Origin of the sequence: Leptolyngbya sp. FACHB-261 (assembly GCF_014696065.1) — a bacterium.
Lineage (GTDB): Bacteria > Cyanobacteriota > Cyanobacteriia > FACHB-261 > FACHB-261 > FACHB-261.
The window spans coordinates 1-57,671 of record NZ_JACJPL010000022.1 but is presented as its reverse complement, the minus strand read 5'-3'; the positions used below and the strand labels follow the sequence as shown (position 1 = coordinate 57,671).

Genomic DNA, 57,671 nt, shown 5'->3' with positions numbered 1-57,671 from the left:
TAACCCAGTTCGGCAATCGCTCGACGCTGACGCGGCGGTAAATCTATCGCCAGTTTCACCTGACGCAGCATCGTAAACGGCAACGCCAAAATCACCTGCGGCGCAGCAACTTCAAAACTGCGGTTATCCTGCCAAAAGCTACAGGTCAGGTAGCCATCTGCGCGTTGTCGCACCGCTTCTAGCGCCGTACCCGTGTGGATTTCATTCACCAGCTTAGACGCCAAGGTCAGAGCCAGCCGATCATTGCCACCGCGAATGCGATAGCGCTCATCACTCACGCCATGCAGCGCAAACTGATCCGCTCCCGTGACGGGCGAACCGCTCCCCAGCAGATACAGCAAATTGAGCGCTGACTGATCGCTAGCGTCCACGCCATATTCCACGGTATAGGCAACATTGAGCAGTTTCTTGATGAACGGCTCCGCCTCCACACCATCCAGCCATTCCGTAATCGAGAGCTGGTCCAGCCGGTCAATCCCAGGCGAATTCTGCGTGAAAGCACTTCCCTGCAAATCCTGCTGAATCTGAGCACGAATCGGGGCGAAAGCAGTCAGAACTTGCGGATTGGTCAGCAGTTGCCCATCCAGATACCAGACGTTATCCGTCAGTCCCCGGTCCTCAGCCAGCACATCATAAAGTTCTAGGCCCAACTCCGTGGCTAGGACGCGGATGGAGTTGTGGTGAGAGTCAATGTACTCGCCGCCCAGTTCTGCAACCTGTCCCTCCGGAAAGTGATTGCGCAGACTGAAGGTGCGCCCTCCCAGGCGATTGCTAGCCTCATATAAAGCAACCTGCACCCCCCTTTGCTTGAGTCGGTAGCCTGCGGTCAACCCGGCAATCCCACAACCCACGATCACTACTTGAGGCGGTTTAAGCTTGGAGACAGGCACCAGAGGCACAACCGCCGCCGCCAAGCCGGTTTGTAGAAAGCGTCTGCGACTAGGTTGGAAAGGCTGGGTCTGAGCAGATGCAACTCGACGCAGGTAATCAAAAACAGGAGTGTGACTCAAGCAAAGTAGGACCAACGTGGACTTAACTTGATCCTATCAATGCCCCATAGGGAAGAGTTTTCAGGCGTAGTCGTCTTTGAGTGTGCTGTATTACAAAACCAGGCGTTTTTTTCACAAGCCCTGACACACTGGCCCCGATCCGTAATCTATGGCACACAAGCTCTGCCACCAAGCTGTGGTCCGTGAGTTCTGAGCCAGAAGCCGCAACATATACCCGGCAATTGTTGCCCTAAAGGCATTCACTAAACTTTACAGATGGCATCATAGAGAGAGCAATCTGGCAAGGAAAGTCATGGCGACCCGCAAAGACACTCTCTGGGAGCAATTCCTAGCCCCGGTCTTCAAGCTGTTCATTGACCCACAGGAAATCCACCGTGTTCATGAGCGCATTGATTGGCCGACGGTCACCGCCCAGATTGCTCGGCCCGATCTGACCTACCCTGACTACTACCGCACCGGCAACTTCCACGGCATCGAAGGTGGCTATCTCACCACCGATGCCGCTCTCAGCTACGACCCGGTGACTCGCTACGTTCTGCCGCCCGGTGAAGAAATGGTGCGCAACTGCTTGATTCAGGCAGTTCGCAGCAAGCCGCGCCGTATTCTCGACCTGGGCTGTGGCACCGGCTCAAGCACCTTGTTGCTCAAAAAAGCTTTTCCTCAAGCCGAGGTGATTGGGCTAGACCTGTCGCCCTACATGCTGGCGGTTGCTCAGCTCAAAGCTCAACAGGAAAACCTTGGCATCACCTTCCGCCACGGTGACGCTGAAGCCACTGGCTTGCCCAACGCTTCTTTTGATCTAGTCACAGCCTCGCTACTCTTTCATGAGACACCGCCAGAAGTGACCGAGTGCATTCTGCGCGAGATGTTCCGCCTGGTCACAGTAGGCGGCGAGTGCTTAATCCTAGATGGCAACCAGAACACACTGCGCAATACCGAGTGGCTGAACAACGTGTTCGAAGAGCCGCACATCAACGCCTACGCTGCTGGTAACCTCAACGCCTGGATGCAGGCAGCCGGTTTTGGTGCCGTACAGACCCAGGAGCATTGGTGGTTGCATCAGGTGACACGGGGCGTCAAACCACTGGCTGCGCCTGAACCGAAGGTGCGCACTGCCAAGTTCGAAACCCTAAGCGATTTGGACGGCGATCTGGGCTTTGCAGGCGCGGGAGCCTGAGTTTTCTACCTGTCTGGATCCCTATCTTGAACAAGTGGCCTGTACTTTACCAGTTGCACGCCACTTCTCGGCCCCAGTAGTCAGCAAGCTTTATCAGCAGATGTACGTATTTCACTGTTAGCTATCGGTGTTACGATCTATTGAGGAACATTGACCAGTTCGTACGGGTCGCTGCCGAATTGAACCATTTCTTCTGCGCTGGTTACCCTGGTTTTGACCTGTGGTACCTGGACATGAAACTGAAGCGCAGGCGCCTCTGCGATCCTGCTCTATCCTGGGCTGACCGCTGCGAAGGGCCCAGTATGCCCTGACCGGTCTGTAACTGAGGGTTCGAGACCTCACCTGTTGTGAGAAGTCCGAACTGGGCCGGTCACCAACTGCCTCATTAGGCTTAGCTTTTACAACTCACATCGAAAAGCCGCAACTTAGCGCACTGCTGCGTTCTAATGCTGCGCTTCTACAAGTTTGGCTGTCTGCTAGCTGAGCCTGGAGCGAGCCGAATGTGGGGCTCCGTCCTCTATTGCAGTGGCATATCTAATTGCCTGCGGCGCTTGTCGTTCAGAACTTTCTTTGGTTCATTTCCTGGAGATTTGTCATGTCTAAACTGCTTGGTCAAAAGCTACTTCCCGTTCCCATGCCCACCGAAATAAATGTGGTGGACCTGATCGATCAGTATTTCGTCGCTTACAACTCGGCTCGGCTGCGCGAGATTGCCCATCTGCTCAAGAGCGAAGTGATGCGCGACGGTGTCACTGTGGGTCTGAGTTTGTCAGGTGCATTAACACCTGCTGGTTTCGGGGTGTCGTTGCTGGCTCCGTTGATGCGCAATGGCTTTGTGGACTACATCATCAGCACCGGCGCGAACCTCTACCACGACATGCACTACAGCCTGGGGTTAGAGCTCTACAGCTCTCACCCCTTCGTAGACGACGTGAAACTGCGGCAAGAAGAGCGCATCCGCATCTACGACATCATCTTTAACTACGATGTCCTGCTGCAAACTGATGCTTTTGTGCGGGAAGTGCTGAAGGCTCCAGCGTTCCAGAAGCGTATGGGCACCGCCGAGTTCCATTACTTGCTGGGCAAGTATGTGCGCGAGGTCGAAATTCAACTGGGTATTCAGAACTCTTGTCTGCTGGCAACTGCCTACGAATGTGGGGTACCGATCTTCACCTCTTCACCCGGCGACAGTTCAATCGGTATGAACGTAGCTGCAATGGCACTAGAAGGTTCTCAGCTGGTGCTCGATCCTTCGCAAGACGTGAACGAGTCAGCTGCAATTGTCTATGGTGCCCGTGAAAACGACGGCAAGAGCGCAGCCCTGATCCTGGGTGGCGGTAGCCCCAAGAACTTCCTGCTGCAAACCCAGCCGCAGATTCACGAAGTTCTGGGCTTGGAAGAGCGTGGCCACGACTACTTTATTCAGATCACTGACGCTCGCCCTGACACTGGCGGTCTCTCCGGTGCCGTACCCAGTGAAGCCGTTAGCTGGGGCAAAGTCGACCCGGATGCTCTGCGCGACACCGTAGTTTGCTACACCGACAGCACAATCGCGCTGCCACTGCTCACCGCCTACGTAATGAACACCTGCCCAGTGCGTCCGCTGAAGCGGCTCTATGACCGACGCAGCGAGCTGGTAGCGACTTTGCAGACAGATTACCTGGCTGCGCTGAACAAGCCAGCGGAAGAGAAGAAGACCCAGGAATTCCATCTGGCATCCGTGGCTACTGCAAAAGAGCAAGACAAAGAGCAATCAAAGGAGCAACCCGTCGCCACCTACCCCTGCGGTACGCCGATCCGACGCTAAGGCTAATTGCTAACTGCTGCTAGCAGCCGCAGTTAGGCCGCCAGTTGAAGCTGAGTTAGGTTTTTCCATCCAACCTCAAATCAACCCCTAAGACAAACTCCTTAAACCAGCCTAGATTCAGTCTCCCCTCTCGGTCCGCCACTGGTTCTTCCAGCTAAAGCCAACCGAGAGGGGATTATTTGACTATCACGGTAAGACCTGAAGAATTTTGAAAGTCTGTCAACTCTAATGACAGAGGCTGACAGAGTAATTAAGAGATAGCTATAAAGTAGAGTCTTTTCGAAAGAACTTTGCCTCTAGCTTCATATTTTGCGCTCAGTTTCCCGGCTCATGATGGACAAACTTCCCGCTCAGGCTTCGCTCCAACCATTAACGCAGCGACATTTGCTGAGCTACGAGCAGACTTATACCTGCCCAGTGTGCCGCCACGGCCAAATTCAGGGGCTTGTTCTGACCGATGCCTTTGCCTGTAACTTCTGCCGTCACATTTTCACAGCCAATCTCAGCGACAATGTGTTGCGGGTCGAGGATAGCTCACAACCCTTGCAGTGGCGCTGGACTGGACGGGGCTGGCAGTCAGTTCAGCACGATGATGTCAATCTGACGCTGGTGATCTGGACTGTCGGTGTAGCCTTGGTGCTGTTGCCACCCACGCTGGTATGGATGGCTTATCACACCTTCCCGCCAGCCGCAGGCAGCGCGCTCAGCTTTTTCCCAATCCTTTGGACTGTGCTCACCTTCCTAACCCACCTGAGCTTAGTGGTTTGGTTGCTGGCTGAGCACTACCAACTGCCGCTCTACATTTCCAACCGCATTCGATTGCGGACCTTGTTTAGCAGGCGTGACCCGTCACGACGGTGAAGCAATGGCTTGACCAGTCCCAGTCCCAGGCTTGGGTTCGTCTTAGATTCTCTTAGATCTGCTTTCCTGGTAGAGATGGATGAGGGAGGGCGCGACGGAGGCGACCACAATCACGAGGATAATTGGCAAGAGATACTTATCAACGTCAGGAATAACCTGGCCCAGAAAGGTAACGCCAACAGTCCAGCCACAGATAAAAAAGCCCAGGGTCAAAATCTAAATGCTGAGTGATCCTTGAGAGGCTATGAAACCAGCCGTGAACAGCAGGCTATCTCCCGGTAGAAAGAAACCAATTAACAAGCCTGATTCGGCAAATACAATTGCCCAAACTTCTATATAGCCCAAAGATTTAATTAGCTCTGGCAGGTCGAAATGCATTCATCAACTCCTTTTCAATCCATCAGGCTTGTGCTTAGCCAGTCAGTTTAAGTTCACCGAAGTCTAAAGCGAAGACTTGGTGAGATCTAGAACAAATAACGCTACCGTTCTGCGGGGCAACCGACCTAACCCAGTTACCCGGCCATTCGCATGACTTAATAACAAGGGATACTTGTCAGTGGCTGGAGTCATCGGGACTTGAACTAAGGCGACAACTTTGCAGAGAGTAACAGTTGGTTTGTTCTGTGCTCAGGGATGTTCCAAGCTTGACCAGAACTTCCAGAGAATCACTTCCAGAGTTTGAGTACTTGCTAAGACCAACACACTGAGAACCTACTGAGAAGGCTATTTGCAACCAAGCGTCTCCAGAAGCAAGGCTCTAGAAGATGTGCGTTTCTCACCGTGCTAATGACCGTGCCAATGGCTACCGCAGAGTTTGTTAGGGACTTAGTTGTGAGATGTCATCACTTCTCTACACCCTCCGTTCCAGCAGCTGAAGTTCAATCCGGAGACGGAAACGCAGATTTAATCGGGCCAGATAGGCTATGCCCATGAAGCCCCAGAAACCAGACTATATCCATCACCTCTCACCGAAAATCTTTCGCAGTGCCCTTGTTAACGCGGCTAAGCAACGCTTGCCCGGTTTGGCGTCCGAGATGGCCTACAGCACGATGTTGGCTTTGTTCCCCGCTATTCTGGCTGCACTAACCGCAGTGGGCTTGTTTGGCTCCTCTCAAGCCACCTTTGACGCAATTATGGGACGGCTACAGCAGATCGCGCCCCAAGAAGTGCTGGTTCTGGTGCAGGATTATGTGCGTGCCATTAGCTACGGTCACAATAGCGGCTTGCTCTCCTTGAGCTTTTTTGTAGCCCTCTGGGCAGCTTCAGGTGCAGTGGGAACGGCGATGGTGGCGTTGGATCTCAGCCATGAGGTGCCGGTCTCGAAGCTCCGCCCCTTCTGGAAAGCCAGGTTACTCTCGCTCCTGCTGATGCTAGGGATGCTTCTGCTGATTGGCTTGGCCTCAGGCGTGCTTTTTTTTAGCGGTCTGGTTTTGACCTTAGTTGCAACTCAGGCTGGCGCAGTTGGCTTAGGCCCTGTCGGTTCGCTACTGCTCTGGGGCTGGAATATGCTCACCTGGCCAATTACTTTGGGGATCGTTACCGTAGCCTGCATGGTCTTGTACCGCTACGGCCCTAGCGTGCGCCGCAAAGGAACGCCACTTCTGCCTGGAGCCGTGTGCGCCAGCTTGCTCTGGGTGGCGATTTCAGGAGCATTTCGACTGTATGTCTCTCAATTTGGCAACTATAACCGGGTCTATGGAGCCATAGGTGCTGTGATCGTGATGCTGCTATGGCTATGGCTCAGTTCGCTGGCGTTGCTCTTTGGGGATCAGGTCAATCTCTCGCTGCGAGAAGCAATGGGAGATTCTGTGCCAGCTCGACGCCAGAAGGTATCATCACCTAATGTCGATTCGTCCCCGTAAACGCTTTGGTCAGCACTGGTTACGCAGTGAAAAAGCCCTTGCCAGTATTGTTGCTGCCGCTGACCTTAAACCAACTGATCATGTATTGGAGATTGGCCCTGGCACAGGCAGTCTGACGCAGATGCTGCTACCCAAATGTGGGGCTCTGACCGCTGTGGAACTAGACCGAGACCTCATCGCGCCCCTGCTTAAGCGCTTTGGCAACTTGGAGAATTTTCAGCTGGTAGAAGGCGATATTCTCATGTTGCCATTGCCCTCAGCCAACAAAGTGGTTGCCAATATTCCCTACAACATCACGGGTCCTATCCTAGAAAAACTCCTGGGTAGGATCGCCACACCGATTAATCAGTTCGAGCGCATCGTGCTGCTGTTGCAAAAAGAAGTGGCTTTACGCCTGTGTGCCCGTCCAGGCTCCAAGCACTACGGTGCGTTGAGTGTAAAGGTGCAGTACTTAGTAGATGCCGCTTGGGTTTGCGATGTTGGAGCGCAGGCGTTTAAGCCGCCCCCTAAAGTAGATTCTGCTGTGATCACACTCCAGCCTCATCCCCCTCGAAAAATCGCCAACAATCCGCAGCATTTGGAGAAGCTAGTCACCGCAGGCTTTGCCACCCGACGCAAAATGCTACGCAATACCTTAGGCGGTTTGGTGAATCGCGAACAATTGACCAGCTTCCTGGAACAATTAGAGGTGAATCCTCAAGCACGGGCTGAAGACCTCGGTGTTGATGCCTGGGTGAGTCTCAGTAACCTGCTCGTTGCCGCAGCCCAAGACGATGCGCCCCTACTGCCTGAAAGCTCCCGCCAAGATCAACCTGTATCTGGAGATTGTGGGTGACCGACCCGATGGCTACCACGAGGTCGTCATGGTGCTCCAGAGCATTGACTTAACTGATGAGATTGAACTGCGTCCGTTGAGAGGCCACGCAATCCAGTTGCATTGCAACCATCCGCAAGTTCCCCAGGATGCCAGCAATCTCGCTTGGAAGGCTGCGGCCTTGATGCAGCAGCGCTACCCAGATTGTGGTGGTGTTGAGATCAAAATTCGTAAAGAAATTCCAGTGGGCGCAGGGCTAGCCGGAGGTTCTGGCAATGCGGCAGCCGTGTTGGTGGGCTTGAGCTTGATGTGGGGCTTGGGCCTAACCCATACAGAACTGCAAGAAATTGGCAGCGCCCTCGGCTCAGATGTGCCTTTTTGCATTACCGGAGGCACAGCACTGGCCGTTGGCCGAGGTGAGATTCTGACCCCTCTGCCGGATCTAGATGGGCTGCCGGTAGTGGTGTGCAAGTTCCGAGATTTAAGTGTCTCAACTGCCTGGGCTTATCAAAGCTTCCGCGCTCACTTTAAGCACAGCGAAGCCGAGATTAAGGAGTTGCGCGGTTATTCTAGCCAGATGCTGAGTGCGGTAGCGGCCCGTGACTTTGGCCGCATTGGACGCTTCCTCTACAACGACCTGGAGAAAGTAGTCTTACCAGCTCACGAACCTGTGGCCCAGTTGCGCAGCTACCTAGAGACACAAGGAGCTTTAGGGGCGATGATGTCCGGCTCTGGGCCCACCGTCTTTGCCCTGTGCGAGTCAGTGGAGCAGGCCAGAGCAATCGAAGCCGCAACCCGTCAAGCCTTTACGCATAGCAGCCTTGAGATTTGGCTGACCCGCCTGTGCGTCGGTGGAGTTCAGGTTGTGGATGGTTGATCAGCCTTGCTCAGGAACTGAACAGCCATCCACAACCCTGCTCGCAAGCTCTAGCTCACTGAGTTGGTTATGACCTCGTTAGTCGTTTGGCTGGCCGCTTGAAACACCTCCAGAATAGAGGCGGGAATGGCTTTTGGCCGTACGGATGCTGCATCGACCCAAACCCAGACTGCCTCTGCTATGACTAACAAGTCCGCTCCGTTTCGTCTGCGAATTTCGTAGCGACGAATGACTCTGGGACCACGCATTTCTTGCAACCAGGTTTCAACTGCAAGTGTGTCACCAGCGACAGCCGGACGCAAATACTCAACTTGCATCCGACGCAGCACAAAGATGCCACCCAACTCACGGTAGCGCGCCTCACCAAAGCCTAGATACTCAGAATGTTCAATAGCAGCCTGTTCCAAATAGTGCAAATACACAGCATTGTTCACATGGCCAAGGGGGTCCATTTCGTGATAGCGAACGCGCAATTGAGTGGTAAATCGTTGCATGCCCCTCTGCTGAAAATTGACTCAAGAATCAGTGGGTTGGCCAACACATTCTTGACTAGGAATGTGCGAACTAAAGGCTAGAAATCTACAAGCGCAGAATCTCTCGATCATAGTCATCCGGCAGGGGCTCCACTTCCCAGACCAGTGCTTCGCCAAGCGCTAGAGCTACTTCAACATAAAGTAGATCCCTTGCGGAATCAGCAACATCCTCATGGTTCTCGAAGCCCAGCAAATCCTCAGTGAGCAGCCGCAAACGCACCCCTTTAGCAATCAGATTACCGGGAGGCTGACAGCGCAATTCAAAACGCCAAACACGCGGCTCCAGGCTACCTTGGCGCAACACTCGCAACTCGTAGGGTTCACCGGCAATCGTTAATTGCCGCACCAACAATACTGGATTTTCCCCTGGTTCTAGTGCTTGGCTGCCTAGTCGATTGGCCTGCAATTCGGCCTGAGTCCAGCCAACCTGTTGCGCTAGCGCTGAGATCCCAGACTGCAACCACTGGTTAACCGACCATTGATCGGAGAGACCCTGACGCCGTTCGTGTAGGCGTTGTCGCCAGCCACCGTGGGACAACAAGGCCCCCCATAGTTCAAAGGGTAAGCTCAAGCGTGGCAAAATTTGCTCTGGGTGGCTCAGCTGCTGCAATAAAGTTTCAGCCTGCGCCTGCAACAACAGGGGTAGAGGAGTGAGACGGGCTTGGGTTGGTTCAGCTAAACGAAAGTGATGGCTGAGCCACAAAACCTTCAAGTCGCGGCTCAGATCGTTTCCGGCCAAATGGTAACTGCGGTCGTCGGCGTCGTAAATTGCCTGGCTTTTGAGCTGTCGATGGCTGGCGTAGCCCCACAGATTCACCCAGCCCTCATCGGGATGAATAGCAACTGCTAGGTAGTAATCGGCAGCCCAATTGGGGATGTCCACCCATTCCTGAGGCACGCGCAACTCGCTGAGATCGAGCGCTTCGCTAGGTAACAACAGCAAACGCGAGCTTCCCAAGTTGACGGCAGTGCCATTAACCAGCGCCCAAAAGCTTGGCAGAGCACTGGGCTTTGGCCAAACTCGCGCTGCAGTGTCCTGTTCTGCTTGCAGCCAGGGCAAGACGGTATTGAGACAGAGAGCATTGAGGTAGGCCCGCCAGCTACTGTGGTCTTGCACCAGCAACTGGCTTTGCTGCCAAGCTAGGGTCTGAACTTGAGGATCGACCGCAAGCCAGAGCTGGCCAGGATCAGCGAACTCTAGCAAAGCAGAGCCAAAGGTCATGAGGGTTCCTTGTCTGAGGATTGGAGGTCAGGATGGCGGTAGTGAACCTCCAGCCAATCCTCCAGAACTGCACTTGTCGCTTTCAGTAAGTCAGTGGTCAGGGTCAGATGCAAAGTGTCTTGGCTCCGCTGAACCAGCAGCGTGAGCAGATGCTGACGGTAGTGGTTGAGTTGTTGTGGAACTGTAGAGAGTTGCAGGCCCAGCTGAGCGGCAATCTCCTGGCTCAGTTCCTGCTGGTAGTAGAGTCGCAGTAACTGCTGACCTTGAGGCTCAAGTTGCCTTAAAGCTTCGATCAGCACTGCCTGAATTTGCACCTGATGCTCTCTTCGGCGCTGTTCTTCCTCTTGAGCAATGTTGGCGTCTAGGCCGGATAGAGGGCTTGTGTAGTCTGGTTCTGACAGTTCGCCTGGTCCTGCTGCTCTAGCAAGATTGGGGGCAACCGCCCTGGGGACAAGATAACAGCGCACAGCAACAGCGCAGTCTTGAAGCCACTGCTCCAGAATTTGAGCTGTCGCCAGTGGTCCTCTTGCCTGTTGAGCATTGAAGAGAGCAGCAATTGCCTCCCAGGTACTCTCTGCCGGTCGCGGCAGCCTGCGGGTGCCATTCGCTTGCCCTGGCAGGTAGAGCGTGTTGAAACAATACCAGGCCAGTAGACGAGACGCTTGGGCTGAAGGCGCTAGGCCAGCCGCGATCAGAGCTTCAGTGAGTTTTGTCTTGCTTAGCTTACGGAGCAGCGCCCAATCAGTGCAGATATCAACTTCTTGGGCCTGGTACAGACGCTCACGAAGAGTGCTGCTGAAAACTGACCTAGCGTAATGTTCCAGTGTGATTCCTTGAGCAGGATCGAACCCATTAAGCACTTGATCAACCCTGCTAATCAGGGTCTGAAAGTAGTGAGCATGCGTCAACTGCAAACTTGAGAGATGGCGTGTTGTTTTATGAACTGCCCAGTAGGCCGCTTCTTGCAGATAGGCGGTCAGATGTCCTCTCGCTAGCTGGGACTGTTGATCAGCCCAGCGCCTGTACCAATAGAGCACCCAAAAGTTTTCTGGCCTCTCCGAAAGCGTCAGTTGGTCCAAGCAAATTCTCATGCTACGGCGCAACCTCGCGTCACTACTCCAAGCCCGGAAACGCTCAGCATCGAATTGCGCAAAAGTGGAGAAAGTATCAATCAGGCTAAGGCGGGGGTGCATGGCAGTCCAGCAAATGAAGCCAAATGGCACAGAGGAGAAAACGGCAATCTGGGGCCAGATTAACCTTGCTTGGCAACAGCGTACATAGGCAATGGCTAGCGGCTGTACTCCAGTTAGGAGCCCCTAGTGCCACTTGCTACAAACGAGTTCGCGCCTTTGGCAATTTAACTCAGGAGTGCAACTTAGCAATGCAAGGAGCCGAGCGCGCAATCTGGAGCAAAGTGAAGGATATTGCTCATATCTAGCGATGCCACTTGGCACTGGAAAATTGAGATCTAAAGTTCTGCCAAAACATCCGGATTGTGAAAGCTTTAGGACGGAGTGTATAAGCCATTCTTCTGCTTACATCGATGACTTCTCATGCTGGAGATTCAACGATTCCAAGCCCAGCAACTCTGTTATCTACCATTACACACCTCATTTCTGAGTGTTAACAGCCGGATTAACACTTATGTTCGCATCACGGGCTGCTTGTGCAGAACAGCTCGTAAAACAACCTGCGGAACAGCTCGTGTAGTTTTCGGCAAAGCTGATTACCGAAATGTGTGCTCAAGCAGTCTAGTTTCAGCAAGCAACTTTACTGAAAGCCCGAATGCGTTTCTCGGTCTCAGCCGCAATCATGGAGTTTGAGCCTTCGATCCCGCAGCATTCTGGCCGCCCCAAATTTCTGACAGGTGATTGCCCTATGACTCAAGATCCTCCGCTTTACCAGGCCATTCTTGAAGGATTCAACCACGGGATCCTAATCGTGACTCGTCAGGGCTGTGTAGTGTATGCCAACACGCTCGCGCAGCAAATCTGCCAGCAGCTACAGTCTTGTGCTGCCGCTGATCCCTCAATTCCTAACTTGATCTGGTATACCTGCGAGTGTTTAATTCAGGCCCAAGCAGATTACAAAGGTAAACGGGTCATTGTTGATCACAGCATTACGCCAGCCCAAAAACTCACCGTCCGCATCACTGCTCGTTGGCTAGAAGTCAAGTCGGCACAGATACAACCCGCAGAAGAAGCAGCGATTTTGGTCATTTTAGAAAGCAACATACCAGCTGATGCCGCCGTAATCTGGGCAGTGCCACCAGCCTATGGCCTCACCCCCCGTGAGGCAGAAGTTTGGGCCTTAGCCCGTGCTGGCAGAACCTATCGTCAAATCGCTGAACAGCTATTTATTAGTCTCAATACCGTTAAGAAGCATATGAAAAGTGCTCTAGCCAAAGAAAATGGCGACAAAACTTGGTTTGAGACCCCCGTTGGTCTTCGTGATTCCTAGGTTCCTGATGCGAGCTCCTCAGCTTGAGATCCAGTGTGTAGAGCAGCCCACCCTCATGGATCCCTTTTCAGCCTTAAATCGTATGATCACTTCTCTGAGCCGGAAACTCACATCGCGTCGTGTTCAATTCGCCCAAAGGCTGAATAACCTGGCTGTTTTGCACCAAGCGCGAGGTCACTACCGAAAAGCAGAAGCTCTCTATTTACAGGCTTTATCGCTGCAAAACTCACTCGCGGCTGACGACCTTGACTTGGCTCAGACGCTCTCAAATCTCGCTAACCTTTATGCCGTTCAGAGGCGCTACAGCGAGGCAGAACCTTTTCACATGCAAGCCCTAGATCTCTATGAACGGCTCTTAGGTCCTGACCATTACTGCACCGAAGCCGCCCGCCAAGAACTGAGCAGTTCAGCCATTCGGCGTATGCAGGGCTATTTTCTCAACCAGGAGGTTTCCTAAAAACCAGCTTTGGGTCTTGCTATGAGCTGTGCTTTAAGCAGTGCTTTCTGACGCACCTTGTTCTGCATATGCCCTACCTATTTTCATCTATATAAAGGGCAACAGCAGTTGCAACATTTCGGGTTTATATCAAGCTTCTGAAGAACTAAGTTCTCGTTTATTTAAAGTTTCTCTAAAGGCATCAGATTTACCCTGGTGATTGGGAGAATATTACTGTGATCCTGACGTTATCTACTGGTAAAGGACTTGGGCAAACTGAACCGATGTTAGGCAAGCTGTTAGACGGGCGTTATCAAGTTACCCAAGTCCTAGGCCGAGGTGGCTTCGGCCAAACTTACATGGCCCAGGATATGCGTCGTCCTGGTTGCCCTGCTTGTGTCGTCAAACATCTCAAGCCTGCCAGTACCGATTCCGTCTTTCTGCAAACCGCTAGACGGCTGTTTACCAGCGAAGCTGAGACGCTAGAGCGCTTGGGCAACCACGATCAGATTCCCCGGCTACTGGCTTATTTTGAGGAGGAGCAGGAGTTTTACCTCATCCAGGAGCTCATTCAAGGCCAGCCGTTGGGTGTAGAAATCAAGGCTGGACTTTGTACAACAGAGAGCCAAGTCATCCACCTGCTTTACGATGTGCTAGGCACTTTACAATTTGTGCATCAGCACGGCGTTATCCACCGCGACATTAAACCAGCCAATATTATTCGACGCCACCCCGACCAGCGGTTGGTGCTCATTGATTTTGGTGCAGTCAAGCAAGTTCAGACGCAACTGCTCAATAGCTCGCTCAACAACTCAGAGCAGATTAGTGTTGGCACCATCGCCATTGGCACTCCAGGCTATATGCCAGTTGAGCAAGCTCAGGGAATGCCCCGCCCCAACAGTGATCTCTACGCACTGGGCATGATCGCAATCCAAGCGCTCACTGGCTGCAAACCTGGAGAGTTTACTCGTGATCCCGACACAGGCGAGCTGATCTGGCGGCATCGGGCCAAAATCAGTGCCGAACTGGCTGGTGTGCTAGAGCGTTTGGTGTGCTACCACTTCAAGGAGCGCTACCCGTCTGCTGCTGCGGCACTGCAAGCCCTTCAACCCCTCGTTGAGGCAACCACCCAGTCGCGCACAGCTCCTCTACCACCACCGTTGCCGCCTCTACCGCCTCAGCTTCAGCTAACCGCCCCACTCTTATCACCGAAACAGCCGCCATCCACTTCTACACCAGTCTCTGCACCAAGCGGTCCTTCTAGCTGCTTGCTGCTGTCGCCTCAGCAATATACCTGTCTAGAGCAATTGCTGATGGAGCTAACCGGTCCCATTGCCTCTAGCTTGCTGCGCCTCACCTGTGCCCGAGCGACAACCGACAGCGAACTTGTGCAGGGCTTATCCCTACATTTGCCAGAGCCTAAACGATTTGCCTTTGAGCAACGGGCTATGGCCTTGCTCCAAGCGGCTTCAGCCTCACAGTTTCCCCCTTCAGGTGCCAGCGCACCCTCCAGGCCGTCGCTAGCTTCTCATGCCCCTACCAATTCCACGGCGCCACCAGAATTTGTGCAGCGCTGTGAACGAGAGCTAGCAGAATTTATTGGTCCTATTGCCACATTCCTGGTGCAGAAAGCAATCAAGGCCAATCCAAAAACCTCACCGGTAGAGTTAGTCAATATTCTGGCAGCAAACCTTGACAGCGTTGAGAAAGCAGCCGAATTGAGACGGCGGCTCTCGACCTGAGCCACCATCCCAACTCACATTTCAATCATCCCTTAACCAGCTTTCACACCACTAGCCATCCTGCTGCTGGCTCAGAAGCCTCATGGCAATCTCTAGGCTCGACTTCATGCGATTGAAGGCAATGCCTAAAGCACCGATTTCATCTCCACAGTCTTGTTCGAAATCAGTGCTAGTTTTACCCGTGCTTACTTCTTGAGCAACCTTTGCCATGCGTCTAATCCGCCAAATGACCGAGCGCCTAAGCAGCAGGTTAATCAGCAAAATGACAACTGCAAAGATGCCAATCAAAATCGACATAATCAAAGACAAAGAGCGATTGGCACTGGCTAATACATCATCTGCGGGTACAGAAATAACTTGAGTAGCAACAATCTCATTAAGTTGCCAACCAAAACCATTTTCAGCACCGTAGGTTTCAACGAGGCTCTTAGGAGCAACTTCCGGTTTAGAATGACACTGCAGACAACTTTTTTGACTCACTGCTAGCGGACGAGCAATATAGAACATCTGGCCACCTGGCAAAGCTCGGAAGCCAGAAATTTCAGGGGTATTAGGTTCACTTCGAAAGCGCTCAACTAGTTTGCTTTCGAAGTCATCTGCTTTATCACGCAGATTAGTTGGATTCAAAGTGGCTTCTTTATAGAAGAAATTCTTATAATCTTCGCTCTGACGCAGATTCTCAAACACCTCAGTGGCTGAGTAGGCAGGCACCGTTTCCGCAGTGAATGTTGTCTCAGGCTCTAACTGAGGGGCCAGTAGTGGCTTAATGTGGTTGCTGGTGTAGCTTCTCACCGAGTTCATAGCTTGGATGAGCAGTAGTGCCTGGGATGTCACTTCAGCTTGTGCCCTCTGCTGCAATACGCTAGACAAGGCAGCACCACTAATGGTGATTCCCAGCATGAAGACCAGCGCCAAAATCAGGTTAAACCGAGTCCCTAGCTTGATATTTTTTAGCACAGTTAATCCTTGCCCATTTTGGCTCAGATGAAAATTCTAGACCCGGCAGAGAGTCTGTCCGAGTTTGAATATAAAAGAGAATTTAAGGAAATATATAAAATATCAATGAAAAGACAGCAAAATTCTGGCCTTGATGAAATAACTATGAACTAGTTACGAGCACTGCTGCTGGTCCACAAGATCACAAAAGCAGCCTGGCCTAAAGAGGTCTATGCCACTATTCAAAGTTACTGGAGAGCCTTTTGTCCTTCTTGATGAGACACTGTTGAGTGTTTTAGATTGAAAAGGGCCTAAGGAGCGATGTCTCTCTATAAAATTTATAGGCGTCGATCCCGTTCTAAATCACTAATTGCCTTTTCCCAACACCAAGTGTCCGAGCGGTCTGGATTTTTGACTTTTACGCTTTCGACCAAGCGTAGAGCGAGCCCTCGGTTACCACTAACCATGCTTAGTAACTGCTTCTCAAGGGATTTCGGTACAGGTTGGAGAGAAACTGGTTTTCGGATTGGAAGATTGAGTGGTTTTGGGGGCGAAACAGGGGTATTTATGCGTTCGAGTCTGTGCTTTGAAGGCACGGCAGGAGGTCGTTGTTGGCTGACGGTTGGAGAGTCTTCGAGATTTGAGGTTGGATTAGCTTTTGTAATTAGCATCCACCCATTGAAGCCAGTCTTCAAGTCGCCAATTACCTTCTCAAAGTGCCACTGCTCGCTCCGGTTAGGATGTTTCGCCATTGATGCTTTGATCAATGGCGCTACGGTTTTAGTACAACCATTCACCATGCGTAGCAACTGACGCTGAGTTTCAGAACTAGCCTGTACTGAATCGGGGCTCATCCTGCCTCCTAGTCTTTCTAAGCTTGCTGTCATTGATTGTTCCCCTGGCTACAGGTGATTTCTCTGCCTCAACCCAATTTATTAACTGAGCGAAAATACTAAAGGAGAATTCTCAAATAAGTTAAAAAGCGAAGCCCAATTTTCGCCATTGGCATTGAATGCTTCAGTGGGGAAGAGCCTTGTGAGGGCATTCATCAAGCGGTTAGAGAATATGTCTCTACCAATATCAATCTTGCTATCTCAATTGATTTAGCAAGAGAAATTACTTTGGTAAGTGCGATTACCGGCTTCTAATAAATAGTTGGATTAGTCGTTGGCTCTGGCCAAGGCTGGATTAACTCGGCTTGTATAGATGCGCTTGATGCGCTCATACAAATGGAGGCGAGGACAGAGGGTAAAGCAGGCGAGACTTCCGATGCTTTACCCTCTGTCCTTGCTTCCAAAACTGATTTTGATCTCACTGCCCCAGGTATCTGATTTTGAATTCCTGTAGATTCTGTCGCAGCAGGCTCAACTTCTTTTTGTGTCGCCCTTAAAAAACTCTTTGGTTTTGAAAATGCTTCTATACTTTCCGTGCATAACCTGTTTTAGGTTTCTCTGATGTACACATACACCACATCTCAACCAACACTCCTCACTGGCAAGAGCCTCTACTACTAGTTTCAGCCTTTTTTTGTCCTTAAAACTGTACTTAAGCAGTTGGCATGTCCTAGACTTTTTTGTCCTTTTTAAGTATTTCTTGATGTGTCAATCAGAAACTGAAGTCCCTGATTGAGAGCCTCAAAGCGGCGAACTAACTCTATGTACAAATAGCGAAAACCCCTGTTCACCAAGGGTTTGAGGCAATGAGTATGACGAGATTTTTTAAAAGGCGGCACCCAGATTCGAACTGGGGGATAAAGGATTTGCAGTCCTCTAGCTGTAAGCCTAAAAGCCTTTAGGCATCTGGCTTTGGGGTTTCCTGTTTGGGTTTGTCCTTAAAAATGTCTTAGCCGTAAACCAAGAGAGGGCAGCCCAAGAACAAAAGAAGCTTCCAGCTCTCAGCTGCCCTTGCTCGTACTTAGAGCAAGAGCAACCAAAACAACAAATGGTACTGAAAGTCTGAGCTCACCCCTCACTGAGCCTAGCCCAACTTCAAATTCGTTAACATTGACAACAGCATCAGCAAAGCAGACCTATTGGTCTTTATAAATCAGGGATTCTTTCTGGCAAGATTAGCAACCGTTCTGGCAAGCTTCAGGTAATACAGATGCGTGGTTATGGGAATATGATGCTGGGTGTTCCCTAACCGATCTGTAAGTTGTAAGGAAGCTGCAGAGTCTCTAGAACAGCTGTACTGTCCGATGAAGGGTAATTCTGTGTCTACTACTACATAGCTATACAAGCAGGATGCACTACCTCGTATAAACACAGAAAGCTTGAAAATGTCAACTAGGTGTGTCACTGAACAGACAGTGACACACCTAGTTGACTCGAGTTTCAATTCTTGCAGAACCCAACTTTTCTTGAAGTGAGCACTTTAAGCTTAGAGGATAGGAGTAGGGATGTTAGGTTTTTGGTCTTCCTCTTGCTTGTGCAGATTACTAAGCGGGGTGATTGAGAACACATAGTAATGACTCAGATCTGGTACACTCCTTCACCAGGTCACACTTAAGTTCTACATCGTCCCTTGCGCTTCTCGTTTAGAGAATTTGCTAACGAATTGAAGCACAGTTGCTTTATTAAGGTTGGCCTAGAAAATCTGGCTCTGAGCACTGGTCGAAAACAGAGTCTAGCGTTATGTTCCTGAATGATTCATACTTTCACAGTATGAATCATTCAGGCTCCTGCTGGGTGAGCTTTATCATCGTGCCGCACCAGTATTTGGGATTGTTAACAGCCTTCTTCGTAGCCTGCGTAATTTCTTCACATGATTTGAGGAAGATTCGAGATGGTAGACATTGCTCTGATCGCGAAAGGGACAGCAACGCTCCTCAGTCCTTTCATGCCTTACCTAGTGCCTCTGGGTAAGAGCGTTCAGAAAAAGTTAGAGGACGTAATTGCTGAGAAGGGCGGAGGTGCTGTATGGCAGCAAGCTCAGGGCTTGTGGAATAAGGTTACAGGGCGTTTCAAGGATGACCCAGTGGTTACTGCAGCAGCAACCATGGTAGCGGATGATCCAGAAGACGCCGAGCAGCAGAAGAACTTTGCGAAGGTGCTAGCAAAGAGACTACAAGATGATCCTGCCTTGGCGCAGGATCTCCTTTATGTACTAGGCGGATCTGCTGGATTGCAAGCTGTCATTGGCGGAGACGAAGCTCAGATTTCGGATATTCATCAGGCAATGACGAGACCCGGGGAGCAACGTGTAGAAGGTGGTAGGGGTGCTGTAATCAGCGGAGTAGACCAGACACAGGGTTGATGAGCTGAATTGGTTGCATGTAATGACAAGGCTTAGACTCTGGTTAACACTATGAGTTGGTGCATTAATTCGTAGCGAGCCCTTAGGAGAGCGGTATGACAGCTGTGCCCCTGAAGCCAATTCAAATCATGCCCTATACGCTCATGGTTGGCCAGAAGCAACTCAAACTGGCTCTAGAACTAGCATTCATTGCGCCCAGAATTGGTGGGGTGTTGCTAAGCGGGCAACGCGGGACAGGCAAATCTACTGTTGTTCGTGCCTTCGGGACCATGATCAGTGGCAGATTGCCAGTGACCTTACCAATCAACGTGACAGAAGATAGGGTAGTGGGCGGCTGGGAGATCAATCAACTATTGCAGGGCAAGCTAGTTTCACAACCCGGTTTGTTGGAGGAGGCCGATGGAGGTTTGCTCTATATTGATGAGGTTAACCTGCTGGATGACCATATTGTTAACATCCTGCTGGATGTGACTTCCACGGGTGTATTAGTCGTGGAGCGTGAGGGAAAGGATGAAAAGAAAGAGGTGCGCTTTACTTTGGTAGGGACAATGAACCCTTCTGAAGGGGGCTTGCGTCCTCAATTACTTGATCGCTTCGGGCTAATGGTTGATGTAACCGCTGAGGAAGATGAAAACCTGCGAATAGAGATACTACAAACTTTGCTGAATTATGATGCCGCTCTATCTTTAGAAAGAAATCAGCAGCAGGGGAGACCACTTGAGGTGCTACGGGCTGCTCGCCAGAAAGATTTGCTCCGAAGAGAGTTGCTACATCAAGCTCAAGCCCGATTCGAGAAAGTTATTTTGTCTCGTGATATGGCTGAGTGCTGTGTGCGTGTGAGCAAGAATTTTCAGGTTGAGGGTCATCGTGGTGACTACACCTTGGCAACAGCTGCAAGGGCTGTAGCAGCACTTAAGGGGGCAGACACAGTGGCAATTGAGGACATAGTGGAGGTAACACCATTAGCCCTCCAGCACCGACGTCAGGGTGCTCTACAGGGTGGAGGAGCACCTTGGACTACCAAGGATACAGAGTTGGTAGCAGAGCTTGTTAAAGGCAGCCCTCAGAGTATGGCTGATACAACTAAAAGTTCTCATTCTTGAGAGGAGTGAGTCTATGTCGGCTGCCCGTCCCTCTACGACAGTTGACTCTTTGGCAAAGGGACTAGCGTGTTCTGTACTAGAACCCGGATTACGTAGCATCTTATTGTTTGATAACTCCCTAAGCCTATTCCAGGCTGCTGCTGATCAGCTGGCTGCCATGTTGGAAGGTGTAACAGGGCAGATGCCTAGAACTATTGTCTTAGGATCTACGGAGACCGAGGACAGTTTGTGGGGAACCTTGGGCTTTCAGCAAGGTTTCCAGCTAGGAGTGAAACCCGGTCGGCTCGTCCCATTTCAAGGTGATGCTCGCCCGCAGCTGATCCTGATCCCAGATCTGGCGAGGATAAGCTTGCCGACTGCACGCGCGTGTGTGATGCATGTTGGCGCAGATGTGGCCACCTTGCAGCGGCATGGACAGAATGTTGTGTGGGCTCCTGATCTTTACTGGGTGGCTGGCTGTGCTCGAGGTGAGGTAGGCGAGATTTCACCGCACCTTTTGGACCGCTTTGCCCTGCGACTACTAGCACCAGACACACATCCACTCAATACTATTCTTGGTATCGACGATTGGACTATAGGGAAATCCCAAAGGCACCAACTCTTAGAGGCTCCCGAGATGGATGCCATATACAAGCTTTTAAGCCAAGCTACTGGGCAGTTACCTGTACTCCTACCTGAGACGCTGGCTTACATTCTCTCGCATCTCAACCATCTCAACAAATCGAGCTCTTCCATTACACGTCGAGAACTTGCTCTAGCGCGCTTAAGCCGAGCGCTAGCATGCTTGAGTCGAGATCAAGTAGTATCCACTGCACATGTTGATGAAGCAGCTGACCTTATCGGACTTCGATCAGGTATATCTCAAGTAGTAGTTCCCAAAAAAGAGGCCTCTGCGAAAAAGCCACAGAAGGCAAAGAAGAACAACCAACTTTCAGAGGTCAGCTCCTCCACAGGCTCATCCGAGCCTGTGGATTCTGCTTTAGAAGAGCAGGTATTCTCGGCGGATACTGAAGAGGTTTTCCCGACGAGCCCTGTCCCTGCTGACCCTTACCCGGAGGATACAGCCCTAGTATCTCGGGAGATTGATCCCCTTCAATTACCACCTAATCGTTACCATGCCATAAGAGCAATCGAAGGGCCAGCTATAGGCACCAAGCGTGCTACAAGCCTTCATGATATTGCCCTAGTTAGCACGATATTGGAGGCAGCTAAATTTCAGAAGGTCCGCTCCGCTTACATAAGTGATCCATGTACTTTTCAAATATCTCGTGCAGACTTGCGTAGCTATCTACGCGCCCCTATACCCATGCAAATGTTAGTTCTGGTTATAGACTATACTTGCCTGCACGACTGCGATTGGCAGGAGGCATTACTACCGCACCTCAGCTGGTCCTATATTGTTCGCGCTAGCGTGTCTATTATTCAAGTAGGAGCAGCAGGAGCAAAGGAGAGGTTACGCGCTGAGCAAATCACAGCGCGTAACCTGTTGTCGCCACGCATTAATGCTGCTTTAAGAGAAAAAGGTGGTACTGCCACTCCGCTAGCACATGGCCTGGACTTAGCAATACGCACCTTGCGTACTGCACTTCAGCATGGCAGAAATAGGCTGCAGCAGGCACGGCTTGTTGTCATTAGTGATGGCCGTGGAAACGTGCCTTTAGAGGCTAGCCATGCTGGGATAATTACGCACCCTGTCTCTCGTGAAGGTATCAATGACGCTCTCAAGATAGCCCGTCAGCTGAGAGCCCTAAACAATATGGAGAGCTTTTTCCTAAATCCGCAACCCCAACAGCACACCGACTTACCCATCATGTTGGCAGAGACTATGGGTGCGATAATCCAGAACGCTGCTCTCCTAAAACTGGGGGGGAGCTAGCTGTGGACCTTATATCACGTGCCATTGGACCTCAACGGTCAACAGTCGCCAAGCGACCAGTTCCACAAGTACAAATGAGCATTGCGACTGGAGATGGTGGAACTATCCAGAACAGTGCACAAAACCTTAACGTAGACCTAGTAGCTCATGAATTCTTTTTTGATCTTCAGGTATTAGAACTCAATTCTGGTGAAGCTGTCCTGTTGTCACCTCAGGCTTCGCTCCAGCCTGAGCAAGCTTATTGCATACGAGTTTCGCGCAGTTGGAATATATACAGGCCTTCCCCCAGTCTCTCGGCTTGTGACTGGCAGATAATTCAATACCCAGTGAAGATTGAACAAGAACTGCAGTTAACCTTAAACGTGATAGGCAGCGCTGCAGAGGTTGCTGCAATTGGGACAATTGCCGATCAAGGTAGTTGTCTTTCACGCCACGCTGAGGCTGAATGGCACCACGACTTCCAATTCATAGTTCAGGCTAATTGTTCTGTAGCATCAGTGACTTTGGAGTTGCGCTATAGGGAATCCAGTGCGAATCTCAACAAATTCGCGTCATCTCTAGTACTCCCCCTAGAAAGTATTGACAGTACACCGGCCCCCACTGCAAAAGTTTACAACTTACCAGTCAAGGCAGAACCACCTGAGCGCACAGCCTTTCTACACATTCATCTGAAAGGCCAAAACGAGTTATCCTTAACGGGATGGATTCGAGATCGAGTGAACCGTCCCGACAAGTTAGGGCCTATCACAAGCCTTCAGGTATCACCGGAAAACTACAGTGATGACCTTGGATATTTAAAAGCGCTCCAAGAGGCTATTAATGACTATGCGATAAAGAATGTGGGAGATATAACTGTATGGCTCGAAAAGGTGGTTGATTCTTATGGTGAGGATTGCTGCATCGTTATAATCGACCAAGCTGACTCTCAAATTCCTTGGGAAATGTTCAAACTCGGAGGGGGCAGATATCTAGGTGCGTGCGTGCTTGTCGTTCGCTGGGCTGAGGCTTATTACCGAAACCAGCAAGTCGCGTTGCAGCTTGGAGAAGCTAAACATACAGGCCGAGTAGTTGCCTATGTTCACTCCCTTGATTCAGAAGTTACAAAGTCCAATTGTCCAATTTTGCAGAATTTATCGCTCAAGCATCATACTTCTCCGGAAGAATTACAGGATGGATTGCTTCCCTCATCGGAGGCAGTTACGGTTGGATTAGTGTACTTAAGTTGTAATGGAGTCTTAACGTATGGAGATGAACAGAATGTCTTGAGTAAGCTACATAATCCTAGTAATGTAACAGTGAAATTCCGATTCGATGATGTTGAAGGTATTTTAGATCCAAGACCAGTCTTCTTTGCAAATGCCTCTTATTCTGGACGCTTACTAGTCCATGATCATCAGCCTTGTGGATTGACACAAGCTGCACTCACCCAGGTTGCGGCTAGCTATATCGGCACGTTGGGACCAGTTGGTCGCCTTTTCGCAGCACAGCTAGCCCAGTTCTTGCTAAGTGCAGCTACTTCCTCTCAAGGCATGCAACCTGCCCAGCTGTTACGCAAACTCCGTGCAGAAGTAGCCTCGAGACTTAGGAATACAAAGGTTCCTTTAGAAAGGCGAAAAAGGGATTTTTTGTACACATTTATGTATGTTTACTACGGTAACCCCAAGGCCTATTTAAAGTTGACTTTGCCGTCTGCTAAACCTGTACCTTCACAAGAAGCTAAGCATGGTTAATTCTGTCTCTGCTGAGCTAATTGTAGAACCAATCCTCAACTACCCTAGGGTAGTTGAAATTGGGAAGACCTACCTCTTGACTGTTGACCTGCGTCCAGCGACAGCCCTAGACAAATGGCCGTATGCAGATGAAGAAGTTGTTATCTATTGCCTATTGGACACTGCTCCTGTCTTCCGTAATGAGGTACTAGGTGAGCCAGCTGTAGTACTCCACCGCTTTGGAGGCACCTACGGACCAGCGCAGTTTCTACTTACTGCAGAACCTGAGGTGCAGGAGGGCTTTATTAAGGTCACACTTGTCAATGGTTGGGGCGTACCACTCACAGTTCTTGAAACACAAACTATTTACGTTAGGGAGCAGGTCAGCTCATTACAGAGTAAGCTCACAATCTCCTGGGAAGAGCAGGAGATATCAAACCAAGATACTAGCCTCCTGACGCAACTTGACGCAACAGACCGAACTAATAGGGGGGCTTTAAACGATTCAGGGCAAGTGGAAGTAGTTGCTAATGAGGAGGAAATTGCAGAGGATCCACCCAAAGAGGTGTCAAAAGCATCGAAGCTTCCAGCGCGAGGCCACTCTAATTTTGAGAATGACATCTTCATCAGCTACGCCCATATTGATAACCAGCCGCTGACGCAGGGGCAGGAGGGCTGGATCTCGGATTTTCACAAAGCTCTGGAGATTCGCTTAGGCCAACTGCGCGGGGAACGCCCTAGAATCTGGCGAGATCTGAAACTGCAAGGCAACGATGACTTTGGGCTGACGATTGTGGAGCAGTTTCCCAAGGTGGCGCTACTGGTTGTGGTGCTCTCACCTCGCTATGTTCGCTCGGAATGGTGCGTTAGGGAGCTGAAGGAGTTTTGCCGAGCGGCTGAGCAAACGGGTGGCGTGCGGGTTGCCAATGAGGTGCGCATCTTTAAGGTGATTAAGACGCCGATTCCCCAAGAGCAGCACCCGGAGGAGTTGCAACCGTTGCTGGGCTACGAGTTTTATCAGATTGACCAAACAGGCCGAGTGCAAGAGTTTAGCCGCATTTTTGGGCCGGAGGCTGAGCGCAACTATTGGGCCAAGCTGGACGATCTGGCCTACGACATCTACCAGCTTCTAGACACGCTGAGCAGCCAGCGCAATGGCTTTTTGCCTCAAGTCGCGGCACCCACGGGCACAACCATTTACCTGGCTGAGACGACCTTTGACCTTAGCTCTGAACGCGACAAGATCCGGCGCGAGCTACAGCAGCAGGGCCATGTGGTGCTGCCCGACCAGCCGCTCCCTTACAGCCCGGAGTTTGAGCAGAGTGTGCGGGAGTATTTGGCGCGTTGTACGCTCTCGATCCATTTGGTTGGGGAGCGTTACGGCATTGTGCCTGAGGGGGCGGAGCGCTCGGTGGTGGTGTTGCAGCATCAGTTGGCGCTGGAACGCGACCGTAGGGATCCGACCTTTACTCGCCTAGTCTGGATGCCATCAGATGCCCAGGCGCAGGAACCGCGTCAGGCGGAATTTCTTCAGGCGTTGCAGGATGACTCTGAGGTGTTGCAAACCAGCCTGGAGGAGTTGAGGAAACTGATTCAGGACCGGCTCAGCCCTCGCTCCATACCTAAGGAGCCTGAGCTGAGCGAAGCAGGGCCAGCTCGGGTTTACTTGATCTGCGACCAGCGCGACCTGGAGGCGATTGAGCCTTTGGAGAGCTATCTCTGGGACCAGGGGTTTGAGGTGCTGCCTTCGCTGTTTGAGGGAGATGAGGCGGAGGTGCGGCAGTACCACCAGGACAGTTTGCGCGATTGCGAAGCGGCGCTGATCTACTACGGCGCGGGCAGTGAGGTGTGGTTGCGCACGAAGCTGCGGGAGTTGCAGAAGGCAGCGGGCTATGGCCGGTCGAGCGCGATGTTGGCAAAAGCGGTTTATGTTGCTGGGTCTGAGACGCCCCAGAAGCAGCGCTTTCGCACTAATGAGGCGCTGGTGATTAAGAGCTTTGAGGGTTTCTCGGCTACAGCCCTCAAACCTTTCGAGGAGCAAGTGCTGCGGGACACAGGAGCGTTGCGCTAACGTGACCAACGGCAGTTCTCAGTTCGGCAATCCAAGCTTGACCATTGTTGGCTTCTCGCCAGTCGTCAAATTGTTCGGCTTGGGTATCTGGATTAGGGAGCTGAGCATGAAACTCCTGGAGAAGCTGCCTGAGTTGAGGCTCAAAGTTGAAGGCGAAGATGCGGGTAATAATTTCGGTTGGGTTGTCGCCTGTAGTTAGTTGAAGGATGAGAGGCTCGCTCGAGTCTTGAACGATGGCTTGGGCGCGGTCCAGGTTGAGGGCAAATTGGCGAGATCGAGCGCGGTAGAGAACGGGTTCATTGAAGGCACGGACGAAAGCAGGGCCAAGGACCCGGATGAGGGCTAGATAAAAGGCACGGACTGCGAAGGGTTGGTAGGGAAATGGGATTGCACTTGCCTTACGGCTTATCCAAATCAGAAGTTGTTGCAGAGTCTCGCATTGGCTATCAGTGAGTCGGTTTGCTGCTTCATCAGCAGCAGAAGTTCATCAACGGGTTTCAGTTCGCTGGCAAGGCGAAAGAACTCTTCTCGCTTCTCAGTCTGAGTGATTTGCGTAACTAGATTTCGCAGTTTCTCTGATTCACTCATGAATCTGCTCGAAGGGCGTTTTGATAGGCGATGGCTGTTTCTGCCTGAGCTGAAACGTGTAAAGTAACAGGTTAAAAGCGAAGAATCTAATCATCCTTATCAAAGGCAATAGTTTGCTGCTTAGGGTCAATTTTGGTTTTGGTAGAACCCTTGCGCTCTTTTACACTCCGGCCACGTTTGGGCTTGGTAGCCATTGCCTCGCGCTCGGTACGGATGCGCTCTAGTAGAACGGATGCAGGTTCATCGTTGGGATCCTGGGGAACCAGTTCACCTCGAAAGGCTTTGGCTAGGATAGATTGATTGAGAAGTGAAACTTTGTTAAGACAGTCTTCTGAATATATTTGGAGGTTGCTTATTGCTGAAAATCTTTCGATAACAAGATTTACAATTTCAATCTGTTCCTTAAGAGGAGGCAATGGAATTGGTGTGGTTTTGATGTCAGAACCAGCAATACCGTGCTGCCCTGCGGAGGTTTTCACATGCCTTTCAATGTGTGAGCGCGAAATCCCAACATTACACACAAGCTCAAGATATTTGGGGACAATTAATTCTTTAACAAGCTGAGCTCGTATAAGCTTGTCAGGATAAATCAAATCATAGTCTAGCGCTGGTACTAAGCCACAAACGCCAACAAATTCTTGGCTACCGTTATATCGCGTAAAAAGCAAATCCCCTGCTCTTAGGAAATATGGGGTTAATTCATCAGGTCTTTCTACCCGATAGAAGCGTATATCATTTGTGTCAACTTCCATTGATCGAACGGACGAGATGCGAAGAATTGGAATGCCAGGTGGTTTATCTGCTGGCTTCTTCGATAAACCGTTACGAAGAGAGGAGACAAGTTGCTCTAGAGTTGTCCATATCCAGTTTTTCGGAAGTTCAGGAAAGTCATTAGCATCCGGGATCTCTACTTCCTCACACCTTGCCCTAGAAGGATCTCTACCTCTGGCGGAGAGGTTGACCTCCCATTGATGGCGACGTTTAGCTCTAATGCGCTCCAGCAAAACTGATGCCGGTTCAACATCCGGATTCTCCTCCCTCCAATCAGCCGTCAGGTCGCCACGAAAAGCAGCAGCAAGGACCGATTGACGGAATCGCTCTAGTAGGGGTGGGATAGCGTCGAGTGCCTCTTTTGCCCGCTGGCTTCGGGCTGTGAGGGCTTCGATTTTGACGACGATGCGGCGTTGTTCGTTGAGGGGTGGAAGAGGAACCTGAATACGATTCAAATTTTTCTGGTTTAGCTTAGGTTGTGCTGAGCCAGAAATATAGACTCTCAGGTCTATTGAATTAATGTAGTGACGCAAATATGAAAGCGGAATCAAACACCCGGGAACTTGCACTACATGAGCGTGGTTGTTTACCCAAAATCTTCCGTCAGCTTCAAATGCAATCGGCGTTGAACGACTAAGAAGGTTTGCCCCGTCTTCTGCAATCAATAGATATTTTCCATCGAAAATATACTCGTTAACATAGTCGATTATACCAGAAGCACCGTAGTAAGGAAAAGCTCCTTGTATCAATTTCCTATCGGAATTACTCACAGGCACTCTTTGGCCATCAAAATTAACAGTTAACTCATCAAACGCTCCCCAGCGCCAACCTAAAGGTAAGGCATCCGACTGTACGGGTTCTTTGGGAAGCTTATCACCTACTACTAGTGTCATACCGCTTTCTCCCTATATTTTGATCGATTTCATCAATGAGTCTAGGTTCTTTTGTACGGCTCCCTATTTTAACTTTTCTATCCTTTCACTAAATTCTGCCTAAATTCAGTGGAAAACTAGGTGACACCGGATTGCCGTTAATGACTTCTGGATTTATGCATCAGCTTGAGAACAATGGACATAGACAATTTTTTTGAGGGTCGTTAGCTAGACTAAAGTAGCGCTATTTTTAATATGTTCCTCTGTTTTTCTGCAAACAACTATTGTTTATTCTTATCATTCAATTTGATTGAACCAATTAATCAGATCTGCTTCAGTGGAAAAATCAAACACGGCTTCTGCTAAATTCTCCAGCTGATCAACAGATAAGCCGCGAACCTGCTCCTCTAGAGTTGTATTTAGATTTCCGAAACGACGATTGAGCAGACGCAATACCAGAGTGACTTCCCGCTGAATGCCCTGTTGAATTCCCTGCTGAATGCCCTGTTGAATGCCTTGCTCCATCCAACTGGTGACAATCTCCATAACCTGCTCCCGCTCAGTTGGAACTATCTTATCAAGCTCAGCCTGGAACGCCCTTTCCTCCACCTCATTCAGCCGCAGGTAGGTATCCACAAACCCAGAAATTAGCTGCGTCCGGGCAGGATCAAGTCGCAATGTTGCCAGCAGTCGCAAGCATTCTAACTTGACCCTGGGCCGGTCCCTAGGCTCGATCCTCATTTTGGCCATCAAAGCTGCCGCTACTGGATTGCGCTGCTCAAGAAAGTCTCGCCAGTTCAAACGGTTCAGCTGAACTGAAGCAAAGTTAAACTCCAGAACTTTACGATCTGGAAACTCAACTTGATAACTGCTTGGCTCAGGCCGGAAAGGTTCATCAAAGGCGAAAATCACAACTGGATAAACGGGCAGTGCATATTTCTCATGTAGCCGCGCAAAATAGTAAAACATTCTCTGAGCAAACTCAGCTCTAGACTGCGCCTGGTTTTCCAAATGGATTAGAAAATAAGCGTCTTGTGCCCTGAAGCGAACCTGCGCTAATAGATCGACTTCTCGCCGCTCTCCAGACGTTATATCTGTAAAGATTTCTTGAGGTAGAAATGTGATTGAGTCTCGCTCCACATAAGCAAAAACTTCAGGCAAAAACAGTTCAACGAATTCCCAGAAAAAAGTGGATAGGAGTTCCTTGAACAAACGGTCATGATCGGTCATGGGCTCAACCTATCCCCCTATTCCGCCTCCAGCAATTCAGACAGCGCCTCCATTTCCTCCATCGCCGCTCGCAGCCTCAGCATGATCTCAGCAGCGATTTCATCAGGTTCGGGCAGGTCATCGCCCGAATGCAAGCTCTCATCCCTCAGCCAGGAAATGTCAAGGTTTTCGCCTCGCTTGGTGATTTGCTCTCGTGAGAAACGGCGGAAGCGCCCATTCTCACCCTCATCAACCCGCAGGCTACCACCATTGGGGTCATCGCCATAGGCCGCCTCGAAGTTCTTGAAATGAACACGGCTCAGTGGGGTGCGCTTGCCAAACGAGGGCATGTTGGTGCGCATGTCATAAATCCAAACCGCCTCAGTATTGCCCTTATCGGTATTGCCCCGTTGGAAAAACAGCACATTGGTCTTCACACCCTGTGCGTAGAAAATTCCCGTAGGCAACCGCAGAATTGTATGCAGGTTGCATTTGCCCATCAGGTCAGATCGAATCTGACGACCCTGCCCATCCTCAAACAGCACATTGTCCGGCAGCACCACCGCTGCCCGTCCCTCCACTTTCAAACCTCTATAAATGTGCTGCAAAAACGCCAACTGCTTGTTGGAAGTCGCGTAGGTGAAGTCGTCCCGTGACGGTAGCCCCCCACCCTTCTTCGTGCCAAAGGGGGGGTTGGTCAGAATCAAATCTGCCTTCGCCAAACGTTGACCATCCCCCGAAAGGGTATCCCCCAGCTGCACATTTCCCTCAATCGCATGCAGCATCATGTTCATCAGCAACAATCGGTGCGCATCTTGCACCAACTCCATGCCGTAGAATGCATCCCGTCGCTGAAAGTTCTGCTCCGCCTCTGGCAAATTAAATAAGTTATCCGTGCGCTCCTTGATGTAGCGGTCTGCCGCAATCAGAAAACCACCTGTGCCTGCTGCAGGGTCTTGAATGTGCTCCCCTGCTTGCGGTTTCATCAGTGCAACCATCGAATCAATCAGCGGACGCGGCGTGAAATACTGCCCAGCCCCTGACTTCTTCTCGCTAGCGTTCTTCTCCAGCAGCCCTTCGTACAGATCGCCAAGCCCCTCCGCTTTCGCTGAGTACCAGTCCAGTCCATCAATCGACTTCACAAGCTTTTGCAAAATCTTGGGCTGCTTCAGGGCTGTCTGTGCATTGGCAAAAATCGCCTTCACTTGAGGTGAACTGTGCAGCCCTAAGTCCAACAGTAGCGACCGATAGAATGTGAGCTGCTCAATCCCCTCGCGCACCACCAAATCACCCCAGCGGTATCCCTCAGGCAGCTGACTCTCGCCCCCGGTCTCTGCCATCATCTTCAGAAACAGCAGATAGGTTAGCTCCGTGACATATTGCAGATAGCTGATGCCCTCATCCCGCAAGACATGGCACAGGTTCCAGAGCTTTTGGACAATATCAGAAGTCGCATTCATAAGGTGTTTTGTCGGCTAACTTGCACTCTGCCAAAGCGCATCATTAATCTCTACCAGAATTTCCTCCAACTTGCCCTCGAAAGTTCGGTTCAGCCGCTCAAAGCCACCCCCCTGAACTTTGAACATGCCCTGATCTAAGGCCTCCCGGTCCACAATGGTTTCCACCTTGAGCTGTTTGCCAATGCGCTCCAACCACTGCCTTTGCGGTGGGGTCCAAGCCCGACTCGTCAGAATTTTCTTGAGAGCCCGATCCACTCGTTCTTCATAAGGCACCAGCGCATCTCCCAGCGCGGCCTGCCGAATGAAGCCAATGATCGACGCGGCAATGTCCTGATTCGTCACGTCTTGCCAGGCCGACCGTAACGCCTGCTCTGAGTAGCCTGCCCGATCTAATAGCAGCCGCAGCTCTCGCAGTTGTGCCCGTGTCAGCTCCCGAGGGCGTTGGGTGACGACTAGCAGCGCTGCGATCTCGTTTTGGTTCTGAGTCAAGAAACGCTTGAAGTCATCGAGATAGTCTGCTGGTCGCTGGCGATAAGCCCCATCTCCTGCCACACCGTAACCCCGCGAGATGCTCTGCAACTCATCAACGTGATACGACACCAGAATGGGCTGATTTGCTTCCCGACGCTGATCAAGGAGAACTGCCAAGGACTCCCGGCCTTGGAACCACTGCTGGACTTGGTCAGGCTTTGCCTGACGCAACTGACTCACCATCTCATCAAGTGGCATTCCGGCCAGGGTCTCCAACTCCGCCCGCCCCTCTGGTGACATCGACTGCCGCTTGCGCTGAAGTTTTACCAGCAGTTGATCCACGACCAAGGCCAAAGCATCAGATGCCTGCACGCGACCCAACTCCTCAACCAACTGCGCAAACGAAATCTTGGGATCCACCACGACTGGTTTCATGTTGGTGAACGCCTCCAAGCCCGCATAGAGATCCACCGCATCAAAAATGCGGAAGACCTGCTTGCCGATGTCCGGACAGAGCCGCGTCGCCCGTCCCAACATTTGCTCGTACAGAATACGGCTATTCACCCGACGCAGAAACACTAGGTTGCAGATAGAAGGCACATCTATGCCAGTTGTGAGCAGATCCACCGTTACTGCAATTTTGGGATTCTGCTCGTTCCGGAAGCGCCGAATCAACTGCAAAGGCTGATCTGCCTTACCTGTAATCTTTAAAACTGCATCATCTTCCACACTGCCGTATTGATTAGCCAGCGCTGTTTTCAGCTGGTCCACCACGAGATCTGCGTGATTATCATCCACGCAAAAGACCAGGGTTTTCTCTGGCAGAGCCGGGTCAAGGTAAGAAGCTAGCGCCTCGCAAACCACTCGGTTGAACTCTTGGGTGATCACCCTACGGTTGAACTGCTCAACCTCTAACTTCACCTCGTCCGGCGCATTCGCTAGATCCAGCTTCCCGGTCTTGGGATCAAACTTTGCTATTGAGTCCCCCTGCTTCCAAACGATGCCTTCTTGAGACAGCTTTGTTTCGATTCGGAAGGGTGGCTCATGGTCAATCAAGTGGCCATCAATCACTGCCTCACGGTAGCTGTACTGATAGATTGGAGGCCCAAAAATCTCGGTTGTGTGCAGCGCTGGGGTTGCCGTCAGACCAATCTTCACCGCGTCGAAGTGTTCCAGCACGCGACGATACTTAGAAATGTAATCGTCAGCGTCTCGGAAACTCAGTTCAGTATCACTCAGCTCCCGATCCAGCAAATAGCCCCGATGGCACTCATCGATCACAATGCAGTCGTACTGATCTACAGGGGGCACTGCCCGCTCATCTGATGCATAGAGAATCCGCTTTACAAATGCCTGGACGGTTGAGATTTGGACCCTAGTTGCCGCTTCAGGAGTTGCGTCCTTCAGCCCCTTGACATCAAAAATGTCTGAAAAGCTCTGAAGGCTCTCCATCCGGCTTTCTTTGAAAGCGTTGTCAGTCTGCTCTCCCAACGCGGTGCGGTCTACCAAAAACAACACTCGCCGAAAGCGTTTTGTCTTTAGCAGCCGGTAAACCAGAGCAATACAGGTTTTCGTTTTACCCGTGCCCGTTGCCATTGCGAGAAGTAGCTCTCGCCTTCCCTCAGCCAAAGCAGACTCAGTCGCCTGGATCGCCTTAATCTGGTATTCCCTCAGCTTCAGGTCATAGTTAAAGTCTTCCTGAGCTAGCTTTGCCTGTGCCTGGTCCACATCCTGTGCCAGTAAATCAAGCAGTCCTTTGGGCGTGTACCAGCCGTTGAGGGGATAGCGCAGGTTCTCAGGACGGCGCAGGTCACAGAACCAGATTCCACTTTTGGTGCGCAGTTGCTTCAGATACTCCCGCCCGTTGGTGGCAAAGACAAAAGGGACCTTGAACTCGCGCCAAGGGCCGCCCGACAGCGTCTCATTTCCTAGAATTTGAAAGGTACGGCTGTAGCGCTTAGCCTGGTCAATATCAGCAGAGACATCCTTACTCCTGCGCTTAGCCTCCACTACAGCAACCGCCTCAAGCCCAACAAACAAGGCGTAATCCGCTCGGCCTCCCTGGGTGGGCCACTCTGCGATTGCTAAGTTCTTGCCCTTCTGGGGACGAATGCCATTGGCAAAAGTGAGTTGCTCCGAATCTGCTTCCCAGCCAGCTGCTTGCAGTTTCCGGTCAATGAGGCGTCGTGTCTCGGCCTCATCAAGCACGATCTCTGTCTCAGCCTGCTGTGCTTGACGGATGACTTGCTGAATAGCCTGCGGTGCTTCACGAGTTGCTTGGGCTTGAATCTCAACTAGATGTGCCTGCACCTCCTGAGCTTTGGCTTCTGCTTCTATCAGGAGCTCCTCAGCCACCTCCCGCAACTGTGCTTCCTCTAAGGCTGAGGCTTGGGCTGCTTCAGCCATCGTCCGGGCTACCTGGGCCTCAGCTCGCAGCCGCTCCAGTTCCTGCTTGAGAGCCTGTGTCTCACTCCTTGGATCTGGAGGTGGAATGAACGGGCCTGGCTTAAAGTTGCGCTCCTTGGAAAAGGACTTGTGAAACCAGATCCCCAACTCTCGAGCGTACTTGAGACAACTCAGCGCTGAGCGATGATCTCCAGACAAAGCATGAGTTGCTTTGTTACCAGTCACACGCAACTCATAGAAAAGCTGTCCAGCATCTCTGTTGAGTAGGCCTTCATCCCGGAGGCGGCGCAACAAATCGACCTGATTTTCGCCCTCCAGGTAAAGCCCTACCCTTGCTGCTACCAGCTGAGCCAGCAGCTCGCTAAACTGGCGCAACTTAATTAGACAAGTATTGGGATCAGTTACGAAGTACTGCTCGGCCAGAGTACCGAGTCGCACTAATTGTGTGTCATGAACCTGCAGAAACGCAAAATTCTGGGATGCTATCATTACTATCCTTTGCTCACTTGGCCCAGTTTTCAATCTCAACTTCGATGACCACAGGCCCTTAGTTAGAATCTAAACTCCCGATGCTGGTACTTCTATCGTTTGAGCTAGCTGGAATGATGTACATCAAATTTGTGCCCTCTGGCTGCGCCTCTTGATCTGGAGCCAATTTCATCCAATCGTGGAAGCTTATCCCCAACTCTTTGATCGCTTTGACTTCCTCCTGGTAAGCCTCAAAACGATCATTGGTCTCGATCATTGATTCCATCACTTCCATTGCCTTAGGAAGTTGTCTAACAGCCTTTCGTCTCAGGTCATCTAGATCAGGGCCGAACCAACCTTCCTTCACCTCAGCACGGTCTAAGATAGCTGCTGGCAACGTTTCTATCCATTTATCTTGCTCTAGAGCCAGCTTGAATAAGTTCTCTCGCTGAAGCTCGAACACAGCCTTTTCATCCAAGTTAGGCTCAAGCCATTGAAAGACCTTAGTAAGCCGAGCCAAATCAACTTTGTCCTTGAATCGAGGATGTAAATAGATTGCCGGGTTGGAAGTGAGTAGAAGTTTGACATACTTCCGAATGCGAGGACGAAGAACGTTCGATCCATCCTGAAGACGACGAAGAGCTGCATCAGTCTCTTCTAACTCTAGGTAGCAACGTGCTTCAGAAATATAAGCTAAAGCTAGAGTTAGAAGGTACTCATCCGCAATCTGACTTGCTCGTTCGAGTTCCTTGTCTGCATAATCAACATAAATATGTTCAGCCTCTAAGAAACGGTTGATAGCCTGAACTGCCATGCTTTTAGAAGCTGCCGGTTGGCTCATTGAGAAGGCATTTGTTGCTAAGTCAAGAGCAGCACGGAAATTGGCGTAGAAGCTGAGATCAATTTTGTAATTGACTTTATTCAAGACTTCTTGAGCTTTCTGTAAACGTTTCTCAAGACCCTTAAGGCGGTGCATCACCACAGCAAAACCTATCACTGAGAAGCCCAGATTCAGAAGACTGGAAGCCGAAGTAATCTGTAAACTCCCCTGAACTTGTTGTAAGTTCTGCTGAACCACTCCTAACTGTTGTTTGACCTCTGAAAATCCTTTAACTGAAACCCCTAGGTTCGCGCTTGAAATAGCTAGATTGAGTGCTCCGGTAACTGGATCAATTGACGGGATTGTAGATGATGAGAGGTTAGGTAAAGCAACTTCTTTTAACCAAGCAATGACTTGCTTGCTTCCTGCCTCCCGAATAACACCCCCAGCTCGTTCGTAAACTCCATTACTCAAACCTGCAGCAATCCAGTCGGGGATAGCAAATGTGGCTGCGACTGCTTCCATAACTGCTTTCTTCACCTTTGGTGTCAATCTCTTCACTCTAGACAGTCAAAATTGCTCTTGTCGGGCAATTTTTGAAAAATTCGTCCAACGCTTCAGTTGATTAGCGGAATTCTTCGAATAATTCTCTTACCACAAGCTTCTGTTTTTCTTAGGAAAATACCATTTCAGTAGATTCTCAGCCCATAGACCAATCTGATTGAGCATCTTCTGAGTTTGTATTAGTTAGTCGTTGTCGTAGCTTTCAGAGAAACTTGTCAGTTTCCAGTGGATCGACCTCCGTGAGCCTCATTGATATCACTTAGCCTCTTGGGCAAGCAGAAGCAAAGTTGGACTCTATATCCATGCTTCCCCTCCTAGCCCCAAAATCGTAAAGGTTGCACCCGGAAAATATTGAGATTAGCGGGGGTTTAACCATCCGCTTCTTCCTCCGTTGCGGGGTTGAGAAACCTGCAGGTGGTCTGAACAGCTCCTCGGTATCCCCCTTGCTCGTGGGGAGTGCCCTAACTAATCTAATCCTCACGTCCTATTACCTGCATGCTTGGACAATGCGAACACTGGAATACGGGCTAGATATTTCCTTAGCTGCTGGGCAGATGGGTGTCAGTGTTCGAGTTCACACTGACACCCATCATCACTGACTTATGGCGATTGGACTGCACCACAACTCGATGTCCCAGCCTAGCGTGAGTAGCTCCAATCACGTTGGGCAGGAGAAGTAAGCATAGGTTGAATTGTTACACCCACTCTCAGTGGCATGAGTGAAAATACCCTGCGGTCGTGCAGACCCTAGGTTGCAGGCAAGCTAAACGGTTTACCTCATAGCGCGGTGGGGAATCGTGCGGGGATGTCTGCAAGATGTTCAAGTTTATCCAGGCTGCTTGCGGGTATACAGGTTTGCTCAAGCTATTTTGTCTGCTGGTACAGGAGTGCGATTGCCTTCTAGATTCAGTTAGCAAACAGGGAGATATGGGAAACCTAAAACTTATGTGCAGCTATCGTGAGTCGTGATCTGCTGCCTAAATTAGGAGGAATCTAATGGTATACGTATCGCTCAACCTAGATAAATTGAGAGAGCAACACATTAACTCCTCCCCCAAACGACCTTTTCAGCATCAAGTTGAAGCATTTGAAGCTCTGAGTAAAACATTTAAGGCTAACGGTGATAGATCAGGCAGTGGAATATTAGCCCTTCCTACAGGTGCAGGAAAAACATTTACAGCTGTCAGATGGTTGTCTGATCATGTCGTCCCTAAAAACATCAAAATTCTTTGGTTGGCTCCTTCGTTTTATCTCCTGGACCAAGCATTCTCAGCTTTTTATGATAATGCTAGGGAAATTCCAAATTCTAAAAAAACATTAAATATCCGGTGTATTTCCAGTAATCCATCTCACGCTAAAGCATCATCTATTCAGTTAACAGATGATGTCATAATCATGACGATACAAACAGCCATCAGCAATTTGCATACCGATGCTATAGACAGATTTGGCCTGCCAGTACAAACGGCTTTCAGGAAATTTATCGAAAGCTGCAAAGAAACAGAGCTTTTTATAGTAGTTGACGAAGCTCATCATACACCTGCTTATGGTTGCCGTAATCTTCTAATTGGCGAAAAAGATTCTGCACTAGGACTTCGAAGATTACTGCCGAAATCACATCTTCTTGGCCTAACAGCTACTCCAACCTATACTGACGCATCTAGGAGAGGCTGGCTCTGGAAAATCTTTCAGGATGGGATTATCTATAAAGCTAATAAAGCTAGTTTAATAGCTCAGAAGATCTTGGCTAGGCCAAACTATATTAAAGCAGCTACTGGCAAAGAGCTAGAAGTCGATGACAATCTTTATAAACGATTAGTAGAACAGCATAAAGACTTACCAGAAGACATAATCGAAATCCTTGCAACTGACAAAGATAGAAATAATTTTATAGCAAATACTTACGCATCAAATAAAGATACTTATGGGAAAACCATTATCTTTGCTGATCGATGGTTTCAGTGTGTCTATATAAAAGAGAAGCTCCTTGAGAAAGGCATCAAAGTGGACGCAATTTACTCACATATAGATGCTGATCCTGGCTCTGCTGAAGCCCGTAACAGGCGCACACAAGACGATAACAAGCGAATCTTGGAACGGTTTAAGACTGACAAAGATGAGCATGGCAATGACGCACCACTTGACGTTTTAATTAATGTCAGAATGCTCACAGAAGGCGCTGATGTTCCTACTGTTAAAACAGTATTTATTACTCGTCAAACAACAAGCTCTATCTTGATCACTCAAATGGTCGGCAGAGCCTTACGAGGCGAGAAAGCAGGAGGAAGTAGTGAGGCAAATATTGTTTTATTTTTCGATGACTGGAAACGTTTAATAGATTGGGGTACTCCAATTGATGGAGGAGGTACAGAGGTTGGCCCATCTCCCGTTAGAGGGTATTACCCGTTTGAATATATTTCAATTCGCTTGGTAGAAGAGATAGCAAAGTCAATTGAGAGCGGTGGAGATTATGATATCTCTACGTTCTCGAGAATCTTTCCTGTTGGTTGGTACAGAACAGAAATTGTCTACGCTGATCCTGACTATAAACAGGAATCAATGGAAGGGTTTACTGAGTTTGTATTGGCTTATGAACATAACAAACAAAAGCTTGATGCATTCATTGGCTTTATTTCTGGTACCGATTCATTGGACGAATGGTCTAAAGAATACCTTGATAATGAATGGATGCAGTTTCAAGTCGAACAGTGGATCAACAAGTGGTTCGACCGTGAAACCGACGATATAGGTGAGAGGCTCAGTTCAGACTTAATTAAGATAGTACGCCATATTGCTCAGAATCAATCTATCCCTACCTATCACCCATTTGAGGAGAGAGAGCTTTACGACTTAGATAAACTTGCTCAGAAGGTTGTTGAGCTTTCTCCCCGCGCTTTGCGTGAACACTTAAGCCAAGAATTTTCAAAACCTGGTGCCTTATGGAAGACTTTCTACAGATCATTCAGCCGCTTTGAAACAGCAGTGCAGGCAGCTATTAGAATCATTCTTGATCGTGAATTGTGTGGGGAAGGCATTTCTAATTCTAGAACTTCTCTGGCCCAAGTAGTTATCCCAAACAGACGAGAACTAACTGAACAAGAAAAGGCACAGATTAAAAGACGGGATAGCTGCACCTGTTTGTGCTGTGAGGCGCGTGGAAGGGGTGTAAGGTTAGAAATTGATCATATCATTCCAGTATTTTTGGGTGGTGAAACAACTTTAGAGAATTCACAAACCTTGTGTAGTGTCTGTAACAAGGAGAAAGGAATTCATGAAATAAACTTTCGATTTAACGTAACACAACTAACCAGCCCCAAAACGATTAATTTATCTCTGCCGTATAAAGATCAGGATCGAACACGAGTAATCACAAGGATTGTGAACTTCTTCTACCACTGCAAGGCCGTTGACCAAGTGGATTGGCATGAAACAGTTGTAGAAATTTGCTTATACGCTGGCAATAATCCTGATTGGCTGCTGCGCCACAAAGCAGAACTTCTACATTTTGTTCAAAATCAGCTTTGGTATTACAATGTACAAGACATTAATGTTGTTGTCCCGAATTAAAAGTAAATTGCTGCGAGCGCCTAAATCTTATGGCAGATAAAAAGCCTCGTCCTTATCCTTTATTTTGATTCTGACAGTGTGCAGATAAAGTTTGGGACAACGCCTCAGCTATAGCCGTAGCCTCTGAAGAGCCAGGCGGTAATTTCTTTAGATGCTCAGCCATTATCTCAATGGCTTCTGTTGGCTTCCCAGAGACGCCAGATAAACTGTTCTCTGTACGGCTGACGATGTCATTCGCAAATCTCTCACTGAACCCAATAATGAATGCCAAGGCGAAAAAGGCAGCTCCCTTGCTTTCCTGTTGGGGAATTTTAAACGGAAATATCTCTGCGGTAACGAGAGTAAAGATCAAAATACCAAAGGACGCTCCTATTATGGGCTTAAATGCTCCAATAAAGATGGGGAGAGCAGAATCTTCGTATTCTTTGCTCTGATACTGTTCAATCCTGGTCAAGATGCTGATGATACTCCCTAATGCTCCTGCTGAGCCCGTCAGAATTAGCAAGAATAGACATTCTTCGCTGATCCTTGCTTGGGCTGCCCTGATCTGCGCTTGGGACGTACCCGGTGCAGTTATTGGACTGACTTGCGAACCTTCAGGAAGTGTAGATTGCCCTCGTGTGTCAATGGATATTGCAGTCTTTGCAAATTCTGCAGGAGCGTTCTTATTACTAACTGAATTAAGTTGATAAATTGCATAGCCTAGAAGTCCTGCGCACAAAGGAAGGGATATTGCAAGGCCAAAGATTACTTTCGTTATCGTCGATGATAGATGTGTAACACCATGAAAAAAATTAATTGGCATGCCAACTACAGGAATGTCAGACATGCGCATAAAATACTCAATATTGCGTCTGATCTTTCTAGAGAGACACAGGTTAGGCTGCTCCTCAAACAAAGCTTTTATAGCTATCTCTACAAAATCAAGGCTTGACTTGAGCTGCTTCTGCTTAACTACGCATGGTTGCTTTGCTGCTTCATTCTTTAAGAATCTTTTCTCAACTCTTTGCAAAAGGTTGATTAGCTGGGCAAGTTCCTCTTGAACTTGCCATGTCATTGCTTTCTTACCCCGGCTGTGAATTTCTTGTTGAATGTAATTAACTAAAGAATCTACTTTCTCTGCTACTGCATCTGGAGAACACAGTTTCGAGCTAGAGGGGGAGGAAGGGTCAGGACTGTTCACTGGCAAATAGGGGAATGTCCCATTGATGCTTTCAATGTGCTCCCTATTACATTCGATTGAAGTCATTATAATAGCCCAGTTTTTGTAGTCAAGTACCAGAATCTTACGATGTACCCTTGCTTAGATCAGGAGAAAATAAGCAATGAGGTTGAAGCTCTTAGAGTTCTGCAAATTCTTCAGAATTTGCAGTCCGTAATAGATGGCTGCTGTCACTAGTGTAATGTCATTAGCTCATCTTGTGTTCCTCATTGGTATATGTGTGGGGTGCTGACCCTTATATTAAGGGAACTGAGCTAAACCCACACCTGCTCTTTAAGACAGCCTGAGTGCAGTACTCAGCCAGACGAACTACATGAAACTACTAAGACAGTTTCAGAAAGCAGCAATTGAATGGCGGAACAGCAATTCGAATATTTAGGTGCCGATTCAGGTGTAATCGAAATCTTTTTCGATTACACCTGAATCGGCACTATATGTACCTACTGAGCCCCATCAATCAGGACAAATGTTGTTAAGTTTTTCCAGTGACTAGGTATGATTCATTACAGAGCTTGGTATCTAATCAAAATCGGCTCGTTTTGTGTACACCTGTTAATCGCATTGACAGTGAATTTATAGCTTGCATAGAATGGACCGACTGGTTAGCAAATTCTAACTAGGTGTCTCATGGTAACAGTGGAGTAATAAGTGCCTCAAAAAATCGCTGTAGCTATTATTCATGGCATTGGTAATGACAATCCTGGTTTTCAGGATCCGAACCAGCCAGAAAAGTTTACTGGAGGGATAGCAAAAAGGCTGAAGTCGCAGTTTTCACAGCTACGAGGTAGAAACGCTGATGGTGAAGCTCCAGAACTGGAGATCGATGCAATCTACTGGGCTCACATCCTTCAGAAGCCCCAGAATGATCTGTGGAAAAGACTAGAGATCGAGAAGCTTGGATGGGGCGATATCCGTAATTTCGTATTTAATTCTTTGGCAGATAGTGTTGGCTACCAGATTACCTCCGCAACACCGCCGGATGATCGAGCAGTTTACGATGGAGTGCACCAGTGCTTTGCTGATACTCTGCACAGGTTAGCCGAGAAAGCTGGGCCAAATGCTCCACTATGCGTTATAGCCCATAGTATGGGAGCTGCAATAGCTAGTAATTACATTTGGGATATTCAGAGTGGAGGTGTAAAAGCAGGAAGTAACAAGATAGAAATTCATGACAATCCTCTCGAGAAGTTGGAAACACTAACACTTCTGTACACGTTGGGTAATCAAATCCCTTTGTGGGCACTACGTTACAACGACTTTGGCACGCCTGTAGCTGTTCCCTCACCCAACCTCTCCGCTCATTACCCAGAGCTCGAAGGGGAATGGGTCAATTATTACGATAAAGATGACGTTCTCGGCTATCCTATCAAGCACATGAATAACAAATATAAGGAGGCTGTTAAAGAAGATAGAGAAGTTAACGTTGGTGGTTTATTAAGTTGGACTCCTCTTTCCCATAATGGTTATTGGACTAATGACAGAGTTACCAGACCAATTTCCCAAGCACTTTTCCGTCTGTGGCAAAGTGTCAATCTAGGCACCTAACAGAGGAGTAATCCTATCCTACAAAGGCAAGGATGCACTGTAGTGGTGAGTGAACTACCAATTGCTCCAATTAATTATGATTCTCAATCTTCTTAGTCGTTGCTTGGGGAGCACTTGGCGATAGGCTGACCAGAAGTCCGTGTCGCAGAGGGCACACTGACGGAACCGCTTAACATAAACGCTGGGCTCCTGTCTCATTCCGCTTGGCCACCTGCAGATACAGAGTGACTTGGCTGGCAAGCGGCCAGCCAAATCCATTGCTGGTTGCCCTCGAGTGTGACGAACGACCAGGCTTCGTCACGCTCGAGGGCAATCAGCCTTTTTTTCTAGCCTGGACTTGGCCTAGTCGAGGGGTTGACTCGTTGGAAATCCACATAGATTTTCAGCCACTGTTCAAAGACGCCAGTTACCCGAGCTCCTGGCGACAGAGAGTTTCTCCAAAAGCAGCTTGTCAATGAGTTGATTTAGTCGGGTCAAAGATGAGCTGGTTTTGGGGGTCTTGCACAAATTGCCTGCCACAACTTCAGCATTTAAAGTTTTGCTTGCCGTTGCGGATTCTGCCGTTCTTAACAACGTGGTTGTCATCACAAATTGGACAAGTCATCCTCGCTCCCTGCACAGCCTCTAGCTTTACTAATATCCATTATCCTTAAAATCTTTAGGCTTACTGATTGAATTCCATTCTTATATTTATAGAGCCATCTATTCAGCAAATACCTAGAACTGATACTCCCAAGCCTGAATCGGTAAGAGTATCAATTCTAGATACCAACCGAGGGTAGGTATTGTAATGCTTCTAGAGGTATTTTGCCCTCAATACTCAAGCAAATACTAAGCTGACATCACTGCAATGGTACAAAATCGTAGCCAGTTCCAGAGCGAGTCCCAGGTTGTACCTTTACCAGGATTACATTGCTGTTACGGTCACCAGAGGGTAGAAAACTAATTACCCCTGTTGCACCATTGGACGCAAAACCTGGAGCAGCAAATGCTTTAGCTAGGGCGGCACGGCCTTGTCGGCCATTCTGCACTGTAATCTTGCCTTTAGCCCGCCCCACACGTAGGGCTCGTACGGCGTCATAGCCCATAGCTGTGCGCCAGTTGATGTCTCCTCCCCATAAGCTGCTAGCAGTTTGGCTGAAGTTCGGGTCGGCGTTCTTCAGGGGATGCCAAGGGACCGGAAGTACCATTCCGTTAAGTGCAGCCCCTCCCTGTTGGAGGCTATCTATCTTGTAGACTGCATCCCCTGCTAGGAGTGGCAGACGATTTTGATTCGCTTTAGCAACCTCAATCGCCTGAGCTAGCGTATCTGAGTCTGGCAGAAGCACTAAGACTTCTGCTGCGCCACCAGATATCTGGCTTGCAGCATTCCCTTTTGCAAGATCTACTTGTTGCACGACCTGCCCTCCTTCGAGGCTCAGGGTTGTTTCAAACGCTTGCTCAAGTGACTTGCTGTAAGAGCTACCCGAATTGAAGAAGACAGCAGCTTTCCGTTTACCCAGTGTCTTCAGCATGTAGCGGGCTAGAGCTGTGCCTGTGAACTGGTCACTGGAAATGGTGCGGAAAATATAGTTATCTCCTCCAGCACTCTTAGGAACTTGTACTAACTCGGTACTGGTACTGGTAGGAGCAACCATCACCATTTGGTTTTGCTGATAGACCGGTGCTGCAGCCAGCGAAGTTTTACTAGTGCCATGACCAATAACAGCTAGGATACTGCTGTCTTTTGCTAGGGTATTTGCAATGTCTTGGGCTCGCTTGGGATCGTTGTTATCATCGCCAATGACGACCTTTAGTGGAACACCAGCCCGATTGGCCTCATCCTGGGCTTGAGCAACCCCACGTAGAATCTCACGAGCAGCATTGGCATTGCTACCAATAGGAACAACCACTGCAACGCTCAGAGCCGGTGTGTTGCCAAGGCGGGCATTGTTCAGGTAGATAAGCGATTCAGGATCACTGCGACTAGCTTGTCGAGATGCCTCCAACTCTCTCACCGCAGTTGGGAAGTCGCCAGCCGCGAAGGCTGTTGCGGCAGCTTGTTTGCTGGGAACTGGCGTGTCTGTAAATAGAACTCGTTCACCTCGGCTGAGGAATGCACTGACGTCATTGGACTGTGCAGCATTACCAGGCAATGAGATACCGGGCAACGAAAATGCAAATATGCGATCAGTAAAACCTTGGGAGCTGGAGGGTTCAGATGAACTACCCCCTGCCGCACTGGCGACACTACCTGGTTGGCCTTTTAAAGCAAAGTAACCTACTCCCAGTAGTGTTAAAAGAGCCAAGCCACCACCGATCATAGGCAAGAGACCGAAGCTTTTGCCCAGCTTGAAGGCGCAGATCTCACATTTCTTAGCAGTTACGGGATTACGATCATGACCGCACTTAGGGCAAGTCACATAGTTAAATTGACTGACCATAGGAACCTCATAGAGCCTAAAGATTATTATTTGTGGCCTAATTCGTCTCGGACATTCGACTCTATTGCTGCAACTTGTTCATTGGTCAATTCCAATTCTTCTTGCAGTTCAATCAGTTGAGCCTGCTCTTCAAAATCTATGTCACCGTCGTTTTCGAGAAAGGCTCGAAACATCAAACCAAACTCATCTATCGCTTGCTGATGATCATGCTTCGGCTGAACCTGAGCAGTGATCTGGTCTGCAACTTCCTGAGAGATGTTGTACTTCTGTCGGAAACGCTCTAGTAGCTGCAATTCCGTAGGAGAGGGATTGCCGCGACGGTAACAAGTTTCCACCAATTTGGTAAACTTCTCCAAGTTGCTTTCTAGCATTCCTGACGGTGCAGATGCGCTTGATGGAGTCTTAAGTGCAGCAGGAGACTTTGGAGAAGACAATGTAGCGGTTCCTAAGGCGGGAGCGATAAATAGGCTGTGAACTTTTACATAGTCCTCAATCGCTGCTTCGAGTTTCTGATAGTCAGGGCTGTCTTTTCCACCACTAATAGATGCCTCAGATACATGCAGATGAGCCATCAGTTTTTGATAGAGTTCTTGCTTGTCAGGCTTGGTGACCGCTGTTTGCCCAATGATATTGACAATATCGTCCAGAGTTTCTCGAACCTTACGATTCTGGTCAACCAGCAAATACTCTTCTGCCTCTTGCCAATCAGCTCCAACAACTTGGAGTTTCTCAAGTCCTGATTGCTTATCTCGATAGGCAAAGCGTACCTCAGAAAATCCGCTCACCCGGTTTTCTACTTGAGTCATTAAACCTAAAGCTCGTGCAAGAACCAGGTTCTGCCTGACTTGAACCTCGCTCTGCGTCGGGGGCATCAGGTCTTTAAACTGACGGCTGTCTTGGTGAGTGTGAAGGGGATTTTTATCTGCGTGAGTCACCGCTCGATAGATCGTACGCATGCGCTCCATTCCCTCAATGAGGCGTAGAGGAAAAGCACCAATCTCCTGCACAAAGTAGATATGGTGGGGATCATTCAGGGGACGAATATCCTTGTCGGTGAGGGTACTGGTCTTGCGAATCATGGGTAGCAAAGCCCCGACGGCAGGATCTGTTGGCTTGTTGCCGCCTTGAATCCCTACAATCGTCTGGCACTTCTCAGACCGGTCCTCCCATCCCAACCGCTTTTGCTCCTGGCTCAGACGCAGAAAGGGCTCACATTTTTCAAAGGTGGTTTTAATCTGAGCTTCCTGTTGCTCTACCGTTGGATATTGCTCCAGAAATTTACGAGCGGTCGAGATTTCGAGTTGCGTTCCGGTACGAAACTCATCGATAGCTTGGTTCAGCAAACGCTCGTACAATCCCTTGGTGCGAAGCGTATCAAACGTGTAAAGGTCAAACAGTCTCAGTCCTAAATCACCTAAAACTTGTTGGGAAATACTCTGACAAACTGTATCTTCTTTGCCATTCAGAGTTTTGCTATAGACCTGCTCAATGTCCTTGGGATCATAAAGCAGAATGCCATTGACCGTTAGAACGCCGGTCTCCCGCACAAAGATCTGTTCTTTATCTTGTAACTGAGACCGCAGGATATCCAGGACCCGCTCAAAGGCTGCCAGGTCAATTAAGAGCTTATCGATTTCTTCTCGTAAACCATCCAGAAGAGGAATTGCCAAGCTTCGAGCTTTAACCTCGACCTTAGATACAAAGAGAGATTCAAGGGCCTGCATAATCCCCCGGAAGTCATCCTCAATGACATTCTTACGGTTCACCAGCAGGAATTGCTTGGCATGATCATCAATTTGCTTGAGCAGGACTTGAAGCGCATTGGCGGAGGAGCGCTCCCTGGGCAACCAGTTCTTCTGACGGTCCTGGTCAAAGCGGCTGCGGAACTCAGCAAAGACCTCTAGGAGAACTTCTAGAAATTGCCGAGCAAACTTAGGACCCCGGAAACGATCCTCAATGATCTTGTAGACCGTCTGACGGAGTTCTTGACGCTTCTGAGGAATCAGCCTGTTTAGGTTGTCCCACATCTTCTGGAAGTAGTCGCTCCAGCGTCGGGGGTCTGTATCGCTGTCATTGAAGTGAGGAGCATACTTCTCCTGCTCGTTGGAGATAAAGCGCTGGATGTTCTCAAAAGGAATATTCAGGTCATTTCGTCGCTTACGCACGCCTGCAGCCCAGTCTGCTACCTCCTTGCTGTAAGGCTTCATGTTGTCTCCAAGACTGATACTGTCCAGGAGTTGATGCTCGTGATCTGATTCAGCCAGGAACAGGCTCGGCAAGATTTCGGTTTTAATGACGTCCCGCATTGCAGCGGGGGCTGGGGTGGGATTGGCCCACCAAGTTACCAAACGACCGGCTAAGCGAGAAGCACAAGCGTTGAGCACCCGTTCTACAGGGAATTGGATACTAGACAGACCAAAGCTAATGAAACTTTGGGGATAACCGAGCGCATCGGGACTAGCCCACTGTTTGCGTACATTATCCCGGACCAGTTTCTTGTACTGGCTGAACCCAGAACTGAAATCCAGGAAGAGATTTTGAGCAACCATCTCCAAGACGGAGCTGAGATTCGGAAATGTCACCTTGTCATTGCTGTTACCCACTAGGTAGCAGAAGTTAAAGGGAACGTCCTGACCACTTTGGGCACTGATTCGGTCCGATTGATTGCTACTGTACTGGCTCTCAAAGCGGGTGTTATTGCGGGAGTAGTGATTTAGCTCCATCAGAGCCGCATAGGCATTCGCGATCACTCTGTCCCCCAGACCAGAGAAAGCTCCTGGCAAAACCAGATAAGCAGAGGATTGGGGCAATTCTGAAGGTGGCACCCAATCACGGAGATTATAAGCTAGGTCTAGGACCATACCAGAGCCCGTCCCTCCCGAAAGAGAGCAGACGACAAAGATGTTGATCCCCTTATCTAGTTGGACCTGCCAATGATCCAACATAAACTTCTCATGACCAACAATCCGAGCTTTGGCATTGTTAAAACTGGTTTTGATTGCTTGATAATTTAGACTAAAAGCAAACCTGCCTAATGCCCGAATCTGCCCTGCCCCTGCCAAAATTGAATCAGTTCCCTTCAGCTGACTAGGAAACCATTCTGTTAGATATTCGTAGGATGAGAGCTTGTTTAGAATAGCTTTTGCGTCTTCAACCTTAGCCCATACTTGCTCAGCTGGGCGTAGAGAGATGTCTTGCTTCAGAACAACTTGAGGTTCTGAGACCTTAGCGTTCTGCTCAGTATCAATATGAAGAAAGGAGACAATGGGTAGAGCGTCTAAAGAGCCATACAGCTCTACAATCATCCGACGCACCTTAACCAGAATTTCCTTGCCTGTGCCTCCTACACCGATGATAACAGTGGGAGTCATTCCAGTATATTCAGACATTATTTCTACAGTGAATTGGTGGACGGATGGAAAAGGTCATCTACAGGAGTCAAATATTCTTATCTTTACCAGGTATTACTTCGGATTGCGCTGAGAGTTTAGCTCCCTCTAATACTGCTCTGCTTGAATTACTCACAGCTTCTAGTCAGTAAAGATGGTGTAGCTTTAATAAGCCACCTATGAAGGTAAGATAGGTAGTACATACAATGAAGCTGATCTATGAGGAGGTTAATCTGCTAACTGAGCTAATCAATTACTTCCTCAGGGAAAGTGCTTTGCCAGTAAGCTTCTTCCTCCTTCGCCCATCTGTCTGAGCATCTCTTCAATTTGCTTTAACCCTAAAGGGGAGGGAGCCGTTTTTCCATTCTCCCAACGATTGATAGTGCTGACGGTAACTCCTAACTTAGCAGCAAGCTTTTCCTGAGTTAATCCAAGCTGTTGCCGGAGTTCCAAAACTAGTTCGTTCGTATCTCGAAACTCGGTCATTGATACTATATCCAACGCTATTCAATCACCGTCGGTTACCGACAGCGCCTAGCAGGTGCTATGTCAGCAATGTACCCTTTCCTCTGAAAAACTAACGCTGGCCCCTTGCGGATGAGACAGATGTATTGCAAAAACAGCCCTCTACTAGCTCTCAAGGGACAAGGAGAGCTTCTTACTCCTAGTGAGGGGCAGAACCCTATTCACCAGTCAGGCACTACCCTGTGACTTACAGATTGTTACCACAAGCATTTCAACTAGCCATTGATTCCTGAGGAAAGGGGAGCCAAGGCAGAGTTTAAGCAAATGCTTCAGTAAAGGAGTGGGGTTAAGAGGGCAAAGGAAGACTTCGTTCGAAGGGGCTCAGATGGCTCTAAGGATACTTATATTGCCTTGGCAGAAGAAAGTCTTGGGCCGATACCAATAGGTTCTTAGGAGAAGGCAGGAATAAGGGTCAAAACCTTGTGAGTCAAGACTTCTGGCAGTTGAAGTCGTACGCCTATACCTTCTCTTCCTCCCTACACTCCCTTCTTCCTCCCTACTCTCCCTTCTTCCTCCCTACTCTTTCCAGTAGGTTCTTAGGAGAAGGCAGGAATAAGGGTCAAAACCTTGCCTCACAAGGCTTCTGGCAGTTGAAGCCGTACGCCTATACCTTCTCTTCTTCCTTTTCCTTTTCCCTCTTCTTCCTTTTCCTCTTCCCTTCTCTTCCCTTTTCTCCTCTCGCACCCTCTCACACCATCCGCCGACTGTCGTCGAGGATCCAAAAAGGCTGAATCTTCATAGCTGCAAGGGTTTCAGCCTTTAAAAGGTCATAGAAATGGTTTCTCCTCGATTTCAGCTCGCTTGAGTCCAGATTTTTCTCGCGCTATTTCAACAGCTTCCTCTGGAATGGTGCCTAAGGTTACCAACCCATCGTGTTGATTGCTCAGAACTTTAAACCCATACTCGTCACTTAACAGAGTCAAGTGATGAATGAAAGCCGCCTCAGCACCTTGTAATATAAACGCAGATATTTTGCGCGTAAGCAAATTCTTATCCTTGCCTACGTCCGTGAGACAGAGCGTTTTACCGGTAGCATTCTTTATATATTTTTTCCTTTTAACACAATAGCTATGAAGCTCGACATACTTTTCGCGCAGCCACTGATGCCACTTATCTAGTTGAATCTTAAAAGGCTTAATTACAGCTAGACATATCATATGCAAGGCCTTAGCTTTTTCTAAATCACCATCCGCCTCATCTTCTAGATACTTAGTGACTGCACCACGGTATCTACCAGGCCCCAGATATGCCCCCATCATCGTTGCGTACAGGCAACTCTTCCAGCAGTTCACTGTGATGCCAGCTTGGGCCGCATATTTTTTCTTAGAGTTACTATCCGCAACGTAATTCTTAAGCCAGACAGTATCTAACCCAGCCCTCTCAAATTGCTGGATCAGTCCATTGGCTTGACTATTTTTGAGATCATAATTTCTGATGCCATTAATATCTTGAAAGGCAGCCTCCTTCATAGCACGGCTACAAGATTGCAATCCACCCCCCTCTTCACTGATACGACCAGTCGTTTGACTAGAATAAGTCGGTTCATAACTAAAGATTTTGCCATCTATACTGACTAAGTCGCGTGAAACAATAGCCCTAAAACAATAAAAATCATTTAGATAGCGAGCACACGCTCTCGTCCACTGAGGACTATCTTTCTCAAATAAATCACGTTCGGCTTTTAATTTCTGTAAATGCTTTTCAACAGCCAGTGCATTAAAAAAACATTTCTTAACTGTTTTAATTGCAGATGCAATTAATTCTGCTTCAGGGTGTCCAGTACTGTCTGTTAACCTACTCTTAGGCTTGCACTTCATTAAATGACCCGTGAATAGGTTTACCATCGGTGAGTCTACGTGGTCCTGAGTCTTAGTGGAAAAACTAGAGAGAAATTTTTCAATTAGAGCATCAGGTACTTTGAATTCATAGGACAGACCGCGCCTCATATCATAGGGTTTAACTCTGATGAGGTTTAGGCTCTCTAATTTCTTCCAGTCCGCTTTACCCTTCCAAGTCTTACGGATAAGTTTGAACGAAATAGGTACCCAGCCCTTGTGTTTGCGGAGACGGAGATTGCTCATGCTACTCACTAGAATATGGCAGAACAGAGCATGGTTCTCTTGGCTTAAACTTTTAGTCAGAGTTCGCACAAACTCATAACACTGCCTAGGACAGCGGTATTTCTTGATAATATAACTCATGAAGAACTACTCCAGCTTCTATAAGTGAGTCGCTGAACGGCCGAAATTAGCGTGAACTAGTCATGCTGTAGCCTATCGAGTAGACTCAGCAAGCCCTCTTCAGTAACCTATCTCCTAAAGCCATTGATACTTATATGCCTTACATAACCATTGCTCCATCAGCTACTACACTCTTGGTGAGCCAGCTAGAATGCTTTCAAATTTTACCTTCTCACTAGGCAATGATTGGACAAGCTGCAGGTCTTATCATCGCAATACCTATATAGTCTTCCTACGAGGTTTCTTAGGCTGATTACTCAGCAAGCTAGCTTGAAATTGCTCAATTGCACGTAGATGTGCCACTGGATCATTTTTGTTTGCAAGCCAATCTTTAAGTAAGCTCAAATTGTATCTGACCAATCGAGAATTGATTCTCGACCAATGAATCCCCTCAATCAATCTGCCACTAAGTCTATACTTCTTAAGGGTTTCACAACTTAGTTGCAAGATCTCAGCGGCTTGCTGCTTGGTACCAAATTGAAACGAAAAGTTGCTCATATATTTTTCTGCTGGTGGGCACTCTGCAAGAGAAAAGGTTCCTTGCAGCTTCTAAAAATGCCGATGGAGCTTTACCACTGTCTTACGTGCTAGCTCTTCTTCCAAGCGAGGCCATAGCAACTGCTCTAAAATCCCCAATCAATAAGAGACTGCTGATGAAGCCAATGGCACGAGTGAGTTTTAAGTGACTAAAACTCTCGTCTCTTACTCACCCACCTGCCTATCTTCCCTAGGTTCTGGGCAGAAAAGATTTAGAGATATCAACCGATAGCAAATGAGATAAATGAATCTACACACAGCTCCTATTGCAGCTCTCTATCCTCAAGAGAGGAGAGTTGGTAGGTCATTAGAGATGTAAGACTGACCTCTGGTCCTGCTTGAGCTAATAGGTATGGAGGCTTCAGTTCTGGAGCACATCTAGTATCGGTCAATCTCCAGTCTCGATCATGCTTAGAGAGAATTGAGGGACATGGCGCGAGGTTTGGTTGGGTACGTTTGTACTCCAAAAGACTATCACCCTGAGCTGAGATATTCAACCCTTTTTGCGAGAAAAAATAGTCGATTTAAATGGGGTTATACAGAGATAATCCCGTTTAAATAAATGATTAATCCCCATTAAATAAATTGCTAGGTGTTCAGTTTTTACTCATATTTTTTGAAGAGATTCAAAACATAAATAAACGGGAATAAGCTGTTACAAATTTGGATTGCATCGGATAAGTCGAGGCCTTTTCCCATGTAGTCTTCCCTCCGAAGACTTATTTATGTCCCAGCAGAAAGAGGAACTGGAGTGGCTCGTTTGCTAAAACTTTCCACTATACAGTTGTGCAAGAAGCATATTGCTCATCGCTTACTTGCATCAGTTGAAAAACTGAGGAGGTTGCTTGAGCGGCTGCGGAGCGATTCGATTGCTCGTCAAACTTATGTCAGTCGAGTGTTGGTTTCGAAGCTAGGGCAGGGGGGTCTGCGTTGCGAAGAGCAGCTAATTCCCAGCTCAGCAATCAACTCATAGGCTCAGCTCTTGGCTAGGTTGCAAGTCTCTGACGAGTCCGCCCCTCTAATCAAACATGTCGCTGGAAACCGTTCCCATCTAGCTACCCATTCACTTTTTCTACTCGCTGGAGGGTCTATCAGCCCTGGCCCCGCTCTAAACTCTGCAGCGGCACTCGCGGCTACAGCAGAGTTCAAGCAATGCCTGTACCTGAGCATTTTGCTCGCTCACGTAGATCGAACCTAAACTCATCCTGCAACTGATTCAGGCATTCTTCCTGAAACGCCACTTGGTTAGACACTACGGGAGCGCAGGCACCATTCAGTTGAACTGTTCCACCACTGGTTGAACCTGCCCCCTTAACTCAGACATCTGGCTTCCAAACTCGGAGATTTGAACGGTCAGAGTCTGAACACTATCAGTTCGCCCTCCAGACCCAGTGATCGTTTATTCACACCCGTTGCTGGTCATTCCTCGTCCTCGTCCAGCGTCTCAATTGGTATGTTGTTCGCCTCTGCCCACTCTCGGTAAGCCTTCTTCGTCAGATCCTCAATCAGGTTTGAGAGCGAACGGTTCTCGCGCTTGGCCCAACGAACCAGCCCCTGCTTTAGCCACGGCTCCAGATAGACACTGACCTCTCTCCGATATAGCCGGTCCTTGCGGGCCACAAGCCTTTTCCCCACGGCGTCCTCCGACCATCATAAATTTCTACCGGCAGGCTACTTGCTTGTACCCTCATGTTACGGGTACATTGCTAGTTAACCTAAACACCCCGCTGTCATGGCGCAGACCAAACAGAAGCAAAAAAACTCCAGTGGTTGGGCAACAGGCCCAGATGGAGGAGACACCTGTAGAGCGACCAAGGCGCACGAGAGCCAGAGCAATCGTCTTTATCGTGGGCGATACCGTTGCAGCTATTCGCATGGAGATTGAGCAGCTGTATGTGCTGGGCTATGCAGAGCAAAACCAAGGGCAAGTTTAAGCACTGGGTTTGGTCTGACTGCCGTTCTCAAAAGCAAGCATTTTAAAGCCTGGACAGGTGACGGAATAGAGCAGACGCCTGGTTTTGGTGACGTCGTTTCAGGCTGTCTCCATGAAGCGGCTCTCATTAAGGTCTCGCAGTTCCACCAGAACCAGTCATGCAGGTCAAAAGCCTGCCTCCATCCATTTCAGTGACTTAGCCTTACCAGCTCTATGAGAAAAGCTCTTTCGATTGCATTAGTATGCTTCGTGTTTCTTGCCTGCGGCAATTATCCAATTTGCACGTCTGCTCTCTCTCTGTCTGCACCAATTCAGGGTGATAAACAGTCACTTCGCCTCGTTTGGTATGCCCGCTACTACCAGTTCGGAGAGCAGAAATTCCCAGGGATTTTCGAGATTGATAATTTAGAGAGCGCTCGGCGCTCTACACAGATCTGGTGTTTTGCCTACCAAGGTACTGGAGCTACGATTACGGCAACCTATGTGGACACATACAACCAGCCAGTGCGTCGAGCGGCTGGGTATCCCCAAGACCACTGCGGTGAAGTACCATCCGGTGTGTAGAGTGGTCAACCAAGTCCCATGTGCGACGTCAGAATTGCGGTCAATGGGTATCTACCTCGCGCCTTTAGAGAAGATTCAGAGGGGCTATCGAAGCAGGTCCGCGCAGACATCTACTATTTAGACTCAGACTTTGATGTAGCTCTGAGCTGCCGTTGGGGACAAGGTTTGTTCCATTGCTCAATTCTGCCTGAGAAGCCTGCGCTTAGCTTAAGACAAAGCGTTCCAGGGCTACCGCTCCCCTATCAGTTTGTTTTCTATGTAGAAACTACAGAAGTTAGCGGTAAATACGATATGAGTATTTATCGAGAAGGCATGACTTCTGGTGGAATAGGGGCATTTGATTTACGTTATGAGATTGAGCCTAATCGAGTTACATTTGTGACTCAATCTGATTTAACCCCGAACGAAGAAACCGAGCGACAAGCAATAAGCTATTAAATAAGTGCTCTACTGCGACCTAACTCAGCCATTCCATCCACAGGCTACGCCATTAGTTTTTGAGCCTTATTCTTCCGTGTGTGGCCCCTTCCGCCTTTCCCTACTAGGGGCAATCATTGCACTCAATGTGATGTTTGTTTTTACCGCCCCCTCTGTTGTCCACTGGTAAAACCCCCAGAGGAGAAGGTGGTGTCTACAAAGCAGCTACTGCCTGTTTCCTTGATACCCGTTTTCTCTATCGAGTTAGATCAGCTCCTGAATCACAAAGCGGTCTAGGGTTAGGGAACGAGTCTTTGCCCCTAGCAGGTGATTGAAGAAGATAGAAACCCTATGACGCTAGGGCACCTTGTTGGTGGAGTAATAGATTTAGTGACCCCCGGCGGATATCTACTAGCCCAGTGATGCGGAGCAGCCCTAAGGGATGACTGATTGCGCTCCAAGAAAGGTTGAACTCGACGCATAAAGTGCGCGATGTGTAGTGAAGTGATGCCCCATTCGCTCGCAGCGACCATGTTCAGTTGTTCGTCAGTCACTTGAAGTGAGGTGACAGCTAAGAGCAGAGATTCCAGCAGTCAGACAGCGAGCATGGGGCTGAGTAATATTTTGAGCTAACAAGCCTGGGGTTGCCTCCAAAGGTATCTTCCCGTCTGTGTGCCCAAATGCCAATTAAGAGATAGCCCAGTGCAGGAAGGGCCTTGACATAGCAAAACCAGGGCAGCTAACCTATGTGCATCCTTAGATGTTCTAAGTGGCATTCAAACGAGTATCTGTGGAGCGTTGAGCACTTCCACGTGGCAGCCAATCGAGTGGAGCGTTGCCAAGAAGCGCAGAGCGTCAAGGCTCATCAATAACCTTGCCCGCTCATTACCCTTGATGCCGAAAGGCGATGAAAACATAGCTCGCAAGTCCCAGAGCGCCCTCTCACCAGGAAACCCCACGGGATGAACTCTATTACAAGACCCTTAACACCTTCTGCAGAGAACAGGGGGTTTGAACCCTTTGTAGAACTGGATTTTCCTGTGATCAATGGACAAGTGCTACCTGCAGATCACAACTACGGGCTCTATGCAGCATTCGTGCACCTGATACCAGAGCTTCGCCAGCACCCCGAGCTCGCTATTCTCACGGTCCCAGGCATCAAAGATCAGCAAGGCAAAATTCACCTGACACGGCAGTCACTGACCCGTATCAGGGTTCCTATATCTAAAATTCCGTTAGTCTACCCATTGGCAGGTAAGAAAGTAAAAGTAGGCGTTCACGAGATTCAGCTGGGAATCCCTACTGTCTCTATGCTCTGCCCAGCGCCAACTGTGAGAGCTCGTATTGTAACTATCAAGGGTGCTATGGAACTAGGCTCCTTTATAGCTTCAGCTCAACGTCAGTTGGACAACCTAGGAATCGTAGGGCATCTATCTGTTCCTCTAAATCGTGATGGACAACCTAGTCGTAAGGTCATCAAGATTCAACGTTACACAGTCGTTGGTTTTACGACTGAGGTGACTGGCTTGAGTGATGAGCACTCACTGCTTCTGCAGCAATTTGGATGTGGAGGCAAGCGACACATGGGCTGCGGAATTTTCCTACCTCATCAGGAGCACTAGTGTCCCCCTTCAAGACATTGCTAGCAAAGGCACTACCTAAACAAGCTGCGCAAGGAAGCAGAATGCGAGGTGCTGCCAAGTACACAGGTCACATTAGTGCAGTGATGCAAGCTGCTGATGTTTTAGTAGAAAGGCTTGGTCGCACTATTTTGGACCAGTTAGGACTAACCAGTGATATTGATTTTGATTACTTCGCTCGCACAGTTAAGCTAGGCGCATATTTGCATGATTGGGGTAAGGCAAATCAACATTTTCAGGAGATGGTTCATCTTAATTCTGAAGATGAGAAAATTTGCTTGCATAGGAATAAGCTCCAGAGAGCTTGGAAGAAGCACAGCAGCAGGCAGATGCTTCGTCATGAGGTCATTAGCGGCATCTTAGCGCTCCGAGTTCCTAGCTCTAGAGCTTGGCTAGAACAATGCCCTCAGGCTGATCTAATGGTGGCTGTCTGGGCAGCAATGGGGCATCATCTCAAAATTGGACAAAGCCAAGATGGTAAATCGACAGGAGACATTGCTGAAATTCTTGACGGAACTGGTGATGAGCTTGAAATCTACACACAGCATGTGGATTTTCAGGCAATCCTTAGGCTGGGACAGCAAGTCTTTGGACTACCTGAGTCGCTCTCCCAGTATCCTCAAGAGTGTTGGTCAAAGTCTACGCTGAAGCAAGCCCTGACCGAGCTGCGTGATGAGTTTATTGAGCTTGAGGCTCAAAGCGATTGGCAACGTCAGAGATTTATTGCTGCAGTTAAAGCAACGGTAATTGCTGCGGATCTGGCGGGTTCAGCATTGCCTGTTGCTGGATACAAGATTGGGGAGTGGATGAACCAGGTTTTCAATCTTGTACTCTCTGAGCAAGAGATTCAAAACCTTCTAACACAGAAACTCAACGGTAACTCCCTACGCCCTTTTCAAAGAGACGTCGCTGAGGCAAAGAATAGGATCACGTTAGTAAAGGCTGGCTGTGGAACTGGTAAGACATCTGCAGCTTACGCATGGGCGAAAAAAAGAGCAACGGAAAGAGCAACGGGTCGAAAGTTGTTTTTTGGATATCCCACAACTGGAACTGCTTCCCAAGGATATCTAGACTATGCTGCTGAAACTCCTATTGAGACAGCTTTGATGCACTCCCGGGCTGCCGTTGATTTGGAAGAAATTCTGTTTTCAGGGGATTCAGAAGATTCCGAAGGGATAGATGCGCGGTTAGCGGCATTAACTGCCTGGCAAGCGAAGCTAATTGTCTGTACAGTTGACTTAGTGCTGGGTCTCATTCAGAACAATCGTAAGCCTCTATATTCATGGCCTGCAATTAGTCAATCTGCCTTTGTATTTGATGAGGTTCATGCCTATGACGACCGGCTCTTCGGAGCCCTTTTACAATTCCTTAAAACATTTCGAGGAGCTCCGATTCTATTAATGAGTGCTAGTTTCACTCAAGGACAGCTCCAAGCAATTCATGCTGTAGCAAGTGAGTTGGGTGAGCAGATAAGTTCTATCGAAGGACCAAAGGATCTAGAAATCCTACCCCGTTACCAGATTCAATACATTTCTGAGATTTCTGATTCTGATGAGCTACCTGAGATATGGCCTACCGTACTAGATGCATTAGAAAAACGGCAAAAGGTTTTGTGGGTAACTAATTCAGTACAAAGTTGTATAAACCTGTATCGCCTAGCAAAAACGAAGTGCCTAAGCTCCTTGTTGGAGCCTTCAAATTGCTTAATCTATCATAGCCGCTATCGCTACAAGGATAGGCTAGATAAACACAAAGCGGTCATAAAAGCTTTCGGCTCAAACACTCCGGTTCTAGCAATTACAACTCAAGTTTGCGAGATGTCCCTGGATCTCAGCGCCGACCTATTAGTTTCTCCTGTAGCACCTGCTCCTGCTCTAGTTCAACGTTTGGGGCGGTTGAATCGAAAGGTAATTGAGGATGAACATGGGTTACGGCTTGCATCGGGCCGAGTTTGCACTGCTATCGTTTACCCCTGGAGCCAATATAAGCCTTATGGGGAGCAAGAGCTTAAGACAGGCCTAAGCCTAGTTGAGCAACTCTCTGGAACTGATATTTCTCAACAGGACCTAGCTGAGGCGATTAGCCGTTTTGACTCAAGCGTTCCAAGCCCTGTCAAATCTAACTGGTTAGAAGACCAATGGTGCGCTTTCCCCGGCTTTTTAAGGAAACCAGGATATATAGCTCTACGCGCATACGTTAGGACATTGCTTGAACGCAGCATCCACACAATCTCGAAAGTTCTCAAACTCATCCAATCGCTGTCGCATCCAATTCTTCAGCACAAACCAC

General features: G+C 49.0%; 42 protein-coding genes and 2 pseudogenes (1 of these 44 running past the window's edge). 22 read left to right on the top strand and 22 right to left on the bottom strand.

Going from position 1 to position 57,671, the window contains the following annotated elements:
* Positions 1-1,010, bottom strand: partial view of a flavin monoamine oxidase family protein gene (locus H6F94_RS13175; protein WP_190802704.1) — the 5' portion only. 511 nt of this gene lie to the left of the window's left edge; the window shows 1,010 of its 1,521 coding nt (coding positions 1-1,010); the start codon lies at positions 1,008-1,010; its stop codon lies beyond the left edge, outside the window.
* Between the two features lie 292 nt (positions 1,011-1,302).
* Between H6F94_RS13175 and H6F94_RS13170 the strand changes: the two genes are divergently transcribed.
* From H6F94_RS13170 to H6F94_RS13160, 3 genes are all read left to right on the top strand, one after another.
* Complete coding sequence (locus H6F94_RS13170; RefSeq protein ID WP_190802703.1) at positions 1,303-2,187, top strand: class I SAM-dependent methyltransferase; 885 nt, start codon at positions 1,303-1,305, stop codon at positions 2,185-2,187.
* Between the two features lie 595 nt (positions 2,188-2,782).
* Entirely contained in the window at positions 2,783-3,994 is a 1,212-nt protein-coding gene (locus H6F94_RS13165; protein ID WP_190802702.1) for a homospermidine biosynthesis protein, read from the top strand.
* A 330-nt stretch (positions 3,995-4,324) separates the two neighbouring features.
* Positions 4,325-4,855 (top strand): hypothetical protein, encoded by a 531-nt coding sequence (locus H6F94_RS13160; protein ID WP_242041175.1) that lies wholly within the window; start codon positions 4,325-4,327, stop codon positions 4,853-4,855.
* 216 nt (positions 4,856-5,071) lie between these two features.
* Here the strand turns inward: H6F94_RS13160 and H6F94_RS32345 are convergent, their stop codons facing one another.
* Positions 5,072-5,233 carry an SNARE-associated domain-containing protein gene (locus H6F94_RS32345; RefSeq protein WP_242041174.1) on the bottom strand — a complete coding sequence of 54 codons (162 nt, stop codon included), beginning with the start codon at positions 5,231-5,233 and terminating at the stop codon, positions 5,072-5,074.
* 551 nt (positions 5,234-5,784) lie between these two features.
* Between H6F94_RS32345 and H6F94_RS13150 the strand changes: the two genes are divergently transcribed.
* The 3 genes from H6F94_RS13150 to ispE are packed head-to-tail and all read left to right on the top strand — an operon-like array spanning position 5,785 to position 8,408.
* Entirely contained in the window at positions 5,785-6,717 is a 933-nt protein-coding gene (locus H6F94_RS13150; protein WP_190802701.1) for a YihY/virulence factor BrkB family protein, read from the top strand.
* A complete protein-coding gene (rsmA, locus tag H6F94_RS13145) occupies positions 6,698-7,552 on the top strand; it encodes a 16S rRNA (adenine(1518)-N(6)/adenine(1519)-N(6))-dimethyltransferase RsmA (protein ID WP_190802700.1) in 855 nt (284 codons plus the stop codon). Before H6F94_RS13150 ends, rsmA begins: the two co-directional genes overlap by 20 nt.
* Entirely contained in the window at positions 7,491-8,408 is a 918-nt protein-coding gene (gene ispE, locus H6F94_RS13140; protein ID WP_190802699.1) for a 4-(cytidine 5'-diphospho)-2-C-methyl-D-erythritol kinase, read from the top strand. Before rsmA ends, ispE begins: the two co-directional genes overlap by 62 nt.
* Before the next feature lie 50 nt (positions 8,409-8,458).
* Here the strand turns inward: ispE and H6F94_RS13135 are convergent, their stop codons facing one another.
* From H6F94_RS13135 to H6F94_RS13125, 3 genes are all read right to left on the bottom strand, one after another.
* On the bottom strand, positions 8,459-8,902 hold the full coding sequence (locus H6F94_RS13135; protein ID WP_190802698.1) for an acyl-CoA thioesterase: 444 nt from the start codon (positions 8,900-8,902) through the stop codon (positions 8,459-8,461).
* An 85-nt stretch (positions 8,903-8,987) separates the two neighbouring features.
* Positions 8,988-10,163, bottom strand: a complete 1,176-nt coding sequence (locus tag H6F94_RS13130; RefSeq protein ID WP_190802697.1) for a DUF1822 family protein — start codon at positions 10,161-10,163, stop codon at positions 8,988-8,990.
* Positions 10,160-11,356 carry a sigma-70 family RNA polymerase sigma factor gene (locus tag H6F94_RS13125; protein WP_190802696.1) on the bottom strand — a complete coding sequence of 399 codons (1,197 nt, stop codon included), beginning with the start codon at positions 11,354-11,356 and terminating at the stop codon, positions 10,160-10,162. The genes H6F94_RS13130 and H6F94_RS13125 overlap by 4 nt, the downstream gene beginning before the upstream one ends.
* A gap of 685 nt (positions 11,357-12,041) precedes the next feature.
* Here H6F94_RS13125 and H6F94_RS13120 point away from each other — a divergent pair.
* The 3 genes from H6F94_RS13120 (at position 12,042) to H6F94_RS13110 (ending at position 14,801) form a co-directional block, all read left to right on the top strand.
* Entirely contained in the window at positions 12,042-12,623 is a 582-nt protein-coding gene (locus H6F94_RS13120; RefSeq protein ID WP_190802695.1) for a helix-turn-helix transcriptional regulator, read from the top strand.
* A gap of 55 nt (positions 12,624-12,678) precedes the next feature.
* Positions 12,679-13,080, top strand: coding sequence for a tetratricopeptide repeat protein (locus tag H6F94_RS13115; protein ID WP_190802694.1), 402 nt, complete (start codon positions 12,679-12,681; stop codon positions 13,078-13,080).
* 215 nt (positions 13,081-13,295) lie between these two features.
* Complete coding sequence (locus tag H6F94_RS13110) at positions 13,296-14,801, top strand: protein kinase domain-containing protein (protein ID WP_313949282.1); 1,506 nt, start codon at positions 13,296-13,298, stop codon at positions 14,799-14,801.
* 51 nt (positions 14,802-14,852) lie between these two features.
* On the opposite strand, the gene H6F94_RS13105 is transcribed toward H6F94_RS13110, so the two are convergent.
* Both H6F94_RS13105 and H6F94_RS13100 read right to left on the bottom strand, forming a co-directional pair.
* Complete coding sequence (locus H6F94_RS13105; protein WP_190802693.1) at positions 14,853-15,758, bottom strand: c-type heme family protein; 906 nt, start codon at positions 15,756-15,758, stop codon at positions 14,853-14,855.
* A 317-nt stretch (positions 15,759-16,075) separates the two neighbouring features.
* The gene (locus H6F94_RS13100; RefSeq protein ID WP_190802692.1) at positions 16,076-16,591 is read right to left on the bottom strand and encodes a hypothetical protein; all 516 of its coding nucleotides are present in this window, start codon (positions 16,589-16,591) and stop codon (positions 16,076-16,078) included.
* 1,930 nt (positions 16,592-18,521) lie between these two features.
* Between H6F94_RS13100 and H6F94_RS13095 the strand changes: the two genes are divergently transcribed.
* From H6F94_RS13095 to H6F94_RS13070, 6 genes are all read left to right on the top strand, one after another.
* Positions 18,522-18,992 (top strand): hypothetical protein, encoded by a 471-nt coding sequence (locus tag H6F94_RS13095; RefSeq protein WP_190802691.1) that lies wholly within the window; start codon positions 18,522-18,524, stop codon positions 18,990-18,992.
* Between the two features lie 95 nt (positions 18,993-19,087).
* Positions 19,088-20,095: an AAA family ATPase gene (locus tag H6F94_RS13090; RefSeq protein ID WP_190802690.1), complete on the top strand. Its 1,008-nt coding sequence runs from the start codon at positions 19,088-19,090 to the stop codon at positions 20,093-20,095.
* A 13-nt stretch (positions 20,096-20,108) separates the two neighbouring features.
* Complete coding sequence (locus H6F94_RS13085; RefSeq protein WP_190802689.1) at positions 20,109-21,971, top strand: hypothetical protein; 1,863 nt, start codon at positions 20,109-20,111, stop codon at positions 21,969-21,971.
* A gap of 74 nt (positions 21,972-22,045) precedes the next feature.
* Entirely contained in the window at positions 22,046-23,701 is a 1,656-nt protein-coding gene (locus tag H6F94_RS13080; RefSeq protein WP_190802688.1) for a hypothetical protein, read from the top strand.
* The gene (locus H6F94_RS13075; RefSeq protein WP_190802687.1) at positions 23,694-25,751 is read left to right on the top strand and encodes a TIR domain-containing protein; all 2,058 of its coding nucleotides are present in this window, start codon (positions 23,694-23,696) and stop codon (positions 25,749-25,751) included. Before H6F94_RS13080 ends, H6F94_RS13075 begins: the two co-directional genes overlap by 8 nt.
* Before the next feature lies 1 nt (position 25,752).
* Positions 25,753-25,950 carry a hypothetical protein gene (locus H6F94_RS13070; RefSeq protein WP_190802686.1) on the top strand — a complete coding sequence of 66 codons (198 nt, stop codon included), beginning with the start codon at positions 25,753-25,755 and terminating at the stop codon, positions 25,948-25,950.
* Between the two features lie 215 nt (positions 25,951-26,165).
* Here H6F94_RS13070 and H6F94_RS13065 read toward each other — a convergent pair whose 3' ends face one another.
* The 6 genes from H6F94_RS13065 to H6F94_RS13040 form a co-directional block, all read right to left on the bottom strand.
* The gene (locus H6F94_RS13065) at positions 26,166-26,339 is read right to left on the bottom strand and encodes a hypothetical protein (RefSeq protein ID WP_190802685.1); all 174 of its coding nucleotides are present in this window, start codon (positions 26,337-26,339) and stop codon (positions 26,166-26,168) included.
* An 86-nt stretch (positions 26,340-26,425) separates the two neighbouring features.
* A complete protein-coding gene (locus H6F94_RS31680; protein ID WP_199320397.1) occupies positions 26,426-28,003 on the bottom strand; it encodes a restriction endonuclease subunit S in 1,578 nt (525 codons plus the stop codon).
* 276 nt (positions 28,004-28,279) lie between these two features.
* Positions 28,280-29,212, bottom strand: coding sequence for a DUF4351 domain-containing protein (locus tag H6F94_RS13055; RefSeq protein WP_190802684.1), 933 nt, complete (start codon positions 29,210-29,212; stop codon positions 28,280-28,282).
* A gap of 17 nt (positions 29,213-29,229) precedes the next feature.
* Positions 29,230-30,651, bottom strand: a complete 1,422-nt coding sequence (locus H6F94_RS13050; RefSeq protein WP_190802683.1) for a class I SAM-dependent DNA methyltransferase — start codon at positions 30,649-30,651, stop codon at positions 29,230-29,232.
* 15 nt (positions 30,652-30,666) lie between these two features.
* Complete coding sequence (hsdR, locus tag H6F94_RS13045) at positions 30,667-34,017, bottom strand: type I restriction-modification system endonuclease (RefSeq protein ID WP_190802682.1); 3,351 nt, start codon at positions 34,015-34,017, stop codon at positions 30,667-30,669.
* A 58-nt stretch (positions 34,018-34,075) separates the two neighbouring features.
* Entirely contained in the window at positions 34,076-35,341 is a 1,266-nt protein-coding gene (locus H6F94_RS13040) for a hypothetical protein (RefSeq protein WP_190802681.1), read from the bottom strand.
* Between the two features lie 1,035 nt (positions 35,342-36,376).
* On the opposite strand from H6F94_RS13040, the gene H6F94_RS13035 reads away from it, so the two are divergent.
* A complete protein-coding gene (locus tag H6F94_RS13035; RefSeq protein ID WP_190802680.1) occupies positions 36,377-38,947 on the top strand; it encodes a DEAD/DEAH box helicase family protein in 2,571 nt (856 codons plus the stop codon).
* A 52-nt stretch (positions 38,948-38,999) separates the two neighbouring features.
* On the opposite strand, the gene H6F94_RS13030 is transcribed toward H6F94_RS13035, so the two are convergent.
* Positions 39,000-40,130, bottom strand: coding sequence for a hypothetical protein (locus H6F94_RS13030; RefSeq protein WP_190802679.1), 1,131 nt, complete (start codon positions 40,128-40,130; stop codon positions 39,000-39,002).
* A gap of 687 nt (positions 40,131-40,817) precedes the next feature.
* Between H6F94_RS13030 and H6F94_RS13025 the strand changes: the two genes are divergently transcribed.
* Positions 40,818-41,714 carry a hypothetical protein gene (locus H6F94_RS13025; protein ID WP_190802678.1) on the top strand — a complete coding sequence of 299 codons (897 nt, stop codon included), beginning with the start codon at positions 40,818-40,820 and terminating at the stop codon, positions 41,712-41,714.
* Positions 41,715-42,237: 523 nt separating this feature from the next.
* Here H6F94_RS13025 and H6F94_RS33735 read toward each other — a convergent pair.
* From H6F94_RS33735 to H6F94_RS13000, 6 genes are all read right to left on the bottom strand, one after another.
* The gene (locus H6F94_RS33735) at positions 42,238-42,318 is read right to left on the bottom strand and encodes an IS1/IS1595 family N-terminal zinc-binding domain-containing protein (protein ID WP_524537851.1); all 81 of its coding nucleotides are present in this window, start codon (positions 42,316-42,318) and stop codon (positions 42,238-42,240) included.
* A gap of 238 nt (positions 42,319-42,556) precedes the next feature.
* On the bottom strand, positions 42,557-44,137 hold the full coding sequence (locus tag H6F94_RS13020; protein WP_190802677.1) for an ABC transporter substrate-binding protein: 1,581 nt from the start codon (positions 44,135-44,137) through the stop codon (positions 42,557-42,559).
* Between the two features lie 26 nt (positions 44,138-44,163).
* Entirely contained in the window at positions 44,164-47,508 is a 3,345-nt protein-coding gene (locus H6F94_RS13015) for a tubulin-like doman-containing protein (protein ID WP_190802676.1), read from the bottom strand.
* 279 nt (positions 47,509-47,787) lie between these two features.
* A complete protein-coding gene (gene relB / locus H6F94_RS13010; RefSeq protein ID WP_190802675.1) occupies positions 47,788-48,012 on the bottom strand; it encodes a type II toxin-antitoxin system RelB family anti-toxin in 225 nt (74 codons plus the stop codon).
* Between the two features lie 806 nt (positions 48,013-48,818).
* A complete protein-coding gene (locus H6F94_RS13005) occupies positions 48,819-50,132 on the bottom strand; it encodes a hypothetical protein (RefSeq protein ID WP_190802674.1) in 1,314 nt (437 codons plus the stop codon).
* Between the two features lie 2,115 nt (positions 50,133-52,247).
* On the bottom strand, positions 52,248-52,448 hold the full coding sequence (locus tag H6F94_RS13000) for a transcriptional regulator (RefSeq protein WP_190802673.1): 201 nt from the start codon (positions 52,446-52,448) through the stop codon (positions 52,248-52,250).
* A gap of 146 nt (positions 52,449-52,594) precedes the next feature.
* On the opposite strand from H6F94_RS13000, the gene H6F94_RS12995 reads away from it, so the two are divergent.
* From H6F94_RS12995 to H6F94_RS12985, 3 genes are all read left to right on the top strand, one after another.
* Entirely contained in the window at positions 52,595-52,762 is a 168-nt protein-coding gene (locus H6F94_RS12995) for a hypothetical protein (protein ID WP_190802672.1), read from the top strand.
* A gap of 212 nt (positions 52,763-52,974) precedes the next feature.
* The gene (locus H6F94_RS12990; protein WP_190802671.1) at positions 52,975-53,325 is read left to right on the top strand and encodes a hypothetical protein; all 351 of its coding nucleotides are present in this window, start codon (positions 52,975-52,977) and stop codon (positions 53,323-53,325) included.
* An 18-nt stretch (positions 53,326-53,343) separates the two neighbouring features.
* Positions 53,344-53,763 carry a hypothetical protein gene (locus H6F94_RS12985; RefSeq protein ID WP_190802670.1) on the top strand — a complete coding sequence of 140 codons (420 nt, stop codon included), beginning with the start codon at positions 53,344-53,346 and terminating at the stop codon, positions 53,761-53,763.
* A gap of 755 nt (positions 53,764-54,518) precedes the next feature.
* Here the strand turns inward: H6F94_RS12985 and H6F94_RS12980 are convergent.
* Complete coding sequence (locus H6F94_RS12980) at positions 54,519-54,659, bottom strand: hypothetical protein (protein ID WP_190802669.1); 141 nt, start codon at positions 54,657-54,659, stop codon at positions 54,519-54,521.
* Between the two features lie 45 nt (positions 54,660-54,704).
* Between H6F94_RS12980 and cas6 the strand changes: the two genes are divergently transcribed.
* Both cas6 and cas3 read left to right on the top strand, forming a co-directional pair.
* Positions 54,705-55,364, top strand: coding sequence for a type I-MYXAN CRISPR-associated protein Cas6/Cmx6 (cas6, locus tag H6F94_RS12975; protein WP_190802668.1), 660 nt, complete (start codon positions 54,705-54,707; stop codon positions 55,362-55,364).
* Positions 55,307-57,229 (top strand): annotated as a pseudogene (cas3, locus tag H6F94_RS12970) (CRISPR-associated helicase Cas3'); the annotation flags it as partial. The gene cas6 and the pseudogene cas3, both read left to right, overlap by 58 nt.
* 336 nt (positions 57,230-57,565) lie before the next feature.
* Here cas3 and H6F94_RS32335 read toward each other — a convergent pair.
* Positions 57,566-57,671 (bottom strand): annotated as a pseudogene (locus tag H6F94_RS32335) (IS630 family transposase); the annotation flags it as partial.

What these genes read in the sequence shown, in the direction of transcription:
- H6F94_RS13035 (WP_190802680.1), top strand. Translation starts at nt 36,377, where the DNA reads ATGGTATACGTATCGCTCAACCTAGATAAATTGAGAGAGCAACACATT.
- H6F94_RS13115 (WP_190802694.1), top strand. Translation starts at nt 12,679, where the DNA reads ATGGATCCCTTTTCAGCCTTAAATCGTATGATCACTTCTCTGAGCCGG.
- H6F94_RS13090 (WP_190802690.1), top strand. Translation starts at nt 19,088, where the DNA reads ATGACAGCTGTGCCCCTGAAGCCAATTCAAATCATGCCCTATACGCTC.
- hsdR (WP_190802682.1), bottom strand. Translation starts at nt 34,017, where the DNA reads ATGATAGCATCCCAGAATTTTGCGTTTCTGCAGGTTCATGACACACAA.
- H6F94_RS13005 (WP_190802674.1), bottom strand. Translation starts at nt 50,132, where the DNA reads ATGAGCAATCTCCGTCTCCGCAAACACAAGGGCTGGGTACCTATTTCG.
- H6F94_RS13065 (WP_190802685.1), bottom strand. Translation starts at nt 26,339, where the DNA reads ATGAGTGAATCAGAGAAACTGCGAAATCTAGTTACGCAAATCACTCAG.
- H6F94_RS13085 (WP_190802689.1), top strand. Translation starts at nt 20,109, where the DNA reads ATGTCGGCTGCCCGTCCCTCTACGACAGTTGACTCTTTGGCAAAGGGA.
- H6F94_RS13165 (WP_190802702.1), top strand. Translation starts at nt 2,783, where the DNA reads ATGTCTAAACTGCTTGGTCAAAAGCTACTTCCCGTTCCCATGCCCACC.
- relB (WP_190802675.1), bottom strand. Translation starts at nt 48,012, where the DNA reads ATGACCGAGTTTCGAGATACGAACGAACTAGTTTTGGAACTCCGGCAA.
- H6F94_RS13160 (WP_242041175.1), top strand. Translation starts at nt 4,325, where the DNA reads ATGATGGACAAACTTCCCGCTCAGGCTTCGCTCCAACCATTAACGCAG.
- H6F94_RS13095 (WP_190802691.1), top strand. Translation starts at nt 18,522, where the DNA reads ATGGTAGACATTGCTCTGATCGCGAAAGGGACAGCAACGCTCCTCAGT.
- H6F94_RS12980 (WP_190802669.1), bottom strand. Translation starts at nt 54,659, where the DNA reads ATGTTTTCATCGCCTTTCGGCATCAAGGGTAATGAGCGGGCAAGGTTA.
- H6F94_RS13120 (WP_190802695.1), top strand. Translation starts at nt 12,042, where the DNA reads ATGACTCAAGATCCTCCGCTTTACCAGGCCATTCTTGAAGGATTCAAC.
- H6F94_RS13080 (WP_190802688.1), top strand. Translation starts at nt 22,046, where the DNA reads ATGAGCATTGCGACTGGAGATGGTGGAACTATCCAGAACAGTGCACAA.
- H6F94_RS13020 (WP_190802677.1), bottom strand. Translation starts at nt 44,137, where the DNA reads ATGGTCAGTCAATTTAACTATGTGACTTGCCCTAAGTGCGGTCATGAT.
- H6F94_RS13150 (WP_190802701.1), top strand. Translation starts at nt 5,785, where the DNA reads ATGAAGCCCCAGAAACCAGACTATATCCATCACCTCTCACCGAAAATC.
- H6F94_RS13125 (WP_190802696.1), bottom strand. Translation starts at nt 11,356, where the DNA reads ATGCACCCCCGCCTTAGCCTGATTGATACTTTCTCCACTTTTGCGCAA.
- H6F94_RS33735 (WP_524537851.1), bottom strand. Translation starts at nt 42,318, where the DNA reads ATGACTTGTCCAATTTGTGATGACAACCACGTTGTTAAGAACGGCAGA.
- H6F94_RS13075 (WP_190802687.1), top strand. Translation starts at nt 23,694, where the DNA reads ATGGTTAATTCTGTCTCTGCTGAGCTAATTGTAGAACCAATCCTCAAC.
- cas6 (WP_190802668.1), top strand. Translation starts at nt 54,705, where the DNA reads ATGAACTCTATTACAAGACCCTTAACACCTTCTGCAGAGAACAGGGGG.
- H6F94_RS13135 (WP_190802698.1), bottom strand. Translation starts at nt 8,902, where the DNA reads ATGCAACGATTTACCACTCAATTGCGCGTTCGCTATCACGAAATGGAC.
- H6F94_RS12985 (WP_190802670.1), top strand. Translation starts at nt 53,344, where the DNA reads ATGTGCGACGTCAGAATTGCGGTCAATGGGTATCTACCTCGCGCCTTT.
- H6F94_RS13130 (WP_190802697.1), bottom strand. Translation starts at nt 10,163, where the DNA reads ATGACCTTTGGCTCTGCTTTGCTAGAGTTCGCTGATCCTGGCCAGCTC.
- H6F94_RS13040 (WP_190802681.1), bottom strand. Translation starts at nt 35,341, where the DNA reads ATGGAAGCAGTCGCAGCCACATTTGCTATCCCCGACTGGATTGCTGCA.
- H6F94_RS31680 (WP_199320397.1), bottom strand. Translation starts at nt 28,003, where the DNA reads ATGACACTAGTAGTAGGTGATAAGCTTCCCAAAGAACCCGTACAGTCG.
- H6F94_RS13050 (WP_190802683.1), bottom strand. Translation starts at nt 30,651, where the DNA reads ATGAATGCGACTTCTGATATTGTCCAAAAGCTCTGGAACCTGTGCCAT.
- rsmA (WP_190802700.1), top strand. Translation starts at nt 6,698, where the DNA reads ATGTCGATTCGTCCCCGTAAACGCTTTGGTCAGCACTGGTTACGCAGT.
- H6F94_RS12990 (WP_190802671.1), top strand. Translation starts at nt 52,975, where the DNA reads ATGAGAAAAGCTCTTTCGATTGCATTAGTATGCTTCGTGTTTCTTGCC.
- H6F94_RS13055 (WP_190802684.1), bottom strand. Translation starts at nt 29,212, where the DNA reads ATGACCGATCATGACCGTTTGTTCAAGGAACTCCTATCCACTTTTTTC.
- H6F94_RS13170 (WP_190802703.1), top strand. Translation starts at nt 1,303, where the DNA reads ATGGCGACCCGCAAAGACACTCTCTGGGAGCAATTCCTAGCCCCGGTC.
- ispE (WP_190802699.1), top strand. Translation starts at nt 7,491, where the DNA reads ATGCGCCCCTACTGCCTGAAAGCTCCCGCCAAGATCAACCTGTATCTG.
- H6F94_RS13100 (WP_190802692.1), bottom strand. Translation starts at nt 16,591, where the DNA reads ATGAGCCCCGATTCAGTACAGGCTAGTTCTGAAACTCAGCGTCAGTTG.
- H6F94_RS13015 (WP_190802676.1), bottom strand. Translation starts at nt 47,508, where the DNA reads ATGACTCCCACTGTTATCATCGGTGTAGGAGGCACAGGCAAGGAAATT.
- H6F94_RS32345 (WP_242041174.1), bottom strand. Translation starts at nt 5,233, where the DNA reads ATGCATTTCGACCTGCCAGAGCTAATTAAATCTTTGGGCTATATAGAA.